Genomic DNA, 55970 nt, shown 5'->3' on the forward strand with positions numbered 1-55970 from the left:
GCAACGGCGTCTGTTTGCCCTGTTGATGGATATGTCGGGCGGCGTCACGCGCTTCGTCTTCCGGCGACAGCGCGAAATAGCAGATATTAGCGCGGCCTTCGACCTTCTCCGGCTGGTTGAGCGCCAGCACGTTGAGCGGCGTATTGCTCTTGATAACATCTTCGACGTTCTCTTTCAGCAGCGGTCCGACGACGAGGGTGGCGCCGTCCTGCTGAGCCTGAGCAAGCAGCTGGCCGATCGGCTGGCTGGTGGTATCGTAAATTTTCAGTTCTGCCGAGGGGTTGGCGGCGGTGGCGACCACTGGCTGCGGCTGTGCGGCCGGGGCAGTGACCGGCTGGGTGGCCGGAGAGGCGGTGGTCTGCGGCGCGGCGACCGCTGCCGGGGCCTGAGCGGCCGGCTCCGCGGCTGGCGTTGCCTGGGTTTGCGCCGGGGCCTGCACCGGTTCAGCGCGACTTCCGGTAGCCGTAAGATCGCTAATTTCCGCCTGCGACGGGCTTACCACGTCATCATTACCGGACGCGTTCGCCGCCTGGGCGACCTGAGCGGGAACCGCGCTGCCCGTCACCGACGGCGCGCCGTTTTTGGCGGCTTCGAAGCCCTGCTGGATGGTGCGGCCGAAGATCGACGCCTGGCCGTTCAGCGGCAGGAAAAGCGCAATCTTGTTGATGGAGGCGGGCTTATAGTTTTGCATGTTCACCAGCGCCGTCGGCAGCATTTTGGCGCCCGGGTTTTGCGGGTAGCGCGTCTGCCAGTCTTTGACGCCGGCTTTCAGCAGCGTGGGATCGTTGCGGTTGTCAAACCACATCCGCTGCAGATCCAGCCAGCCCTGGAGGGTATTTTCATCGGCATTGATCACCAGCGCATTGGCCTGATCCTGGGTCATCGCGGTCAGCGCTTGCCAGGTTGCGTCAATATTTTGCTGGCGCTGTTTGGCATCGCTCAGCAGCGGCTGCTGGGCGATTAAGGCGCGCAGAAGCGTAACCGATGGTTTACCCTGGCTGGCATCGATTTGCGCCTGCCAGTAGCGCGCCTGCTGAGGCTGCTCCAGGCTTGCCGGGTCAAGCTTAGCCAACAGAGTACGGGCCCCCTGATAGTCGTTCTGCGCCAGCTTCACTTCTATCGCCAGCAGTGACTGTTCACGGGCCTGGGTGCTGTCCAGGTTCGACGGCAGCTGGTTAAACAGGTCGATGGCCTGCTGCTTCTTTCCTTCCTGCAGCAGTGCACGAATGGCGAGTAATTGCCAGTTGGTCTTGCTATCATTCGTGCTTTGCTGCATCTGCTGCAAGTAGAAACTGGAGTTGGCCTGCGACGTACCCTGCATAAACGCCGTACTTTGATCCTGCGTGTGGGTGCCGCAGCCAGCAAAAAGAAGAGTAGCCAGCAATACGGGCAGACAGCGCGCGGGCTTAGAACGAAGAAATGTTGACGGTACCATAAGTGTCCAGTGATATTTTTTTGGCTCAATGCTCAATATTAAATCGGCAATACGGACGAGACAATGAAACAACACGAATCAGCGGATAATTCTCAGGGGCAGCTCTATATTGTGCCCACTCCGATAGGAAATCTGTCTGATATCACGCAGCGCGCACTGGAAGTGTTGCAAGCCGTTGATTTAATTGCTGCGGAGGATACCCGCCACACCGGTTTGCTGCTGCAGCATTTTGCGATTAACGCCCGCTTGTTTGCGCTTCATGACCATAACGAGCAGCAAAAGGCGGAAACACTTCTCGCTAAACTGAAAGAAGGGCAAAACATCGCGCTGGTCTCCGATGCCGGCACGCCGCTGATTAACGACCCAGGCTACCATCTGGTGCGCACCTGTCGTGAAGCGAATATTCGCGTCGTACCGCTGCCGGGACCCTGCGCGGCCATCGCCGCCCTCAGCGCCGCCGGTTTGCCCTCCGATCGTTTCTGCTATGAAGGCTTCCTGCCGGCGAAATCGAAAGGCCGTCGCGATACCCTGAAAGCGCTGGAAGAAGAGCCGCGCACCCTCATCTTCTACGAGTCGACCCACCGGCTGGTGGAGAGTCTGGAAGATATCTGCGCGGTACTGGGAGAATCCCGCTACGTGGTGCTGGCCCGCGAGCTAACCAAAACCTGGGAATCGATCCACGGGGCGCCGATTGGCGAGCTGGTGGCGTGGGTCAGGGAAGACGAAAACCGTCGCAAAGGCGAGATGGTGCTGATCGTCGAAGGCTTTAAGGCGCAGGAAGAGGCGCTGCCGGCGGCGGCGCTGCGTACCCTGGCGCTGCTGCAGGCGGAGCTGCCGCTGAAGAAAGCCGCTGCGCTGGCCGCGGAGATCCACGGTGTGAAGAAGAATGCGCTGTATAAGTATGCCCTGGAGCAGCAGGGGGAGTGATCCTGTAAAACCAGTGAAAGCAACCAGCCCGGATAAATCCGGGCTTAAAGTGGTTAAACCCTTACGCTCTCGATCAGGTCACCGGCGCCGGGTTAAACACCGCCAGCTGGTTATGCAGACCCCATTGATCGGAGAAGGTTTTCTTGCGTCCGCTGGCGACGTCGAGAATGAATTCGAACAGCTTCAGCCCCACATCCTCAATCGTCTCTTCGCCGGTGGCGATGGTGCCGGCGTTAATGTCCATTAAGTCATACCAGCGGTTAGCCAGCTCGGTACGGGTCGCCATTTTTATCACCGGTACCGCCATCAGTCCGTAAGGCGTGCCGCGGCCGGTGGTGAATACCTGCACCGTGATGCCAGAGGCCACCTGCTGGGTGCCGCAGACAAAATCGCTGGCGGGGGTGGCAGCGTAAATCAGGCCGCGTTTGGTCGGGCGCTGCCCAGGGGAAAGCACCTCAACGATGGCGCTTTTGCCTGATTTGGCAATCGACCCCAGCGCTTTTTCCACCACGTTGGCCAGGCCGCCTTTCTTGTTGCCGGGGGAGGGGTTGGCGCTGCGGTCGGTTTTGCCCATGTCGAGATAGTTATCGTACCAGGCCATCTCTTCCAGCAGGCGTTGACCCACCTCTTCGTTGATTGCCCGCGGGGTCAGCAGATGGATAGCGTCGCGGACTTCGGTCACCTCTGAGAACATCACCGTCGCGCCGCAGCGCACCAGCAGATCGGAGGCGTAACCCACCGCCGGGTTGGCGGTCACGCCGGAGAAAGCGTCGCTGCCGCCGCACTGCATACCCACCACCAGCTCAGAGGCCGGGCAGGTTTCCCGCTGACGCTGGTTGAGTTTCGTCAGATGGCGCTCGGCGACCTGCAGAATGTCATCGACCATCGATTTAAAGCCCACGTGCTTTTCATCCTGCAGGCTGACGATGCTGGCGCTGTCCACCGGGATGCTTTTGACATCTTCGGTCCCCTGCAGCAGGCGTTCGGGCTGCAGCTTTTCACAGCCAAGGCCAATGACCATCACTTCGCCGCCGAAGTTCGGGTTAAGGGCGATATTGTGGATGGTGCGAATCGGCACCACCGCCGCTGGCGCATTAATCGCTACGCCGCAGCCATAGAGGTGATTCAGACCCACCACGCCGTCGACGTTGGGATAGTTCGGCAGCAGGTCGCGTTCAATGAGTTTCACCACGTAATCGACCACGCCCGCAACGCAGTGCACGCTGGTGGTGATACCCAGCAGATTTTTGGTGCCCACGCTGCCGTCGGCATTGCGGTAGCCTTCGAAGGTGTAGCCTTCCAGCGGCGGTAGCGGGGCGGGCACTTTGGTGGCCAGCGGCAGGGTGTTCAACGGCGGGGCGGTAGGCAACTCCACTAACGACTCGTCAATCCAGCTTCCCTGGGGGATGTCGCGCACCGCGAAGCCAATCACTTCTCCGTAACGGATAATTTCACCGCGGGCAGGGATATCCGCCAGGGCGACTTTATGCCCCTGTGGGATGTGCTCGATGAGCGTCAGGCCGTCCGGGAAACGCGTTCCGGCGGTCAATCCCCGATCGTTGACAATAATCGCCACATTATCTGTTGGGTCAACTTTTATATAAAACGCGGTCGGCGATGGTTGTCGAATTGAAATATCGGCCATTGTCCAGTTATCTCCAAACAGGTGCTAAAAATATAATTAAATGGTCATTCTGGCGCGGTAGAGCAGAATAATGAAATAAAGAATGTCAGGTGTGTCGGTATGAAGATGTGATCTAAATCACTCCTTATCGCCATGGACGCGTGCGGTGGGCGGGCAATCGTAAGAAGTGTGGATTAGCGCCCATGGCTTAAGGCGATTGCCCAACTTAAGCTTTTAAAAATGTATTTATATTGTGTTTATGCATAGTGTCTGGCGAGTTGGCGCTGACTATACTGAGTCGTGTTTTTGTGACGTCCGATATCTGCATGGTTGGCCTTTGAATCGCGGGTTAATAATTTAGCCGTGACCTAATGAATAATAAAAAATGGTTAATTTGCGATGGGCTTACATTTTCCGGACTCAAGGTCAGGGAATAAAAAAGGACACCCATTCGCCGGTTTACTCTGCGGATAATATTTGGGGTCAGGCGATACGCTTTTCCAGCCTAATGGGGCTCTCTCGCCGGGCTGGTGATATAACGAATGAATTGCAGAAGTTAGCAACGGTTAACGCAAGGTAAAAATCATGGATAACGCAATTTTCCCGAACAAATTTAAGGCCGCGCTGGCGGCTCATCAGGTGCAGATTGGCTGCTGGTGCGCGCTGGCCAATCCGATTAGCACCGAGGTGTTGGGTCTGGCGGGTTTCGACTGGCTGGTACTGGACGCGGAACACGCGCCGAACGACGTCACCACGCTTATCCCGCAGCTTATGGCGCTGAAAGGCAGTTCCAGCGCTCAGGTGGTTCGCGTGCCGACCAACGAGCCCATCATTATTAAGCGCATGCTGGATATCGGCTTCTATAACTTCCTGGTGCCGTTTGTCGAGACGGCTGAACAGGCGGCGCAGGCGGTGGCTTCTACCCGCTATCCGCCGGAAGGGATCCGCGGGGTTTCCGTTTCCCATCGCGGCAATATGTTCGGCACCGTGCCGGACTACTTCGCCCAGTCCAATAAGAACATTTCCGTTCTGGTACAGATTGAGAGCCAGATCGGGGTGGACAACGTCGAGGCGATTGCCGCGACCGAAGGTGTCGACGGCCTGTTCGTCGGCCCGAGCGACCTGGCCGCCGCGCTAGGTCATCTGGGCAATGCCGCCCATCCTGAGGTGCAGCGCGCCATCCAGCATATCTTCGCCAGCGCGAAGAAGCACGGTAAGCCAAGCGGCATTCTGGCGCCGGTGGAGGCCGATGCGCGGCGCTATCTGGAGTGGGGCGCCACTTTTGTCGCCGTGGGCAGCGATCTGGGCGTCTTCCGTTCCGCAACCCAGAAACTTGCTGATGCCTTTAAAAAATAGTCACCAGGATGAAGAGAGAGAACAATATGACAATCAAAGTGGGTTTTATCGGTCTTGGCATTATGGGCAAGCCGATGAGCAAAAATTTGCTGAAGGCGGGTTACTCGCTGGTGGTGTCTGACCGTAACCCGGAAGCGATTGCCGATGTGATTGCCGCGGGCGCAGAGACCGCGACCACGCCGAAGGCGATTGCCGAGCAGTGCGACGTGATCATCACCATGCTGCCGAACTCGCCGCATGTCAAAGAGGTGGCGCTGGGGGAGAACGGCATTATTGAAGGCGCGAAACCGGGCACCGTGGTGATCGACATGAGCTCTATTGCGCCGCTGGCCAGCCGGGAAATCAGCGAAGCGCTGAAGGCTAAAGGCATTGATATGCTGGACGCGCCAGTAAGCGGCGGCGAACCAAAAGCGATCGACGGCACCCTGTCGGTAATGGTCGGCGGCGACAAGGCGATCTTCGACAAATATTACGAGCTGATGAAAGCGATGGCCGGCTCCGTGGTGCATACCGGCGACATCGGCGCGGGCAATGTGACCAAACTGGCCAATCAGGTGATTGTCGCCCTGAACATCGCTGCCATGTCCGAAGCGCTGACTCTGGCCACCAAAGCCGGCGTCAATCCGGATCTGGTTTATCAGGCGATCCGCGGTGGTCTGGCGGGGAGTACCGTGCTGGATGCCAAAGCGCCGATGGTGATGGATCGTAACTTCAAGCCGGGCTTCCGGATCGATCTGCATATTAAAGATCTGGCCAATGCGCTGGATACCTCCCACGGCGTGGGCGCTCAGTTGCCTCTGACGGCGGCGGTAATGGAGATGATGCAGGCGCTGCGTGCGGACGGTCTGGGCACCGCTGACCATAGCGCGCTGGCTTGTTACTACGAAAAGCTGGCGAAAGTGGAAGTGACTCGCTAACAAGAAAAGCTCTGCGCGGCCCGGTGGTTATGCCTGGCGCAACAGTATCAGACTGCCACGGCGGGGCGAGCCTGGACGCGGTATCGGCGCCGTCTTCCGCGTGTTTACCTCGGTTGCGACGCAGGAAGCGGCGTTTCGCGCGCGTTGGACAATATTTCTCGTGCGTCGCGCAATAGCGCTGCCGCCCTGCAGGGCGGGATGACGACAGAGGGATGACAACGGGCGGTAAACCCACTATACTGCGCGCCGAAGCTGACCAGACAGTCGCCGCTTCGTCGTCGTCCTCTTTCGGGGGGAGACGGGCGGAGGGGAGGAAAGTCCGGGCTCCATAGGGCAAGGTGCCAGGTAACGCCTGGGGGGTGTCACAGCCCACGACCAGTGCAACAGAGAGCAAACCGCCGATGGCCCGCGCAAGCGGGATCAGGTAAGGGTGAAAGGGTGCGGTAAGAGCGCACCGCGCGGCTGGTAACAGTCCGCGGCACGGTAAACTCCACCCGGAGCAAGGCCAAATAGGGGTTCATAAGGTACGGCCCGTACTGAACCCGGGTAGGCTGCTTGAGCCAGTGAGCGATTGCTGGCCTAGATGAATGACTGTCCACGACAGAACCCGGCTTATCGGTCAGCTTCACCGCTTTATGTCAAAACCCCGCTTCGGCGGGGTTTTGCTATCTGAATCCGTGACGCAGATGAATGACTGTCCACGACGCTATACTCAAAAGAAAGCGGCTTATCGGTCAGCTTCACCGCTTTATGTCAAAACCCCGCTTCGGCGGGGTTTTTGCTATCTGAATCCGTGACGCGGATGAATGACTGTCCACGACGCTATACCCAAAGAAAGCGGCTTATCGGTCAGTTTCACCTCTTTACGCAAAACCCCGCTTCGGCGGGGTTTTGCTATCTGAATCCGTGACGCGGATGAATGACTGTCCACGACGCTATACCCAAAGAAAGCGGCTTATCGGTCAGTTTCACCGCTTTATGTCAAAACCCCGCTTCGGCGGGGTTTTTGCTATCTGAATCCGTGACGCAGATGAATGACTGTCCACGACGCTATACCCAAAGAAAGCGGCTTATCGGTCAGTTTCACCGCTTTACGTAAAACCCCGCTTCGGCGGGGTTTTTGCTATCTGAATCCGTGACGCAGATGAATGACTGTCCACGATGTTATACCCTAAGAAAGCGGCTTATCGGTCAGTTTCACCTCTTTATGTCAAAACCCCGCTTCGGCGGGGTTTTGCTATCTGAATCCGTGACGCAGATGAATGACTGTCCACGACGCTATACTCAAAAGAAAGCGGCTTATCGGTGAGTTTCAACTATCTCTATAAAACCTCTCGACGAAGGTGTTTATTTTTAATTTCAGTCGGTTGTAAATCAGGTTTGCAGAATATCCACTTTTAAACAGTTTTTTGGCTGCTTTAAACATCGGATTCGTTAATACTGTCACGCTACGATGTTTTATTGTCTATCCGTTAGTCTCCATTCCCTGATTTGCAGCGGTCATCATTCAGCTTAATGGATAGCAGGTTTATAGGTTATCCAGACAGGAGTGATAGACGTGAAAAATGTAGTATTATTCCCGCAGCTCAAATCGGCAATAGCCTGGCTTATCGGTCATGGTGAAACAATTATGCAGTTTGCCTGGAATATCGTGGCAGCGCTGATTATTCTTTTTGTCGGGCGAATGCTTGCAAAAGTCCTCGCTAAAGCCTTCGAGAAAATTCTCTTACGACGCAACGTCGATGCGACAATCGTTCATTTCTTTGCTGCGCTCGTTCGTTATATTACGATGGCTTTTGCGATAATCGCCGCATTAGGTCGGGTAGGGATTGAGACGTCTTCCATCATCGCGGTTATTGGCGCGGCAGGGCTGGCAATTGGTCTGGCGCTGCAAGGTTCGCTTTCTAACTTTGCCGCTGGTGTTCTGTTAGTCACTTTACGTCCTTTTCGGGCCGGCAATTTTGTACAGGTCGGCGCGATTTCTGGTATGGTGCAGTCCGTACATGTTTTTTCAACAACGCTACTAACCGTTGATAATAAAGAAGTTATTATTCCAAATGGTAAAGTCATCGCCGACAGTATTGTGAATTATTCCTGCCATCCTTTTCGGCGAATCGATCTGACCCTCGGCGTGGCCAGCGAGACTAAAATTGTGCAGGTTAAGCAGGTCATTCAGGCTATCATTGATAGTGAAAAGCGAATCGATCAATCTCGTGGTACTACGGTTCGTCTGCTTGAAATGATGCCGGGCACACTTAACTTTACTGTTCGTGTCTGGGTGAAAAATAGCGAATATTGGGAGACTTATTTTGATTTTCTTGAGGCGATTAAAGAAGCGCTCGATGAACATCAGATCACCCTCGCCGCGCAACGGATGGATATTAATTTAACCACCTCGACGTTATCGGACCTAAAAAAATAAACAATGTGGATGTTTAGCTTATAGATCATTTGATCTATGAATGCATTCAACCTCTTTTACAATTATGTTCATGCTTTTTTACACATCGCCATTATTGTTCAGGGAATAATAGTGCGTCTTATCATGACGCACTTATACAGGATAATAAAATGACAAAAGTATCACGAGCTATATTATTGACCGCCGCCGTTGCAGGTTTTTCGCTGGCGGCGCAGGCCGCGGAAGTGACTGCGCCAGCACCCGCTAAGGACCCTATCGTTCAGCACTTAAAACTGACTTCCGATCAGGTGAGCAAAATTAACAGTCTGCATCAGCAAATGGAAAAAAACGTTGAGCAGATTTCACAGCAAGACATTAAAGATGGCGCGCTGATTAACGTGATTGATTCCGGTAAATGGAATGAGAAAGCGGTGAAGGATCAGCTGGCGGCATTCAGTAAAATTGATCAACAGGTACGTTATTATCGCGTGAAGTACTATTTTGATGTGAATCAGGTACTGACGCCAGAGCAGCGCACCCAGGTGAAAAAAGATCTTGCCGACGCGCTGAGTGAATAATGCCATCAGCCCCTTTCGGGGCCGGTATTAGCGGCAGGCCACCAACGATAGCCGAATAATCCATGCTGCAGCTTCAGGCGAGACTTTCTTCATCCCGCAGGCGAATCTCCGCCTCGGCGACGATGGCTTCCAGTTCGCTAAGCATCTCATCATAACCAAAGCTGACGACGCCGACGGTTTCCGGCGGCGTCGGGGCTAGCGGCGTCGGAGACGCCTTTTTTCTGTTTTTCTTCTTACTCACTGACAGACTCCATCCCTTCCGTTGTTACACCGGTAAATCTATCAGCAAAGCGCGCAGCGGCGTATCGGCGACGAGGGTAATGTTAGCTTCGTCACGAATAAATGCCCCATCACCACAGGTGAGAGCCTGTTTGGGTTGTTCCTGCGCGACGGCATGGACGGTGCCGTGGATCGACTGCAGGTAGGCGCGCGGGCCATGCAATTGCACGTTGATCTGCTCACCTTTTTCCAGCGCGATGTGATAGACCCAGGCCTGCTGGCGAAGCTGGAGGCTATTATTCCCCCCATCCGGTGAGGCCAGCAGCTGTAGCGGCGCGTTGGCGACCTCGATTTTCTGCTGCAGCGGGTTTTCCCGCTGCGGGCAGGCATCGAGCCATAGCTGCATTCGCGTTAACGACTGCTCTTTGCTCAGATTGTGCTCGCTATAGCTCACGCCAGGCTGAGTGGCGATAATCAACGCGTCGCCGGCCCTGGCCTGCAGGTGATTGCCGTCGCTGTCGCGATACTCCGCTTCGCCTTCCAGAATCAGGTTCAGGATATCGACCTTGGGATAAGTTCTGGCCTGGAACGAGGCCCCGGGGGCCAGCACTTCCTGATTGAGAACGCGTAAGGACGCGAAGCCCAGTAATTTTGGGTCGAAGTAGTGGCCAAAGGAGAAGGTGTAGCGGGCCTGCAGCCAGCCGAAGTCTGCTTGTCCGCATTGTTTGGCTGTTCGGGTAGTAATCATGTTCTTGACCTCTCTTTACACTAAATCAATGGTAAAGGTATGGACGCTGTATTGTTAGCCAGATATTCTGCCCGGTATGTTCAAATTTCCTGAATGAGAAAGCGATGGCTAAAGAGAGAGCATTAACGCTGGAAGCGTTACGCGTGATGGATGCGATCGACCGTCGCGGGAGCTTCGCTGCCGCGGCTGATGAACTGGGACGCGTGCCTTCCGCCCTGAGCTACACCATGCAAAAACTGGAGGAAGAGCTGGACGTGGTGCTGTTTGACCGCTCGGGTCATCGCACAAAGTTCACCAACGTCGGGCGTATGCTGCTGGAGCGCGGTCGCGTGCTGCTCGAGGCGGCGGACAAGCTCACCACCGATGCCGAAGCCCTGTCTCGCGGCTGGGAAACTCACCTGACGATCGTCACCGAAGCGCTGGTGCCCACGCCGGATCTGTTTCCGCTGATTGAGAAACTGGCGACCAAGTCCAACACCCAGCTGTCGATTATCACCGAGGTGCTGGCCGGCGCCTGGGAGCGGCTGGAGCAGGGGCGGGCGGATATCGTTGTCGCGCCGGATATGCATTTTCGTTCTTCTTCGGAGATTAACTCGCGCAAACTCTATTCGGTGCTCAGCGTGTACGTCGCGGCGCCGGACCACCCGATCCACCAGGAGCCTGAACCGCTCTCCGAGGTCACCCGCGTCAAATACCGTGGCGTCGCGGTGGCGGATACCGCGCGCGAGCGGCCCGTTCTCACCGTTCAGCTGCTGGATAAACAGCCGCGCTTAACGGTGAGCACCATTGAAGATAAGCGTCAGGCGCTGCTGGCCGGATTAGGCGTGGCGACCATGCCCTATCCACTGGTGGAGAAGGATATTGCTGAAGGACGCTTGCGGGTGGTCAGTCCGGAATATACCAATGAAATTGACATTATCATGGCCTGGCGACGGGACAGTATGGGCGAAGCGAAGTCCTGGTGCCTGCGCGAGATCCCTAAGCTGTTTGCCGGCAGATAGTCGAGGACGCTCCTCCCGCTAGCGGGAGGAGCAGGAAGATCAGTAGGAAAAGGGTTTTGGATCGGGCCCGAATCGGTTGTTGCCTTCCGTTCCGCGCTGGCAGTTAAAGATCAGGATCACCAGCCAGCCGATGACCGGGATCAACAGCAGCAGCAGCCACCATGCCGAACGGTCGGTGTCGTGCAGACGACGAAACTGCACCGCCCACCACGGTAAAAAGACCAGTATGCCATAGATGGTCGTCAGAATGCCTTCGCCGCCCGCCCGCTGCCAGCCCAGCATTTTATCGATGATGCTCAATACGCCGGTCAGGATGAGGTTGACCAGAATAAACATCCAGTACTCTTTGCGCCGCGCACGGCCGCCAAATCCTATATAGTTTTTTAATACCTTGAGATACCAGTCCATTTCTACGCCTCAATTAACCGTCAATCACTTGTTTTTTAAGCGATCGCAATAAGAATAGACGTGAATGAATGGTGGGTAAATATCTGTTTTCTGAATTATTGGGCGCCATCACTGGCGCCCGACGGATCAACGGAAGCGCTGGTCGCGACCGTGTGGTTCGCTGAGATCCTGCTGCGGCCCAATGGAGATGATGCCGGTAGGGTTAATGGTTTTATGGCTGCGGTAATAGTGGTGACGAATATGCGGAAAGCTCACCGTCTCCGCGATACCCGGCATCTGGTAGATGTCGCGCAGGAAGCCGTAGAGATTGAGATAATCGCTGATGCGTCGTTTGTCGCATTTAAAATGGGTCACATACACCGGGTCGAAGCGTACCAGCGTCGTCCACAGGCGAATATCCGCTTCCGTCAGCTGATTGCCCGTCAGGTAACGATGCTGACCGAGGATCTGCTCCAGCCGCTCCAGCGAGGTAAACACCGCATCCACCGCTTCGTCGTAAGCCTGCTGACTGGTGGCAAAGCCGGCTTTATACACGCCGTTATTGACGTTGTCATAGATCCAGCCGTTCAGTTCATCGATTTTTTCCCGCAGCGCCGGCGGGTAGTAATCCCCGGCTCTGGCGCCCAGGCCATCGAAGGCGGTATTAAACATACGGATGATTTCTGCCGACTCATTGCTGACGATGGTCTGCTGTTTTTTATCCCATAGTACCGGGACGGTGACGCGACCGGTGTAGTGCGGGTCGGCGTGCAGATACAGCTGATAGAGAAAATCGTGCTGATAAAGGGTGTCACCGGTGGCTTCCGGGAAGCTGTCGTCAAAAGTCCAGCCGTTTTCCAGCATCAGCGGATTGACCACGGAGACAGGGAGAAAAGGCTCCAGTCCTTTCAGCTTACGCATAATTAACGTGCGATGCGCCCACGGGCAGGCGAGAGAGACGTACAGATGATAGCGATCTTTTTCCGCCGCAAATCCCCCTTCACCACTCGGTCCGGCCGCGCCATCGGCGGTGAGCCAGTTACGGAAGGCGGAAACGGAACGCTTAAAACGCCCACCGGTGGATTTTGTGTCATACCAGGTATCCTGCCAGACGCCGTCGACTAATTGTCCCATCTTTATTCCTCCTTCAGACTTCAGATAGCAAAAGCGAGGAGTGGTCTCCTCGCTTTTTCATTCAGTATAGTGCGCTTACCATTTCTTATTCAGTACACGGTCGATACTGAAGGCGCCCGGTCCGGTAATGGCCAGCAGCAGGTAACCGCCAGCGATGGTCAGGTTTTTCATGAACATCAGGGAGTTCACGCCTTCCGCAAAGTTGCTGTGGAACAGGAACGCGGTCAACAGCGTAAAGCCTGCGGTGAACAGCGCGGTGGTCCGGGTCAGGAAACCGAACAGAATCGCCAGTCCGCCGCCGAATTCAAGGAGAATGGTCAGCGGCAGCAGCGCACCCGGTACGCCCATGGCTTCCATATACTGCTGGGTTCCCGCATAACCGGTGATTTTGCCCCATCCTGCAGTGATAAACAGAATCGGCATCAGAATGCGCGCTACCAGTACACCAACATCTTCTAATTTTTTCATTTCTTACTCCAGAAAACCCAAAGGGCGGCGGTTTTGTTTTTTAGCGCAATCCCGCGTAGTTACGCGGTGTTGCTGTCGATGGAGAGGATAGTAGCGAGGCGGAGAGGGAATTGTTAGCAAGGAAAACTGTAGATCTAGTTCAAAGTTTCTGAGTAATCGGTAAGAGGGGGCGAAAAATGCCTCAACGCGATAGGTCACGACCGGCGCTGGTAAAGGCCTGGCCGGGCGGAATGGCATGGGATCAGAGGGCTGGCTGACCGCGGATGGCGGCCAGGGGGCAAGTTTTTACGCGCGGCGTTGCGTATCGGGCGAGGAAGTGGCAGAGCGGGGCGCCGGGAAAAGCGCCCGCGCTCCGGGCGGCTAACGGACTGCCGACTGGCGCAGGATCCCGCGGACCAGCCGCCAGGTACTCCATAAACCCAGTCCGCGTTTGGTCCAGCGCATTAAAAAATGCGGGTGTCGGACGGACCACACGGCCATCAGACCGCTGCCCACCATCAGCCACGAACGTAAACTAAGCAGCGTATGCCAGCCGCGGTCTAAGGGCGCAGTCGCTTCCAGCCAGTGGCGGCGACAGGCGCTCAGCTCCAGCCGTTGCTGCTGGATCTGGCGCAGCAGCTGCGCCTTTTGCCGTTCACGCTCCTGTCGGCCATTCATGGTTTATCTTCCTCCAGAAGGGCACGGTCGTTCTCCAGCTCTCTTCGCGTCAGGCGCAGCAGCGTGGAGCGTCGCGCCTTACGTAAGGTAAGGATACCGACAATCGCGGCGGCGAGAAGCAGCACGACGGTGGTGGCGATCATGACGTGCAGGCGGTACTGAGCGTCAACGGCCCAGATAACCAGCACCAGCAGACTCATGAGGCCAAACGCGGCAAACAGCAGCGTCAGTCCGGTCATGATCAGCAGCTGGAAGAGGTTGGCTTTCTCCTCCTCCAGCTCCACGACGACCAGGCGCAGCCGTGTTTCCACCATTTCGACCAGCAGCGTAACGATACGCTGGCCAATGGAGAAGACGCGCTGACCCGGCCCCTGCGTGTGTTGAGTATTCGCCATAATCAGCGACGCGACAGCAGGACACCCAGCACCAGCCCGACGGCGGCGCCAATCCCGACCCCTGTCCACGGATTTTCGCGAACATAATCATCCGCTCGCGCGGCGGTCTCACGAGTTTGACGCAGAATCGCTTCGCTGGTCTCACCCAGACGGGCGCGGCTTTCTTTCAGCGCGCTCTCGGCTTTACTGCGCAGTTTACCCATCTCTTCTTTCGACTTGTCCGCCGAGGAATTCAGTACTTCCTCCAGGGTGTCCGCCAGCGTTTTCAGTTCTGCACGAAGGTCGTCAGTCACATTCTCTTTAGCCATGTCGTTCTCCTGTAGCGTGGTCCGTATTGCGAAAGTTAATAGTGATTAGTAATCCCGAGACTCCAGCGTTTTCAACTCCTGTTGCGCTTCATTGAGTTTATGCTGGCGTTTGTTGATTTTGTCCGCATCGCCTTTCTTCCGGGCTTCCTGCAGATCGCGCTGACGTTCAGCGATCTCTTCCCGCTGTTTGGCAATTTTTTGCTGATGATCGGCTTTGAGTTTACTGTCGCTGCAGTTCTCCCGTACCTGGCGTAGCGCGGTATTTAGCCCATCAATGCGACTTTGATTGTGATGCTTTTCGGCATAGCTGATCTCTCGTTGAATATCCTGCTCTTTTTCCTGGCAGGGAGAGGCGGCTATGGCGCTGGCGCTAAGTGAAGACAGGGCCAGAAGCAGAGCGATGCGGTGTTTCATGGATAGTACCTTCCATTGTCTTAGGGGATACCCGGAGGATAAACCCGTTCCCGTTGGTAAACGTGAATGCGTTGATTCACGCAGGTTTAAGCATAGTAACAAATGCGGGAAACCACCAGACTGCGTTGAAAACGCAGTCTGACGGCCGTTTACCCGAGCCGATGCGGCGCGTCGCGCAGGCGGGATAACCAGGCGGTGGGCGAGTTATCGTCTTCCAGCAAGGCGATAATATAACCATGAGGCAGAGCGCGGCCGAGAACCTCTTTCGCCGCCGCGCCCTGGGCGGTGGAATCAAACTTAATCAGCAGGCCATCCTTTTGCGGCGTAATGCTCTTGAAGCGGATACCGTTGGCGTCGAGGTGATGCCAGACGGAGAAACCATCCGGCATACTGACGCCCTGGCCAACCGGACGGATCGCCAGCGTGGCCTCCTGCTGCTGCACCGCCAGCCAGAGCCAGAACAGCGCGCAGAGCAGAAGAGAGCCACCCAGCAGCCAGCTGAGCTGGCGCAGGGAAGGGCGTTTTATGACCATCATTAGCCCCGGCTTCTGTATTTTTTCTTCCACAGCACCACCAGCGAGCCGACCAGTCCGAAGACCAACAGCGCAACCGGCAGGAGCATCAGGCAGGACATCAGCTGATCTTCATACTTAAGGAATACCGGGGTTTTGCCCAGCAGATAGCCCAGCGAGGTCAGGATGAGCACCCACAGCAGGCCGCTCATCCAGTTAAAGAACTGAAAGCGGGCGTTATTGAGGCCGGAAAGCCCGGCGATGGTCGGCAGCAGCGTGCGCACGAAGGCGATGAAGCGGCCGATCAGCAGCGCGGAGAGCCCATGTTTATGAAACAGGTGATGCGCGCGCTGATGATAGTGAGAAGGCAGATGCGACAGCCAGTTTTGCACGATCCGCGTATTGCCCAGCCAACGCCCCTGGATGTAGCTCAGCCAGCAGCCGAGGCTGGCGGCGGCAGTGAGCAGCAGCAACGTTTCCGGAAAGCCCATCGCCCCTTTGGCGATCAGCACGCCCACGAGCACAAGCAGGCTGTCCCCCGGCAAAAACGCGGCAGGCAGTAACCCGTTCTCAAGGAACAAAATCATAAACAAGACAAAATACAGCATGCCAATCATGGAGGGATTCGCGAGCGTTTCGTAATCCTGAGCCCACAAGGCATTCAATAACTGGGTTAATAGTTCCATTCACGATTCCTGGTACATCGGTTAACGGCACGTCTGAGCGCGCGGCATGTAGGGCGACAAGATTTTTATGAGATTATGGTCGCTGCTTCGGCGCTCTGAACGCTTCCCTGTATAAAATTGAAGTAAGTCGATACCTACTCCCAGAACGGCAAAATGCATCTAATTGTAACAAATCACCTGACTTTCCGTCAGAGAAATTGCAAGGTGTTGCTCGTTGATTTTGCTGATTGCGGCGATGGGAGGCGAGAGGATTTACACAGGCTGACACTATATATGTTTTGCTTACCCCAGCCTGTCTGGGGAACAGGCGCGCAGGGGCCGCGCGCCGGGGAGATAAAGGCTTATTTCGCGCCGTTGGCCGCTGTATCGAGATGAACCACCGGGTTTTCGGCAAATAAGTAGCGATCGGCATTAAATTCAAAGTCGTCGCTGGTTTCGTTAAACAGCATTTGCTTGGTATTTTCCAGATGCTGCCACATCGCCAGTTTGGCGGCGTTCGGATCTTTACGCAGCAGAGCCTTCAGGATCTGATCGTGGTCGTCGCACCAGTTATCGACGGTGCGCAGATCGATATGCTCATGCAGCTTTTTCCAGTACGGGTTATGCACGCGCTGGGTCCACATTTTTTCCACGATCGCCGCCAGGGCGCTATTCTGCGTGGCCAGCGCCACCTGGACGTGAAACTGCAGATCCCATTCGGAGTCGCGGAAACACTTCTCGTTGCGCGCTTTCTCCTGAATCTCCATCAGCTTCATGATGTCCTGCTTGGTCACCTGAGTGGCCGCGAATTCGGCGATATTGCTTTCAATAAGCTGCCGCGCCTGCAGCAGCTCAAAGGGGCCATAGTTGGCGAACTCCAGGCTTTCATCGGCCACCTGCTGGTATTTCGGATGGTTGGAGATGACGTGAATGCCCGACCCTTTGCGGACTTCGACATAGCCTTCCACTTCCAGCATGATAATGGCTTCACGAACCACGGTGCGGCTAACGTTTTTTTCATCGGCGATAAAGCGCTCGGCGGGCAGCTTATCCCCTACAAGGTAGACACCTTGTTCGATGCGCGTCTTCAGCTCAGCGGCAAGTTGCTGATAAAGACGGCGTGGTTCAATGATTTCCATATTCGCTCCCGCAAGATGGCGACAATATTCGATTTGTTATACCACTTTTACGCGATTTCCACCACTGGCAGGGATGAAAAAGCCGCCTGAGAAGGCGGCTTGGCAGGCGATCACCTCAGCATAAGCGTCTCTAACTCTGGGTGGCCGGTTTGCGGCTGCTAAGCGGCGTCGTGTCATCGTCAGCCGGTTTGTTTTTCAGCACCGTCCAGATGACCAGCGCGCCCAGCAGGTCAAAGACCGCCAGTACCGCAAACAGCGGGCTGAAACCGATGGTGTCTGCCAGCGCGCCGACGACCAGGGCGAACATGGTGCTCGCCAGCCAGGCGGCCATCCCGGTCAGACCGTTGGCGGTAGCGACTTCGTTACGGCCAAAGACGTCGGAAGAGAGGGTAATCAGCGCCCCGGACAGCGCCTGGTGAGCAAACCCGCCGATGCACAGCAGGGCAATCGCCACGTACGGGCTGGTGAACAGGCCGATCATCCCCGGGCCAATCATCAGCAGGGCGCCCATGGTGACCACCATTTTACGCGACACGATCAGGTTAACGCCGAACCAGCGCTGGAACAGCGGCGGCAGGTATCCACCGACGATGCAGCCGAGGTCGGCGAACAGCATCGGCATCCAGGCGAACATCGCGATCTCTTTCAGGTTAAAGCCGTAAACCTTAAACATGAACAGCGGGATCCAGGCGTTAAAGGTCCCCCAGGCCGGCTCGGCGAGGAAGCGCGGCAGGGCGATACCCCAGAACTGACGGTTGCGCAGGATCTCCCACGGCGACATTTTCTTCGCATTATTGGTCTGGTGTTGAGACTCCTGGCCGCCAATGATGTAGTCGCGTTCTTCGTCAGATAATTTCTTCTGGTCGCGCGGGTGTTTGTAGAAGATCAGCCAGGCGATGGCCCAGGCGAAGCTCAGAACCCCGGAGATAATGAACGCCATCTGCCAGCTGTGCATGACGATCGCCCACACCACCAGCGGCGGCGCGATCATGGCGCCGATAGAGGAACCTACGTTGAAGTAGCCCACCGCGATAGAGCGCTCTTTTGCCGGGAACCATTCGGAGCTGGCTTTCAGCCCGGCGGGGATCATCGCCGCTTCCGCCGCGCCCACCGCGCCGCGGGCCAGCGCCAGTCCGCCCCAGCTGCCGGCGAGGGCGGTCGAGCCGCAGAATATCGCCCAGGCGATAGCGAAGAAGGCATAGCCGACTTTAGTCCCCAGAATATCAAGGACATAACCTGCGACAGGCTGCATGACGGTATAGGCAGCGGAATAGGCTGCAATGATATAGGAGTACTGTTGGGTCGAGATGTGTAACTCTTCCATCAGCGTCGGCGCGGCCGCCGCCACGGTGTTACGGGTCAGGTAGCCCAGCACGGTGCCCAGCGTCACCAGTGCGATCATGTACCAACGTAACCCTTTAATTTTACGCATGTAAACCTCATCGTCTGTAATTTCTCCGCACCAGGTGCGGCCTCTCCTGACGGCGATACGCGGTCGGGAAAGCGAAACGGAGGGTTCAGGAGGGCGGTCCCCTCTGGCCCGAACCTTACCATCAGTTGTTATGTAAAAAGTCGGTATCCATTCCGTATAAGCCGATGCCATAAACACCGGTAAAGCATTCCGTCGGTTTATATGTTGCGACGGCAGAAAGATAACTTGTCATACAACTTTAAAAGTTGAGTGCTGTCACAAAAGCGGGAAAGTTAGTGTGGTCTTTATGATTGGCGAAGAAAGCCAGATACGGCGCGCTCTGGCGAGATGTTTGCCGCGCGCAGGCGGTTTTTTTTATCAGCGTTTATTGATCTAACTCACGAAAAACAGTTCGGTCTGTAGAAATTGGTGTGATAACTTTGTCAGCATTGTAGTCAATCATCTGAAAGGCTCCCGCTCCGGAGCGAAGAGGACACACGAATGACACCGTTTATGACCGAAGATTTTCTACTCGATAGCGAATTTGCCCGCCGCCTGTACCACGATTACGCCAAAGATCAGCCTATTTTCGACTACCATTGCCACCTTCCGCCGCAGCAGGTTGCCGAAAATTACCGTTTCAAAAATCTGTATGACATCTGGCTGAAAGGCGATCACTATAAATGGCGCGCGATGCGCACCAACGGCGTGCCGGAGCGTCTGTGTACCGGTGATGCCTCCGATCGCGAGAAATTTGACGCCTGGGCAGCCACCGTGCCTCACACGATTGGCAACCCGTTATACCACTGGACCCATTTAGAGCTGCGTCGCCCATTTGGTATTACAGGTAAGCTGCTGTCGCCTTCCACCGCCGATGAGATCTGGGACCAGTGCAATGCGTTACTGGCCCAGGACGCCTTCTCCGCCCGCGGGATCATGAAGCAGATGAATGTGAAGATGGTCGGCACCACCGACGATCCGATTGATTCCCTGGAACACCATGCGGTTGTCGCTAAAGACACTTCATTTGATATCAAGGTGTTGCCGAGCTGGCGCCCGGATAAAGCGTTCAACATCGAGCAGGCGACCTTCAATGACTATATGGCTAAGCTGGGTGAAGTGTCCGACACCGATATTCGCCGTTTTGCGGACCTGCAAAGCGCGCTGACCAAACGTCTGGACCACTTTGCCGCTCACGGTTGCAAAGTCTCCGACCACGCCCTGGACGTGGTGCTGTTTGCGGAAGCGACTGACGCCGAGCTGGACGCCATTCTGGCGCGTCGCCTGGCTGGCGAAACCCTCAGCGAACGCGAAGTGGCGCAGTTCAAAACCGCGGTGCTGGTGTTCCTCGGCGCAGAGTATGCCCGTCGCGGCTGGGTGCAGCAGTACCACATCGGCGCGCTGCGCAATAACAACCTGCGTCAGTTCAAACTGTTAGGCCCGGACGTTGGCTTTGACTCGATCAACGATCGCCCGATGGCTGAAGAGCTGTCTAAGCTGCTGAGCAAGCAGAACGAAGAGAACCTGCTGCCGAAAACCATTCTCTACTGCCTGAACCCGCGCGATAACGAAGTGCTGGGCACCATGATCGGTAACTTCCAGGGCGAAGGGATGCCGGGCAAGATGCAGTTCGGCTCCGGCTGGTGGTTCAACGATCAGAAAGACGGCATGGAGCGGCAGATGACCCAGCTGGCGCAGCTCGGCCTGCTGAGCCGCTTTGTCGGGATGCTGACCGACAGTCGCAGCTTCCTTTCCTACACCCGCCACGAATACTTCCGTCGTATTCTGTGCCAGATGATCGGCCGTTGGGTGGCCGCCGGCGAAGCGCCTGCGGATATCGCGCTGCTGGGCGAGATGGTGAAAAACATTTGCTTTAACAATGCGCGTGACTATTTCGCCATTGAACTGAACTAAGACCAGAGGTCGGTTGATATGCAATACATCAAAATCCATTCGCAGGATAACGTCGCGGTCGCGCTGGCGGATATGACGGCCGGTAGCGTGGTGACGATCGACAATGACCCGGTCACCCTCGGTCAGGATATCGTTCGCGGACACAAGTTTGCACTGCGCGCTATCGCGAAAGGGGAAAACGTCGTTAAGTATGGGTTGCCGATTGGCCATGCGCTGGCGGATATCGCGCCGGGCGAGCATGTCCATGCGCACAATACGCGCACCAATCTCAGCGACCTTGACGCGTATCGCTATCAACCGGAGCAGGTTGCCCAACCGCCGCAGCCAGCGGATCGCGAAGTGCAGATTTATCGTCGCGCCAATGGCGACGTCGGGGTGCGCAATGAGCTATGGATCCTGCCGACCGTCGGCTGCGTCAACGCCATGGCCCGTCAGATGCAGAACCGTTTTCTGAAAGAGGCGAACGGCGCCGAAGATATCGATGGGGTGCATCTCTTCAGCCATACCTACGGTTGCTCACAGCTCGGGGACGACCACATCAACACCCGCACCATGCTGCAGAATATGGTCCGCCATCCGAACGCCGGAGCGGTGCTGGTGGTGGGCCTTGGCTGTGAAAACAACCAGGTGGATGCTTTTCGCGAAACGCTGGGCGAGTATGATCCGCAGCGCGTGCACTTTATGGTTTGTCAGCATCAGGACGATGAAGTGGAGGCAGGGGTGGCGCATCTCCACCAGCTGTATGACGTGATGCGTCAGGATAAACGTCAGCCGGGCAAGCTGAGCGAGCTGAAGTTTGGCCTCGAGTGCGGTGGGTCGGACGGCCTGTCCGGCATCACCGCTAACCCGATGCTGGGGCGCTTCTCAGACTATGTGATCGCCAACGGCGGCACCACCGTGCTGACCGAAGTGCCGGAGATGTTCGGCGCCGAACAGCTGCTGATGAGCCACTGCCGCGACGAAGCGACCTTCGACAAGCTGGTGACCATGGTCAATGACTTTAAGCAGTACTTTATCGCTCACGACCAGCCTATTTACGAAAACCCTTCGCCGGGCAACAAGGCCGGGGGGATCACCACCCTCGAAGATAAGTCGCTGGGCTGTACCCAGAAAGCGGGCTCCAGCCAGGTGGTGGATGTCCTGCGCTACGGCGAGCGTCTGAAGGTACATGGTCTGAACTTGCTGAGCGCGCCGGGCAATGATGCTGTCGCCACCAGCGCGCTGGCCGGCGCCGGCTGCCATATGGTGCTGTTCAGCACCGGCCGCGGCACGCCGTACGGCGGCTTTGTGCCGACGGTAAAAATCGCCACCAACAGCGAGCTGGCGGCAAAGAAAAAGCACTGGATCGACTTCGATGCCGGACAGCTGATCCACGGCAAAGCGATGCCGCAGCTGCTGGAGGAGTTCGTGGACACCATTGTGGCTTTCGCCAACGGCAAACCGACCTGTAATGAGCAGAATGACTTCCGCGAGCTGGCCATCTTTAAAAGCGGTGTTACCCTGTAAAGGCGCATTCATATTGGCGCCCGGGCGGCGTTGATCGCGCATTGGCCTGATAGCGCAGCGTCATCGGGTAAGCAACAGCGGCGTTTCAGCCTGTGAAGCGCCGTTTGTTTTTTTCTCTCAGGGAGCTTTCATGACCGCATATTGGCTGGCCCAGGGGGTCGGCGTCATCGCCTTTCTTATCGGCATTACCACCTTTATCAACCGCGACGAACGTCGCTTCAGGCTTCAGCTGGCGGTCTATAGCGGCGTTATCGGCGTCCATTTCTTCCTGATGGGCGCCGCGCCTGCCGGGATGAGCGCCGGGCTTAATGCGCTCCGCACGGTCATTTCCCTGCGCACCCGCAGCCTGTGGGTGATGACGATCTTTATCCTGCTGACGCTGATCCTCGGCCTTGGCAAGCTGCAGCATGCTATGGAGCTGCTGCCGATTATTGGCACTGTCGCCAGCACCTGGGCGCTGTTTCGCTGTAAAGGGCTGACCGTCCGCTGCGTGATGTGGTGCTCCACCGCCTGCTGGGCGACGCATAACCTGTGGCTGGGTTCCATCGGCGGGACGCTGATTGAAGGCAGCTTCCTGATCGTCAACGGCCTGAACATTATTCGCTTCCGCCGGATGCAAAAGCGGGGTATCGACCCGTTCAGGGTTGAAAACGCGGTGCAGGAAGAGAGCCCCTCCGCACGGTAGCGGAGGGGAAAGGCATTAGCTACGCAGGGCGTTTTTCGCCAGCTGGTCGTCTTCCGCCATGCAGGCGGCGGCGGTAAACAGGGCGTCGGTGGAGGAGTTCAGCGCGGTTTCGCAAGAATCCTGCAGCACCCCGATGATAAAGCCGACGGCAACCACCTGCATCGCCACATCGTTCGGAATACCAAACATATTACAGGCCAGCGGGATCAGCAGCAGCGAACCGCCCGCCACGCCGGAGGCGCCGCAGGCGCACAGCGAAGCGACCACGCTCAGCAACAGCGCCGTCGGCAGATCCACCGGAACATTCAGCGTATGGACCGCCGCCAGCGTCAGCACGGTGATCGTGATTGCCGCGCCCGCCATATTGATGGTTGCCCCCAGCGGAATGGAGACCGAATAGGTATCGCGATCCAGGTTCAGCTTCTCACACAGCGCCATATTCACCGGAATATTAGCGGCGGAGCTGCGGGTGAAAAACGCGTAGACGCCGCTTTCGCGCAGGCAGGTCAGCACCAGCGGATAGGGGTTGCGGCGGAGCTTCCAGAACACCAGCAGCGGATTAATCACCAGCGCCACCAGCAGCATACAGCCCACCAGCACCAGCAGCAGCTGGGCGTAACCCCACAGGGTTTCAAAACCGGTAGTCGCCAGGGTGGAAGAGACCAGACCGAAGATCCCCAGCGGCGCAAAGCGGATCACCACTTTAACGATAAAGGTCACCGCGTGGGAGACATCGTTGATCAGGTTTTTAGTGCTGTCGTTACCCTGGCGCAGGGCGAAGCCAAGGCCCACCGCCCACACCAGAATACCGATATAGTTGGCGTTCAGCAGGGCGTCGATCGGGTTGGACACCATGCTCATTAGCAGGCCGCGCAGCACCTCAACAATCCCCGACGGCGGCGTGATGCTGTCGGCGGCGGTGGTTAAGTGCAGGGTCGAGGGAAAGACAAAACTGAACAACACCGCGGTCAGCGCCGCGCTGAAGGTGCCCAGCAGATAGAGAAACAGAATGGGGCGGATACTGGTTTTTTGTCCGTGCTGATGGTTGGCGATCGAGGCCATGACGAGCATCAATACCAGCACCGGCGCTACCGCCTTCAACGCGCCGACGAACAGGGTCCCCAGCAGGCCGACGGCGATGGCCGCAGGCTTAGAGACCAGCGCCAGCAGCACGCCAAGTACCAGGCCGACTAAAATTTGTTTCACCAGGCTGCCTTGTGCCAGGCGGGAAAGCCACCCTGATGAGGGAGTGCGTGTGGTCATAATTCATTCCTTCCAGTGATGTAGCAAGCCATCCCAGCCACGTATTATTTGTTACGTTTATGTCAGGATGTAAGTATATGTTTGCATAGTCGAGTATACGGAAAGAATGACGGGCGGGAAGCGCAAAATACTGTGATTTTAATCTGGATCTTATTTTTTAACTATGTAGCAACATAATTGTGACATGAGCAGGCATTATCGTTACGAAAAGATCTGCTATAGCCGATTACCGCGCCGCCAGCGGGGGCCGACGGCGCGCCAGGCAGGTTACTCAGGCAGTTTGCGCTGCTTGTCGTGCTGCTTGTTGACCCAGGCGTTAATCAACAGCGTGACGGTCAGGATACCACCCACGACCCCCAGCGAGATGGCGACCGGGATATGGTAGAAATCGACGATCAGCATCTTCACGCCAATAAACACCAGGATCACCGACAGGCCATATTTGAGCATCGAGAAGCGCTCAGCGACCCCCGCCAGCAGGAAGTACATGGCGCGCAGGCCGAGAATGGCAAACAGGTTCGAGGTCAGCACGATAAACGGGTCGGTGGTGACCGCGAAGATCGCCGGGATACTGTCGACGGCGAATATCACATCGCTTAGCTCGACCAGAATCAACACCAGCAGCAGCGGCGTGGCGAACAGCACCCCGTTTTTACGGGTGAAGAAGCGCTCGCTCTCGATTTTATCGGTCATTCGCAGATGGCTGCGGATCCAGCGCACCAGCGGTTTGTCGCCGATGCCGGAATCGTCCTCTTTCGCCAGCGCCATCTTCACGCCGGTAAACAGCAGGAAGGCGCCGAAGACGTACAGCAGCCAGTCGAACTGGGAGATAAGCCAGCTGCCGGCGAAGATCATAATGGTGCGCAGAACAATCGCCCCGAGGACGCCATACACCAGCACCCGGCGCTGCAGAGCAGGCGGCACGGCGAAGTAGCTGAACAGCATCAGCCAGACGAAGACGTTATCGACTGCCAGCGCTTTTTCAATCAGATAGCCGGTGAGGAAGGCCAGGGCCTGCGGATCGGCGACGGCGCGGCCCTGGGTTTGCACCAGGTACCACCAGAACGCGGCGTTAAACAACAGAGAAAGTGTGACCCAGAGGATAGACCAGCCAGCGGCCTGCTTCATGGTCATGCTATGCGAACCGCGTCGTCCCTGAAGCAGCAGGTCGATCGCCAACATGATCGCGACGACGACAGCGAATCCACCCCATAGCAACGGCGTGCCGACAGTATTCATTTGATATTCCTTACATAAAAACAAAAACGGCTGACGTCGGAAGACGGCAGCCGCTGCGCTTTTATGCATAGACCTCGCCTTCCGGCAAGGTCTCACTTACAACAACCAAAGTTCATCGCGATGGGCTTTGGTAATTGCCCGGCGACCGGATGCGGTGTTACACGCATCGTAATGACGATCGGCCGGCAAGGAAGTTACTCCCCTTTGCTCGTAACAAAATATGTCACGGGGCGGTTTTCGTCAATGGCGGCCAGACGGGCCTTTACACTCTTTTACGCCAGCGGCTGCGTATCGGCCGGGAAGATCACCCCGGTCTGGCGACGAATTTCGCTCGACAGTTTCGCCGTGATACGGCTCACTGCCAGGCCCGGATGGTCGACATCGTCTGTTTCCACCAGCCGCGCGAAGGTCTCCGCCTCGTACAGCATAGTATTGATATGCTGCGGCTGCGTCAGGTCCTGGGCTTTGCCGCCGCGCGGCACAAACGCCAGCTTCTGGCACTCGGAGATTTTTTCGATCACTAATACGCCGTCTTCGCCCTGAATTTCACTGGGGATCGCCGAGTCGCTCACCTTGGAATGATGCAGCGTCACGTCGAAGTCGCCGTAGCTCAGCACCACGGTGCCCTGGGCGTCCACGCCGCTGTCCAGCAGGCTGGCGGTGGCATGAACAGCCCGCGGTTCGCCCCACAGCGCCACAGCGGACGCCAGGCAATAGAAGCCGATATCCATAATCGAACCGTTGGAGAACGCCGGATTAAAGGTGTTGGGGTTTTCGCCGTCGAGGTAGCGCTGGTAGCGCGAAGAGTACTGGCAGTAGTTAATGAAGGCTTTACGCAGTTTACCCACTTTGCCGAGGGTTTCCTTCAGCAGCAGAAAGTTGGGCAGGCTGGCGGTTTTGAAGGCTTCAAACAGCACCACGTTGTTGGCTTTCGCCACCGCGATGGCCGCCTCGACCTCCTGCAGATTCGACGCCAGCGGTTTTTCGCAAATGACGTGCTTTTTGTGGCTCAGGAACAGCCGCGTCTGCGGGAAGTGCAGGGAGTTCGGGCTGGCGATATATACCGCGTCAATGGCGTCGCTTTGCGCCAGCGACTCCAGCGAGGTAAACAGATGCTCGACCGGATAGTCATTGGCGAAGGCTTGCGCCTGTTCGAGGCTGCGGGAGTAGATGGCGGTAAGTTTATATTTGCCGGTTTCATGGGCGGCATCGACAAACTGCTTAGTGATCCAGTTTGTGCCAACAACTGCGAAACGTATCATAAACGGTGACGAACTCCATTAAAGGGAACCTGTCGTCACTCTATCATGCCCCCATGACAAAACCAGTGCGTGACTACGCAGAACGATTTAACGAAAGGTGCGTCAGCCACAGGCGGGTGTCGAACTCCAGCTGATGGTACTGCGGCTCCATATGGCAGCACAGCTGGTAGAAGGCTTTGTTGTGCTCCTTCTCTTTCAGATGCGCCAGTTCATGGACCACGATCATCCGCAAAAAGTCCTCCGGCGCGTCGCGAAATACCGTCGCCACGCGGATCTCCGCTTTGGCTTTCAGCTTGCCGCCCTGAACGCGGGAAATGGCGGTATGCAGGCCGAGCGCATTGTTCAGCACGTGGATCTTACTGTCATACATCACTTTGTTGATCGGCACCGCGCCGCGCAGAAAGCGGTTTTTCAATTCCTGAGTGTACTGATATAGCGCTTTATCGCTGTTAACGTCGTGCCCATGCGGATAGCGCTTTTGCAGCACCTCTCCAAGGCGGTTTTGCTCGATTAATGTGGTCACCTGCGCCAGCAGCGATTCAGGATAGCCCTGTAAATAAATGAGTTTTGTCATCGTCTTATCATTATGTCTGTCAGGAGGGCAGTTCAGCCACGGTCATGGTAAAGACCAGCGGCGCGGGTCCCGCATTCCGGTACCCGTGTTCTGTTTCGGTACGGGCCACCGCGGATTCCCCGGCCGCCACCGTGCGGCAGGTTTCGCCAAGCGTCAGCGTCAGCGCGCCGGCTTCCACGTGCAGCAGCTCGAAGGTCGTCGCCGGATGGCCGGGCGAGGTAAAGGCTTCGCCGGGCTGCATCTCCCAGCGCCACAGCTCAATCATATTCGGCCCGGCGGTGCCGGCGAGGAGCCTGGCGCTGCCCCCCAGCGGGCCTTGCCAGAGGGTGGGGATCTGCTCGGCGGGAATAATATGCAACGCGGGTTCGCTAGCCACATTGACAATATCCGCCACCGAGACGCCCAGCGCGGCGGCGAGTTTGCAGAGGATCGCAATGCTGGGGTTGGCGGCCTCTTTTTCCATCTCGACCAGCATGCCTTTGCTGATGCTGGCCCGGCGCGACAGCTCGTCCAGCGACATTTTTTTCGCTTTACGGTAGGCCTTCAGCCGCGTGGCGACGGCGCGACTTACCTGGTCGACATCAGATCCTGAATCGGTCGTTATATTGACTTTTACGTTCATTGGTCACTATGATGAAACAAATTGGTCATTACAGGATTATCGAATGCGTAGCGTAACGCCGTCAATCGAATCTGCGGTCAGCCGCCTGGCGCCGGGCTTTCGGGCATTAAGTATTGTGGTGGAGAGCGCGCCGGTGGCCAATCCCGCCGTCGCGGAACAGGCGCTGGCCGAGGCCTGCCTGGCGGTGCAGCAGGATGATGTGCCCTGGGCGCAAGCGCACCTGGCGGCATGGGATGAAGCGTTCAGCGCCTTCGGCGCGAAGGCGAAACGTACCCCCTGTTCGGCGCAGGCGCTGCGCAAGCGGGTGCTGAAGGAGGGGAGCCTGCCGGCCATCGATCCGGTGGTGGATATCTACAACGCGATCAGCATTCGCTATGCCATCCCGGTCGGTGGGGAAAATCTGGCCGCCTACCGTGGCGAACCGCGACTGGCCATTGCCCGCGGCGATGAGCCATTCGATACGCTAAAATCGGCAGAGCCGGTGGTGGAATATCCGGAGCCGGGCGAAGTCATCTGGCGGGATGATATAGGCGTAACCTGCCGACGCTGGAACTGGCGGCAGGGCGTACGCACCCGGCTGGACAGCGGCGCGCAGACGATGTGGTTTATTCTCGAAAGCCTGCCGGCGATGCCGTTGTCGGCCCTGCATGAGGCGGGAGAGCGGCTGGTAGGCTATCTGCAGCAGCTCATGCCCGGCGCCCGCGCCTCGATAACGCTGCTGCGAGCCGATGACGAGGGCGATCTACGCTGAGCGGCGATGATCAGCGATCTCTCTTCAACTGGACAGGATTTGCGTATAAACTCGCGGGTTTTACTATTCCGGAGGCGGAGAGGCGATGAGCCAGGCAGAGTTAAACGGTGAGTTATTCACATTAGAGCGGTTCCCACCTAACGCTGAAGAAGAAGCGCTTCAGGCGTGGGAAGCGGCGGATGAATATCTGCTGCAACAGGTGAATGACGTCGACGGCCTGACGCTCATCTTCAACGATGGCTTCGGCGCGCTCGCCTGCGCGCTGGCGGAACGCAACCCGGTGAGCATCAACGACTCCTTTATCTCCGAGCTGGCGACCCGCCACAACCTGCGGATGAACGGCATTGATGAAGAGAGTGTGCGTTTTCAGGATAGCCTGAGCCCGCTGCCGGCCGCGCCGGCGCTGGTGCTGATTAAGGTGCCAAAGCAGCTGGCGCTGCTGGAACAGCAGCTTCGCGCCCTGCGCGAAGTGGTGACGCCGGAAACCCGCATTATCGCCGCGGCGAAAGCGCGCGATGTGCATAACTCGACGCTGGCGCTGTTTGAAAAAATCCTCGGCACCACCACCACCTCGCTGGCGTGGAAAAAAGCGCGTCTGATCCACTGCGTTTTCACCGCCCCTGAGCTTGCCGATGCGCCGCAAACCTACAGCTGGAAGCTGGACGGCACGCCGTGGACCATCCACAACCATGCCAACGTCTTTGCCCGCAGTGGTCTGGATATCGGTGCGCGCTTCTTCCTGCAGCATTTACCGTCTGATTTAGAAGGCGAGATCGCCGATCTCGGCTGCGGCAACGGAGTGATTGGCCTGCAGGCGCTGGCGCAGAACCCCCATGCCCGCGTGATGTTCACCGATGAGTCGCACATGGCGGTGGCTTCCAGCCGGTTGAACGTTGAGCACAACCTGCCGGACGATATTGACCGTTGTGAATTTATGGTCAACAACTCGCTCTCCGGCATTGAGCCGGACCGCTTTACGGCGATCCTGTGCAATCCGCCGTTCCACCAGCAGCACGCCATTACCGACCATATCGCCTGGCAGATGTTTAACGACGCCCGCCGCAGCCTGAAATACGGCGGCGAGCTGTACGTCGTCGGCAACCGTCATCTCGACTACTTCCGTAAGCTGAAGCGCGCTTTTGGTAACTGCACGACGATTGCGACGAACAATAAGTTCGTGATTTTGAAAGCGACGAAGGTGCGTAAGCAGCGCTGATCCGTGTGGCTATTTCCCCGGCTTGCGGCTGTCGCCTTAGCCGGGCTACCGACTGTCGCCTTAGCCGGGCTACCGACTGTCGCTTTAACCGGGCTACCGACTGTCGCCTTAGCCGGGCTACCGACTGTCGCTTTAGCCGGGCTACCGACTGTCGCCTTAGCCGGGCTACCGACTGTCGCTTTAGCCGGGCTACCGTTCGGGATTATCGTGGTAGCCCGGGGAAGGCGCATCGCGCCGCCCCCGGGACACGGCTAAATCGCCAGGGCCAGCTTCGTGCCCTGGGCAATCGCCCGGCGCGCATCCAGCTCCGCCGCCACGTCGCAGCCGCCGATCAAATGCACCGTTTTCCCCGCCGCGCGCAGCGGATCCGCCAGCTCGCGGCGCGGCTCCTGACCGGCGCAGATCACGACATGATCCACCGCCAGCAGCTGGCGCTCGCCGCCGATCGTCACGTGTAATCCCTCATCATCGATCTTCTCATAGCTGACCGCCGGGATCATTTTCACGCCGCGCGCCAGCAGCGTGGCGCGGTGGATCCAGCCGGTGGTTTTGCCGAGCCCGTCGCCCGGTTTGCTCGCCTTGCGCTGCAGCATCACAATCTGTCGCGGGCTTTGACTCAGCTGCGGGCCTTCAGGACGCAGCCCGCCCGCCGTCCGCAGGCTGGTATCGATACCCCATTCGCGACTGAACTCGCCGATATCCTGGCTGGTGGCCCCCCCCGACTGGCTTAAATACATCGCGGTGTCGAAGCCGATGCCGCCGCAGCCGATAATCGCCACCTTCGCGCCAACCGGCGCTTTATCGCGTAAGACATCCAGGTAGCTGAGCACCTTGGGATGATCGATCCCGACGATCGCCGGCAGGCGCGGGGCAATGCCGGTGGCGAGGATCGTCTCATCGAACGCCAGCAGATCGTCTGCCGTGACGCGGGTGTTCAGACGTAGATCGACGCCGTTAAGATCGAGCATTCTACGGTAGTAGCGCAGGGTTTCATGAAACTCCTCTTTGCCGGGGATCTGTTTGGCGATATTAAACTGGCCGCCGATCTCCGGGAGGGCATCGAACAACGTGACGTGATGACCGCGGGCGGCGGCGTTAACCGCGAAGGCCAGACCGGCAGGCCCGGCGCCGACCACCGCCAGCCGCTTAGGGGCGTTGGCAGGCAGGACCGGCATCAAGGTTTCATGGCAGGCGCGCGGGTTGACCAGACAGGAGGTGACTTTGCCGACGAAGATCCGATCGAGACACGCCTGGTTGCAGCCGATGCAGGTGTTGATCTCATCGGCGCGATCGCTCTGTGCTTTCGACATAAATTCGGCATCGGCAAGGAACGGGCGGGCCATTGAGACCATGTCGGCATCGCCGCGGGCGAGGATCGCCTCCGCGACCTGCGGATCGTTGATGCGGTTGGTGGTGATCAGCGGGATCGACACCGCGCCCTTCAGTTTGCGGGTGACCCAGCTAAAGGCGCCGCGCGGTACCGGAGTGGCGATGGTCGGAATGCGCGCTTCGTGCCAGCCGATGCCGGTGTTGATGATCGTCGCCCCCGCCGCCTCGATGGCTTTGGCCAGCGCGGTGACTTCCGACAGCGTGCTGCCGTCGTTAACCAGATCGAGCATCGACAGACGGTAGATGATAATGAAATCGTGACCGGCGCGCTGGCGCACGGCCTTGACTACTTCAACGGCGAAACGCATCCGGCGCGCGTAATCGCCGCCCCATTGATCGTTGCGCTGGTTAGTGCGCGCGGCGAGGAATTCGTTAATCAGATAGCCCTCAGAGCCCATCACCTCCACGCCGTCATAGCCTGCTTCCCGCGCCAGCTGGGCGCAGTGGGCAAAATCATCGATCAGCGTGAGGATCTCATCGTGGCTCAGCTCATGAGGGGTGAACCGGTTAATCGGCGCCTGCAGAGAAGAGGGGGCGACCAGCGCGGGCTGGTAGCTGTAGCGCCCGGTGTGCAGGATCTGCAGGGCGATTTTACCGCCTTCCTGATGTACCGCGTCGGTGATCTGGCGATGATGCGCCAGATGGCTGGCATCGTTGAGTACCGCGCCGCCGGCCATGGTCACCCCGGACGGGGCGGGCGCGATGCCGCCGGTGACGATCAGCGCCACGCCGTGCCGCGCGCGCTCGGCGTAAAAGGCCGCTAACCGTTGCGCGCCGTCGGGCAGTTCTTCCAGACCGGTATGCATGGAGCCCATCAACACGCGGTTTTTGAGGGTGGTGAAGCCCAGCTCAAGCGGGGCGAAAAGCGACGGGTAGCGGCTCATAATGGCTTCCAATGTAAAATTATTGTTATGTGGTCGGATGAGTTACTAATTTAGCCGTCGTGGAGAAAAAGGGAAAAGGGGAGTGCGGTGATTGTGATGGGATTCAAAGAACGGCGAAGCGTTGCCCCTCTCCCAAAGGGAGAGGGGCGAGCGGGCACTGAAAATCAGGCTTCGCGCTGAACGGTTCCCTCTCCCGCCGGGAGAGGATTAGGGTGAGGGGGAAGACACAGCGCGCTGGCGGCGTTCGAGGCCCGGCGCCTGCCACATCGACGTTGTCAGCCCGCTATCGACAAGACCAAGCTGATCGGCATATACCGACTGCCATTTACTCATCATCTCCTGATACAGCTCGCGATGCTGCGGATTAGGGGTGAACTCGCGGTGCCAGCTCACTAACTTTTCTCCGGCGCTGGCCATGTCGCCGTACAGCCCGGCGCCAGCGCCGGCGGCGATGGCGCAGCCGAGGGCGGTGGCTTCGCGGACCACCGGCACCCGCACCGGCAGGCCGGTGACGTCGCTGAGGATCTGGCTCCACAGCGCTCCCTTCGAGCCGCCGCCGGCAAACACCAGGCTATCGAAAGTCACCCCGGAAAACTGCGATATCTGCGCTAGGTTGCAGGCGGAGACAATCGCCGCGTTCTCCTCCAGGGCGCGGAACAGAGTGGCTTTATTGCACTTCTCCGGATCGATGGAGAGGTTAATAAACGACGGCGCGGCGTGGTACCACTGCTTAAAGTGCATGGCGTCGGAAAAAATAGGCATCACGCCGTGGGAACCGGCGGGTACGCGGCTGGCCATCTCCTCCAGCAGCGAATAGGCATCGACGCCGAGGCGCTCGGCAATCAGCTTTTCTTCAGCGCAGAAGGCGTCGCGGAACCAGCGCATGGTCAGGCCGGTAAAAAAGCTGATGGACTCCGCCTGCGCCATGCCGGGAATGACGTGAGGGTTAACGCGAATATTCATCTGCGGGTCGGTGCGCACCTGCGGCAGATTCACCACCTGCTGCCAGAAGGTGCCGCCGAGCACTGCGCTTTGTCCGGCGCGCACCACCCCGAGCCCCAGGCAGCCGAGCTGCACGTCGCCGCCGCCCATCACCACCGGCGTCCCGGCGCGCAGGCCGCTCTGCTGGGCTGCCGTATCGGTGACGGCGCCCAGCAGCGTGCCGGTCTCTTTCACCGGCGACAGCATATCGGCGCGCAGCCCGGCCATATCCAGCAGCGCCGGACGCCAGTCGCGGCTGAACAGATCGAGCATGCCGGTGGTGCCCGCGTTTGACGGGTCGACCGCCAGCTCGCCGGAAAGCTTCGCCGCCAGCCAGTCGCTGATCATGGTGATGGTCGCCGCCTTGCGGTAGATATCGGGCCGATGGTGCGCCAGCCACAGCAGGCGCGGCATCGCGCTGAGCGCCAGCGTTTGCCCGGAGACCTCGTACACCTCGGATTCAAAACGATAGTCGTGGATCTCTTTAAGCTCTGCGACTTCGCGGCTGGCGCGGGCATCAACGTTGGCGCAGGCCCAGATGGCCTCGCCGTTGCGGTCATAGAGGACGATCCCTTCGCGCATCGAACAGCAGGCGACGGACTGAATATCGGCGGGAGAGAGCCGGGCGGCGTCGAGCGCCTGGCGAATGCACTGGCAGGCCAGCTGCCAGTTGGTGGTAAGGTCGAACTCCATCGAGCCGGGGACGTTATCGACGCTCAGGTGTTTCCATTCGGCCTGGCCCACCGCCAGCTGGCGGCCATTGAGATCGAAAATGACCGCCCGAATGCTGCCGGTCCCGGCATCTAACGCTAACAGGTAACTCATGACATGCGCCTCGCTGTTGTCGCGCGGCGCCGGGCCTTTAGGAGGCCAGCGCGAGCACCGCGCGTGCTGTTGTCTCTTCCGTTACCAGGCCATTAATCCGCTTGCCAATCAGAGCGGCATGAATCGCCTGCGCTTTTTGTTCTCCCCCGGCGACGCCGACGATGGTCGGCAGCTGCGCCAGCTCATCCAGGGTCACGCCGAGCAGTTCCCGATGGATCTCCAGCCCCTCTACCGGCCGGCCGTCGGCCTGCAGGAAATAACCTAAAATGTCGCCGACCGCCCCTTTGCGGGCGTACATCAGCTGTTCGCCCTCGCTGATATAGCCGGAGCGCAGAATGGTCGCGTCGCGCCGCTGATCGATAGCGCCAATGCCAACCACCGCCGCGTCCGCCGCCGTCGCCGCCAGCATCACATCGCGCACGCTGGATTCGCGGCGCAGGATTTCGGCGACCTCCGCCGACGAGACCCGCAGCGGCGCCGGAATAATGCTCACGCTGCAGGCGGCATCCAGCTGACCGATGCCGGTCATATAGGGGCCGACGCCGCCGGAGAGGGTCACCAGCCGCACCTGCTGCGAGCCGATAAAGCCGCTGAGATGCTGCAGGCAGCTCATGGTGGCTTCGCCGAAGCCGACCGCCAGCAGCTGTCCCGGTTGCAGAATCCCCATCAGCGACTGCGCCGCGCCGATCCCCAGCCGGGTATTCATCGGCGGGGTGTTGAGCGCCGGCAGCACGCGAGCAATCTTGAGGCCAAAGCGCTGCTGGAGTTCGCTTTCCAGCGCCAGACAGCCTTCATAGCGCGAGTTGATCTGCACGCGGATCACCCCGGACTGGCGACCTTTCTCCAGCAGGCGGGAAATCTTCAGCCGCGGCAGCCCCAAACGCTCGCCGATGTCGTTTTGCGTCAGGCCGTCGTGGTAGTAACACCACGCCACCCGCGCCACCAGCTCTTCCTCGGCTAACGCCAGCCCGGCGTAGCGATGGTCTTCCGTAATGCGTTTTTCGCTCATAAATTGAACTCTTATAAAAATTTAGATCATATGTTCGCTATTGCGCGGCCGGAAAGTGTGAGCCGACTGGCAAAACGGATCTTTCCTCTCTGGCCCTTTTTTTCCGGACGATCTAAAGCGCCAAACTGTGATCTTCGCACGGTTGTAAATATAGTTCACCGTCTACGCTTTTGAACATTATTAAATTTAAAAATCATTTGTTCAAACGAGGCGCGACGATGAAGCCACTGCTTGAAGCTCGCCAGATCCGCAAACAGTTCTCCGGCGTTGCCGTGCTGAAGGGCATCGACTTTACGCTATGCGCGGGCCAGGTGCATGCGCTGATGGGGGGCAACGGCGCGGGTAAATCGACGCTGATGAAGATCATCGCTGGCGTCGAAACCCCGGATAGCGGTGAACTGACGATCGGCGAACGCGCGTTTGCGCGCCTTAACCCGGCGCTGGCCCACCAGCTGGGCATCTATCTGGTGCCGCAGGAGCCGATGCTGTTTCCCAACCTCAGCGTGCGCGAGAACATTCTTTTTCGTCTGCCGAAGCGGGCGGATACCGCCGCGCGGCTGCAGGAAAAACTGCAGCAGCTGAACTGCCAGATCAACCTGGACGCCAGCGCCAGCACGCTTGAGGTAGCCGATCAACAGATGGTCGAGATCCTGCGCGGCCTGATGCGCGAGGCGCGGATCCTGATCCTTGATGAACCCACCGCCTCTTTAACGCCGGGCGAAACGGAAAGGCTGTTTCAGCAGATCCGGGCATTGCAGGGGCTAGGCGTGGGGATCGTCTTTATCTCGCACAAACTGCCGGAAATCCGCCAGCTTGCCAGCCATGTGTCGGTGATGCGCGATGGGGCGGTAGTGCTCAGCGGCGAAACGGCGGGCTACGGCGACCAACAGCTTATCAGCGCCATGACGCCGGCCAGCCGTGACCATGCGCTGAGCGACACGCAAAAGCTGTGGCTGGCGCTGCCGGGCAACCGCCGCACCCAGGCGCAGGATTTTCCCGTTTTGCGGGTGGAGGATCTCACCGGCGAAGGTTTTATCGATCTCAGTCTGGAGATCCGCGCCGGGGAGATCGTCGGCCTCGCCGGGCTGGTGGGATCCGGGCGCACCGAATTTGCCGAAACCTTATACGGCCTGCGTCCGCCGCGCGCCGGGCGGATCTGGCTGGAGAACCGCGAGATTAGTCAGGAGAGCACCCGCGCCAGGCTGGCCAGCGGGCTGGTCTATCTGCCCGAAGACCGCCAGGTCTCCGGGCTGTTTCTCGATGCGCCGGTGCGCTGGAACACGGTGATGTTCAATCAGCCGTCGTGGTGGCAGCAGGGGAAACGGGAGGCGGCGGTGGTCGAACGCTATCACCGGGCGCTGGGGATCAAGCTGGCCGATGGTGATCAGCCGGTGCGTACCCTCTCCGGCGGCAACCAGCAGAAGGTGCTGCTGGCGCGCTGTCTGGAGGCTAACCCGCTGCTGTTGATTGTTGATGAACCGACGCGCGGCGTGGATGTCTCCGCCCGCGCCGATATCTATCAGTTGCTGAAAAGCGTTGCCGCGCAAAATGTGGCGGTGCTGATGATCTCCAGCGATCTGGATGAGTTCGTTGGCCTGGCCGACCGGGTGTTGGTGATGCATCAGGGCCGCTACAGCGGCGAGCTGGCGCGGCAGGCGGTGACCGTCGATCGCATGATGATCCTGGCCTTTGGAGGGCAGGCATGAAAACGTTACTCAAGAATCGCGAACTGAGTGCCTTCTTCGCCATCGTGGCGCTGTTTGCCGTGCTGGTGGCGCTCAATCCGGCCTATTTCAGCCTGCAGACGCTGGCAATGATTTTCGCCAGCTCGCAAATCCTGTGCCTGCTGGCGCTGGGGGCAACGCTGGTGATGCTGACCCGCAATATCGACGTGTCGGTGGGCTCCACCGTTGGCCTGAGCGCCATCGCCGTTGGGGTGGCGCTGAACAACGGCTACGGGCTGGCGACAGCGATCGCCTTCGCGCTGGCGATTGGCGCGCTGGCCGGGGCTTTTAACGGCCTTCTGGTGGTGGGGCTGCGCATTCCGGCGATCGTCGCCACCCTCGGCACGCTGGGGTTGTATCGCGGGGTGATGTTGCTGTGGACCGGCGGGAAATGGATCGAAGGCTTGCCCGATAGCCTGAAATCGCTCTCGGAGCCGCTGTTTATCGACGTCTCGCCGCTGGGCTGGCTGGTGCTGGCGCTGCTGCTGGCGGGCGCATGGCTGCTGTCGCGCACCGCCTCCGGGCGTGATTTCTATGCCGTTGGCGATAACCTCGCCGCTGCCCGCCAGCTGGGCGTGGCGGTCAACCGCACGCGGATGCTGGCCTTTACCCTCAACGGTATGCTGGCGGCCTGCGCCGGGATCGTTTTCGCCGCGCAGATTGGCTTTGTGCCCAATCAGACCGGCAGCGGTCTGGAGATGAAAGCCATCGCCGCCTGCGTGCTGGGCGGAATTTCGCTGCTCGGCGGCACCGGCACCCTGCTCGGCGCGTTTCTCGGCGCCTTCTTCCTCACCCAAATCGACACCGTGCTGGTGCTGTTCCGCCTTCCCGCCTGGTGGAATGACTTTATCGCCGGCCTGGTCCTGCTCGGGGTGCTGGTCCTTGATGGCCGCCTGCGCCAGGCGCTGACCCGCCATCAGCGGGCGCTGAAGTACAGCCGTTTCCAGCCCGGCAACAAAGGGGGCAAACAGGTTGCCCGCTTTCCCGAACGCAAAAGCAAAGAGGTGGCGTAAATGAAGCTGAAGCTTAACTGGGAAAGCGCGCTGCTGGCGTTGTTAGTCGTGGAAATCCTGCTGTTCGGCGCGCTGAATCCGCGCATGCTGGATCTCAATATGCTGCTCTTTAGCACCAGCGACTTTATCTGCATCGGCATCGTCGCGCTGCCGCTGACGCTGGTGATCATCAGCGGCGGGATCGATATTTCGCTGGGCTCGACCATCGGCCTGTGCGCCATCGCCCTCGGGGTGATGACCCAGGCGGGCTGGCCGCTGTGGCTGGCGGTGTCGCTGACGTTGCTGCTGGGGCTGCTGTGCGGGTTAATCAACGCCGCGCTGATCCACTACACCGGCATCAGCCCGCTGGTGATCACCCTCGGGACGCTGTATCTGTACGGCGGCGGCGCGCTGCTGCTTTCCGGCATGGCCGGCGCCACCGGCTATGAAGGGATCGGCGGCTTTCCCGACAGCTTCACCGCCTTCGCCAATTTAACCCTGGGCGGGCTGCCGCTGCCGCTGGTGCTGTTCGCGGTCATCACCTTTCTCTTCTGGCTGCTGGCCCATCGCGGGCGCTTTGGCCGCCATCTTTTTTTACTCGGGCAAAACCCGCGCGCCGCCCGCTATGCCGCGCTGTCGGTCAACGGCATCCCGTATGTGCTGTATGGCCTGGTGGGCGTGGCGTCGGCAGTGGCGGCGCTGGTGATGGTCTCCTATTTTGGCTCGGCGCGTTCGGATTTAGGCCGTGACCTGCTGATGCCGGCGCTGACCGCGGCGGTGCTCGGCGGGGCCAATATTTACGGCGGCTCGGGATCGATACTGGGTACCGCGCTGGCGGCATTGCTGGTGGGGTATCTGCAACAGGGTTTACAGATGGTCGGCATCCCCAACCAGGTGTCGAGCGCGCTGTCAGGGGCGCTGTTGGTGGTGGTGGTGATGGGGCGTTCGCTGAGCCTGCACCGTGAATGGGTGCGCGCGACCTGGCGGCGTCTTTTCTCGCGTAAAACAATCGGAGCATAAACATACGATGAAAACCAAACGAATCCTCCAGACGAGCGTCCTGGCGCTGGCGTTAAGCATGGCAACCGCCCAGGCGGCGGACCGCATCGCCTTTATACCTAAGCTGGTCGGCGTGGGCTTCTTTACCAGCGGCGGCAACGGCGCGAAAGAGGCGGGGAAAGCGCTGGGCGTGGATGTCACCTATGACGGCCCCACCGAGCCCAGCGTCTCCGGCCAGGTGCAGCTTATCAACAACTTCGTCAACCAGGGCTACAACGCGATTATCGTCTCCGCCGTCTCGCCGGACGGCCTGTGTCCGGCGCTGAAGCGGGCGATGCAGCGCGGGGTGAAGGTCCTGACCTGGGATTCCGATACCAAACCGGAGTGCCGCAGCATCTATATCAATCAGGGCACGCCGCAGCAGCTCGGCGGCCTGCTGGTGGAGATGGCGGAAAAGCAGGTGACCAGGCCCGCTGCCAAAGTGGCGTTTTTCTACTCCAGCCCGACGGTGACCGACCAGAACCAGTGGGTGAAGGAAGCCAAAGCCAAAATCGAAAAAGAACATCCGCAGTGGCAAATCGTCACCACCCAGTTCGGCTATAACGATGCCACCAAATCGTTGCAAACCGCCGAGGGGATCTTAAAAGCGTATCCCGATCTTGACGCCATTATCGCGCCGGATGCCAATGCCCTGCCGGCGGCGGCCCAGGCGGCGGAAAACCTCAAGCGCCAGGGCGTGGCGATCGTCGGCTTTAGTACCCCCAACGTGATGCGCCCGTACGTGGAGCGCGGCACGGTGAAAGCCTTTGGCCTGTGGGATGTGGTTCAGCAGGGCAAAATTGCGGTTAACGTCGCCGATCGTCTGCTGAAAAAGGGCGATCTTAACGTCGGCGACAGCGTTGAGGTGAAAGATATCGGCTCGCTGAAGGTCGAATCGAACAGCGTGCAAGGCTACCAGTATGAGGCGAAGGGCAACGGTATCGTGCTGCTGCCGGAGCGCGTGGTGTTCAGCAAAGAGAACATCAATAACTACGACTTCTGACGGAGGATGAGATGGCTGATTTAGACGATATCAAAGAGGGCAAGGACTTCGGCCTCGACCGCCCGCAGCAGAACACGCTGTATACCCTGAAAGGCTGCGGCTCGCTGGACTGGGGCATGCAGTCGCGGCTGGCGCGCATTTTTAATCCGCACAGCAACCGCACGGTCATGCTGGCCTTCGATCACGGTTACTTCCAGGGACCCACCACCGGGCTAGAGCGCATCGATCTCTCTATCGCGCCGCTGTTCGAGGAAACCGACGTGCTGATGTGCACCCGCGGCGTACTGCGCAGTCAGGTGCCGGCCGCAACCAACAAACCGGTGGTGCTGCGCGCCTCCGGCGGCAACTCGATCCTCAGCGAACTTTCCAACGAGTGCGTGGCGGTGGCGATGGAAGATGCGCTGCGCCTGAACGTCTGCGCAGTGGCGGCGCAGGTCTATATCGGCAGCCAATACGAACATCAGTCGATCAACAACATCATCAAACTGGTGGACGCCGGCAACCGCTACGGTATGCCGGTACTGGCGGTGACCGGCGTCGGCAAAGAGATGACCCGCGATGCGCGCTACTTCTCGCTGGCCAGCCGGATTGCCGCCGAAATGGGGGCGCAGTTTGTGAAGACCTATTTCGTTGAGGAAGGCTTTGAAAAAGTGACCGCCAGCTGCCCGGTGCCGATCGTCATCGCCGGGGGGAAAAAGCTGCCGGAGCATGAGGCGCTGGAGATGTGCTGGCGGGCGATCGACCAGGGGGCGTCCGGGGTGGATATGGGGCGCAATATCTTCCAGTCCAGCGCCCCGCGCGCAATGCTGAAGGCGGTGAAAAAGGTGGTGCATGAGAATCTGAACGCGCGCGAAGCGTACCAGTTCTGGCAGGAAGAGAAACAGGGAGAGCGGAAATGAATGTGACGCTGGTGGAGATCAATATCAAACCCGAGCGGGTGGATGAGTTTCTCGAGGTGTTCCGCGCCAACCACGAAGGGGCGCTGCGGGAGCCGGGCAACCTGCGCTTTGATGTCCTGCAGGATCCGGAGGTGAAGACCCGCTTTTTTATCTACGAAGCCTATAAAGACGATGAAGCGGTGCTGGCGCACAAGAAGACCCCGCACTATTTAGCCTGCGTCGAAAAGCTGGAAGAGATGATGTCGCAGCCGCGGCAGAAGCGCAGCTTTATCGGCCTGCTACCGCAGGTGTGAGGGAAATCCAGAGCAGAAGATAATCCCGGTCCTCTTCCATTGGGAGAGGACCGGGGGGAGGGGCAGTTTATTACGCCTCTTCAACCGAGACGCGCAGGGCCGCCAGCGCCTTACGCGCCGCCTTCAGCACCTGCTCGCACTGCTCAAGGGTGAGGGTCAGCGGCGGTTCAACGCGGATCGTCTTGGCGTTATTTAACGTCCCGGCGACCAGCACCCGCTGTCTGAACATCTCGCTGGCAAAGTCGTAGCCAATCTCGTTATCGACAAACTCGATGGCCATCAGCATGCCTTTCCCGCGTACTTCATTCACCAGGTCCGGATACTCCTGCGCCAGCAGGCGGAAACCGTCCAGCAGCATATCGCCTTTCTGCGCCGCCTGCGCCGGCAGGTTTTGCGTCAACAGCACGTTGATGGTCGCCAGCGCCGCCGCACAGGCCAGCGGGTTGCCGCCGAAGGTCGTGGTGTGCAGGAACGGGTTGTCGAACAGCACCGAGAAGACCTCTTCCGTCGCCACCGTCGCGCCGATCGGCATCACGCCGCCGCCGAGCGCTTTCGCCAGACACAGAATGTCGGGCTGAACGTTCTCATGCTCGCAGGCGAACATCTTGCCAGTGCGGCCCATGCCGGTCTGCACTTCGTCGAGGATCAGCAGGGCGCCAAACTCGTCGCACAGCTTACGCACCGCCGGCAAATACCCCGTCGGCGGCAGGATCACGCCCCCTTCGCCCTGAATCGGCTCAAGGATCACCGCCGCGACGTCGTCGCCGGTTTTCTTGCACTCGCTCAGCATAGTGCGCATGGCGTTGATATCGCCGAACGGCACATGGCGGAAGCCCGGCAGCAGCGGCATAAACGGTTTGCGGAAAGTCGACTTGGCGGTGGCCGACAGCGCGCCCAGCGATTTGCCGTGGAAGGCGCCGCTGGTGGCGATGAAGGTGAATTTACCGCGCGGCGACTGATAGGCTTTCGCCAGCTTGATGGCCGCCTCTACCGATTCGGTACCGCTGTTGCAGAAGAAGCTGTACTTCAGTTTGCCGGGCGTTAAGGCCGCCAGGGTTTTCGCCAGCATCGCGCGTAGCGGATCCAGCAGTTCCTGACTGTGAAGCGGTTGTTTCGCGAGTTGATTCTCGACGGCGGATACCACAACTGGATTACGGTGCCCTACATTGAAGATGCCAAACCCGCCAAGGCAGTCGATAAACTCCTGTCCCTGGGTGTCGACAAGCGTATTTAACCCTCCCGCTTGCCACTCTACGGCTCCGTAATCCCCGCCGGCTGTGACCGATTTTCGATACTCTAAAAACCCCGGATTCACATGCTCTTTAAAGTATTCTCTGACCTCCTGGTTAAGTGCTTTCATTTCCTCATGGTCAAGCGTGCGCTTTTCAATGAGATTCAGTGCGTGTGCGCTGCAGGCCAGAGCCGATGCGCTGGAAGGTAACCTGTTCAAAATGTGCTCCTGGGGCGGACGTATCACACGATACTGGATTAAGTATTGCAGGGATTACGCCAGTACGGCAGAAGCGGTGAAAATCGGGATAAATGCAAAGTAAAAGACGAAATGTGTAAAATTTAATCTCATGGCGCCATTATTGGCACGTTTTATTCCTGAGCTGACGAGATTTTCTGCCTTGCGGCGTTGAGCGGCACGATCCGTCGTGGTGCGGGCTGCCCCAGCGCGGGGCAGCTGATGGTGAGAAAGGAGGCTTAGTCGAGCTGGGAGATCTCCATCGCCGCCCGGTCGATAATGCCGATGATCTGCTTGAGCTGGGCGGCGCTGCTGGCCTGCTGGTTCACTTTCAGGTCGAGGACCGCTTTGAAATTCTCCAGCGCGCGCTTCATCTGCGGATCGCGGCGCAGCTCACAGCCGACCATCCGCGCCTGCAGACGCTCCTGGATATGGGCCAGATGCTCCTGGTTCTCCGCGTGCAGCTGTTTCCCCTCTTCGCTGATGACGATTTTTTTGCGTCCGTTGTCGTCTTCCACGCTGATGAGACCCTGGTCCTGGAGCAGATCCAGCGTCGGGTAGATCACCCCCGGGCTGGGACTGTAGTTCCCCTGGGTGAGGGTTTCGATCTCTTTGATCAGCTCATAGCCGTGGCTGGCGCTGCGGCTGAGGATGTCCAGAATAATCAGCCGCAGTTCGCCGTGGCCAAAGAAACGCTGGCGACGTCCGCCGCCGCGACGGCCATGGTCGCCGTGTTCGCTGGGGTCACCGTGGCGCCCGCGCGGCCCACGCCCGTCTTCATGATGATGTCGCATGGTTACCTCCTGCTATATTTTGATATATCTAATTTATATCTAAAAAATGAATTCTCGCAATGCTGGTTGTGATTTATTTTTTAATTTGTTGATATTTATCTGTTTATTTTTGATGCTGGTATTTTAATGCGGTTTGTTTTGACTATATCAAAAAAAGACTTGCATTCTTTTTAGATGGCAATCATTATCATTTGCATCGAGTTTAGATATATCTATTTACTGTTCACGAAGGCGATCGATGATGACAAAAACCAAAGCAGACAAGTACCCGCAGCGTGTCCGCAATGAGCTGCGTTTCCGTGAGCTGACGGTGCTGCGCGTGGAGCGCGCAGGCGCGGCTTTCCAGCGCATCGTGCTGGGAGGCGAGGCGCTGGAAGGTTTCGTTTCCCGCGGCTTTGACGACCACACCAAGCTTTTCTTCCCGGAGCCGGGCGCGGCGTTTGCCCCGCCGCAGGTGACCGAGGAGGGGATTGACTGGGGCGAGGGCGTGCGGCCTGCTACCCGCGACTATACGCCGCTGTACGATGCCGAACGCCATGAGCTGGCGTACGACTTCTTTATCCACGACGGCGGAATCGCCAGCCGCTGGGCGCTGGAGGCAAAAGCGGGCGATAAGCTGGTGATCGGCGGTCCGCGCGGCTCGCTGGTGGTGCCGGAGGATTACGCCTGGCAACTGTATGTCTGCGATGAGTCCGGTATGCCGGCGCTGCGTCGTCGTCTGCTGGGTTTGCGTCAGCTGGCGGTGACGCCGCAGGTGACGGCCATCGTCACTATCGCCGATGCGTCATATAAAGATTATCTGGCGGACCTCGACGGCTTTAACATCGAGTGGGTGGTGGGCCACCATCCGGCGTTCGTCGCCGAGCGTCTGGCGCAGGTGAAGGTGCCGGCGGAGGATTATTTCATCTGGCTGACCGGCGAAGGCGCGGTGGTGAAATCGCTGCTGGCGCGCTTTGAGGATGAGAGCATCGATCAGCAGCTGGTGCGCTCGCAGGCGTACTGGCACAGCAAGTAAAAAGCCATCGTGGTAAAACCCGGATAGCGGCTTGCGCCTTATCCGGGCTACGGTTGGCGCCGATTTGTAGCCCCGGTAAGCACAGCGCCACCGGGGAAGGCTTATCGTTCCGCCAGCGCTTTAAACACCATCGCCACCGCGTGGGCGCCGGGGTCCATGTTGCCGAGCAGGCTGTCGCTGTTGAGATAGGACGCTCGTCCGGCGCCGGCTTTGCCCGACTGGCAAGTGCGATCCGCGCCGGCCTGCGCCGCGGCAAAAGCGGCCTGCAGGTTCTCCGGTTCGGCGAGCAGCGCCGCCAGCGCTGGCTGCAGCGCGTCGATCATTGTCCGGTCGCCTTCCTCGGCGCCGCCGTAAAATTTCATCTGCTCCAGACCGGCGTTCAGCGCCTCGGCCACGCTGGCGCCTTGCCCCAGCTTCTGCCCGGCAGCGGTGAAGAAGATCGACATCAATACCCCGCTGGAGCCGCCCATCACCACCGTCAGGCGTTCGCCCGTGAGCGCGAACAGCGTGGGCAGATCGTTCAGCGGCAGCTGCTGGCGCTGCAGCAGGTCGGCAATCTCACGCGCCCCGGCGGCGAAGGTGGAGCCGGTATCGCCATCGCCCACTTTGGCATCCAGCGCGTTGAGATGGTCTTCAAGCCCGACGAGGGTGCCGGTCACCTGGGCCACGTAATCACCCACCTGCGGGTTGGCCGAAGGCGTAAAGTCGACGCGCGGGCTGGCGAGAGTGGACGGCATGATGTTAACCGTCCGCGGCTGCACCGGCCGCGGCCAGCTGGCGGTTTCCACATCCGCCAGCAGCGCTTTCTCAATACTCTCTTCCAACACGATGGCGCTCAGCGAGAAACCCTTCATATCCAGGGCCGTCACCAGCGAGGCCGGGCCAATCAACCAGTCAACGCGCGCCTGCAGCGGCGTGTTGGCCAGTTCGCGGGTCAGGATCGCCATTTCGGCCACCGACACGCCGCCGAGGTTATTGAGCATCACCGCCAGACGGCCGGTTTCCGGCAAGGCGGCGGTCAGTTTTTCCACCATCAGGTTGACGATGTCCGCACTGTTTTGCGTGGCGATGGTGGAGGCGCCAGGTTCGCCGTGGATGCCCATTCCCAGCTCGGCATGGCCGGCCTGATGGCGCGGCGCGCTGTCCGCCTCCTGCGGCAGATGGCAGCTGGCCAGCGCCACCCCGATGCTGGCGGTGTGGTTGGCGGCATACTGCGCTTCGCGCAGTACGGTGGCGAGATTGCAGCCGCGCTCGGCAAAATAGCCCGCCACCTTATGGACGAACAGCGTACCGGCGATGCCGCGCGGCTGTTTGTTTTCCGGCAGCGAAATGTCGTCGCCGACGATCAGCATTTCCACGTTGTAGCCGAGACGGCGCGCTTTCTCCGCCGCGAGGCCGAAGTTCAGCCGGTCGCCGGTATAGTTTTTTACGATCAGCAGGCAGCCCGCCTCGCCGGTCACCGCCTGAATGGCGGTAAGCACCGCGTCGACGCTCGGCGAGGCGAACAGATCGCCACAAACCGCGGCGGTCAGCATGCCTTTACCAATAAAGCCGACGTGCGCCGGTTCGTGGCCGGCGCCGCCGCCGGCGATCACCGCCACGTTGTTTTTATTCAGGTCGCGACGGACCACCACCCGGATCGCCGGGTCGCTCTCCAGCCGGGCGAGGTTGTTCCACGGACTGGCGATGATGGTTCCCTCAATCACATCGTTGACGAGGCTGGCGCGCTGGTTAAAAAAGAATTGAGACATAGTGGTTCCTGAAGAGTAAGCGAAAACTCACCCTCCGGAGGCAGGCCCCCGGAGCGGTAACGGACAAAGTGGATTTAGTGACGGATAAGGCGCTGGCGGCGCATATCGAGCGCGATGGGCTCGCCGGGCTGCACGCTGTTCAGCGCCTCGCCCTGCTGACATAGCCAGGCGATCCCCGCCGCGCGGGCGATAATCGCGCCGTGGGCCTGTTCGCTGCCGTCGCGCAGGCACAGGCCTTTCACGCGGCTGGCATCCAGTTGCAGGACCGCCGACGGGAACATGTTGTCGGCGATAATAATGGTCGGCTCGCCGGGCATCGGCAGCGTTTCCTGCACGTCCTGCAGATGGCGCAGGGTGCGCTGCAGAATATCTTCGATATCGATATAGCGCGCCTGGAGATAGGGGTCATCCAGCTGGCGATACTGCTGGCTGAGCTCCATCAGCACCTGATGCCACGCCCATTCCGCCGAGCACGGCTCGGTGAGCAGACGATCGTTGGCGGCATCAAACAGATCCTCATCGTCGAGCAGGGTGTGGTGCCCGGCGAAAATCGCCGCGATATCGGCGTTAAATTTATTCTCCGCCAGCTCGGTCAGGGCAGTGAGATCCGCCAGCGTCTGGTCGATAGCCCGGCGCAGTCGCTGCTGTTCGCGGGCGACATCGGCGGCGGCCGGGCGGACCGGCTGGATCAGGGCCAGCGGATAGCGCAGCGCGATGCCTTCGACGCGCTCGGGGGCGGCCGGGGCCGCTGCCGGTTGCGCCGCAGGCGATTCGCCGAAGTTATCAGCGGCCAGCGCCTGAAACGCCGCCAGCGCCGCATCGGCCTCTGGCCCGCGGGCCAGCAGGCGCAGCTTATCGTTGCGCCTCACCTGCAGCAGGGCGATTTGGTTGAGGCTGTCCGGTTTGACGCACTTCCCGTTTTTCTCCAGCAGCAGATCGGCGTTAAAGCCCGCCAGCGCGGCGACCAGCTTCGACGCCGGACGCACGTGCAGGCCGTTGTGGTTCTGTATGACTACCGCAAGGGACTTGCTGTCGCCATCGTCGGCCAGCGTCGGCGCCGGGGCGGCGTCAGGGGTTGGCGAAGGTAAACCCAGCTGGATCCGTTTGGCCTCCAGGGCGTTCATGGCGTCGGCGATCACTTTGTCGATCCCGGCGCCGGAGGCGGCGCTGACGGTGGCCGCCAGCGTCCCCTCCACCAGCGGCGCGGCGCACAGCCGCACCTTCGCGGCAATCGCCGGATCGAGCAGGTCGAGGGCGGTCTCGGCGCTGAGCAACGCGCTGCCGATATCCATCATCACCAGCACGTGGTCGGTATCGGCGACGGATTCGATCGCTTCCATGACCTTGATCGGATCGGTGCCGATCGGGCTGTCGGGATCGTCAATCCCGGCGGCGATCGCCAGCTTGCAGCCGTCGTTGATTAACATCTGCCGGGCCAGTTCTCCGACACCTTCGCCCAGCCGGGCGCTATGAGAAACAATAACCAGGTTTACCATCGCGATTTCCTTACTCTTTGGCCGCGGCGGCCAGCATCTGCATCATAAACATCACTGACGTGGCGCCCGGATCCTGATGGCCGATGCTGCGTTCGCCAAGGTAGCTGGCGCGGCCTTTGCGCGCCTGCATGGTGATGGTGCTGTGGGCGCCGGCCTCCGCTGCTTTGCAGGCGGCATCCAGCGCGGCGGCGATCGACAGATGCTGCTCGCTGGACTGGCGCAGGGAGTCCACTACCGGCAGCCAGACGTCGCACATGGTTTTATCCCCTGGCTCCGCTTTACCGCGGTTGACGACGCCGTCCGCGCCGTCGCGGATCATCAGGTACAGTTCGTCGAGGGTCAGGCTCTGGTGGGCCTGAGTGACCTGCGCGGCGCGAATGAAGAAGGTGCCGAACAGCGGGCCGCTGGCGCCGCCGACGTTGGAGAGCAGCGTCATGCCGGTGTTTTTGAGGATAAAGCCAATATCTTTATCGGCAATCGACGGCAGCTTTTCCACCACCTTGCTGAACCCGCGGTGCATATTCAGGCCGTGGTCGGCATCGCCGATCTCTTTATCGAGGCCGGTGAGAAAATCGCTCTCTTTGGTGAAGATATCGCCGCAGCGGTACAGCCAGTCGACGATTTGCGTTCTGTTCAGTGACATGTCGTGCTCCTTAGTTTCCCCAGTTCAGCGCCGGGGTATGAACCGGGGCGTCCCATAGCGCCAGCGTCTCATCATCCGCTTTCAGCAGGGTGATGGAGAAGCCCGCCATATCCAGCGAGGTGCAGTAGCTGCCGACGAGGTTGCGTTCGATGATGATGCCGGACGCTTCACAGCGCTGGGCGAGCCGGTGATAGACGCCGTACAGTTCGGACAGCGGCGTGGCGCCGAGGTTATTGACCATGGCGATGACCCGGTCGCCGTTTTGTAGCGCGGTTTTGCTCTGCTTCACTTCCTGCCACGCGCCCTTAACGGTATCCCACTGGCGCAGCGTGCGGCTGTAGGCGCCATTCTCCAGCAGGGTATCGAACATCTCATCGACGGTTTGGTCCAGCGAGCTGAAGCGACGGCGGTCGATGCCCGGCTCGCCGTGAATGCCGACGCCGAACTCCATTTCATCGTCCTGCAGGGTAAAGGAGGGTTGTCCGGCGGCCGGTACGGTGCAGGCGCCGAGGGCGATGCCAATGGAGTGGCCGAGATTATTCAGGCGGCGCCCCAGTTCAGCGCAGGCCTCCAGCGAATCGCCGCGCTCGGCGGCGGCGCCGACCAGTTTTTCGATCAGAACGGTATTGGCGACGCCGCGGCGGCCTGCGGTATAGAGACTGTCTTTCACCGCCACGTCGTCGTCGACCACCACGGTGGTGACTTTTATGCCGCTCTCATGCAGCAGCTCGGTGGCGGTTTCGAAGTTCAGGATGTCGCCGGTGTAGTTTTTGATAATCAGCAGGACGCCTTCGCCGCCGTCAATCTGCATCGCGCATTCGAACATTTTATCCGGCGTCGGCGAGGTGAAGATTTCCCCCGGGCAGGCGCCAGAGAGCATCCCCTGGCCGATATAGCCGCAGTGCATCGGCTCATGGCCGCTGCCGCCGCCGGAGAGGAGGGCGACCTTGCCGGCCACCGGCGCGTCGGCGCGGGTGACGTACAGCGGGTCCTGATGCAGGGTCAGCTGCGGGTGGGCTTTAGCCAGCCCCTGTAATTGTTCATTCAGTACATCTTCAACACGGTTAATCAGCTTTTTCATTATTCAGTGCTCCGTTGGAGAAGGTTCGATGCGGCCTCTCTGCTGGCGGAGGCGGTCATCGCGTAGGGGTATCGTCTGACGGTGCAGCGTGCCTGGCGATATGATGATTCTGGCTGAGCGGACGAAAAAAAGAATGCTCCGGCGATCGGGTTTCATTACGAAACATCAGCTGCTGATTTTGTTTCTTTATGGAACGTTTTCGCTGAGGAAACGGTGAAAATGCGAGCTGGCGCGCTTTTTTTCCTCTGCCTTAAGCGCCGGTCATCGCGGCTGGGCCAGCGGGCGGAAAAAAATTTTTTGCTAAATTTCCCCCGGCTGTGGGGAAAAAGCCTGCCGCTAAAGGGGGATGGTAAGGGAATTATGCGGCAGAGGAGCGGATCGGGATCGCAATCCTGACGAAGACTAGGGTTTTTTGTTCCAATATGGAACGTAAAAATTTAACCTGTGTTTCAAATCAGAACAAAAAGGCGAAAGATTTTTTTGTTCCGTGCCGGCCCTACAGTGATCGCACTGCTCCGGTACATTCCGTTGAGGCCGCGCTTTACCGGCCGGCGCGGATAACGCCAGGGCTCATCATGTCTACATGCGCACTTATTTGAGGGTGAAAGGAATGCTAAAAGTTATTCAATCTCCAGCCAAATATCTTCAGGGTCCTGATGCTGCTGTCCTGTTCGGCCAATATGCCAAAAACCTGGCGGAGAGCTTCTTCGTCATCGCTGACGACTTCGTGATGAAGCTGGCGGGGGAGAAAGTGGTGAATGGCCTGCAGAGTCACGATATTCGCTGCCATGCGGAACGGTTTAACGGCGAATGCAGCCATGCGGAAATTAACCGCCTGATGGCGATTTTGCAAAAACAGGGCTGCCGCGGCGTGGTTGGCATCGGCGGCGGTAAAACCCTCGATACCGCGAAGGCGATCGGTTACTACCAGAAGCTGCCGGTGGTGGTGATCCCGACCATCGCTTCGACCGATGCGCCGACCAGCGCGCTGTCGGTGATCTACACCGAAGCGGGCGAGTTTGAAGAGTATCTGATCTATCCGAAAAACCCGGATATGGTGGTGATGGACACGGCGATTATCGCCAAAGCGCCGGTACGCCTGCTGGTCTCCGGCATGGGCGATGCGCTCTCCACCTGGTTTGAGGCCAAAGCCTGCTACGATGCGCGCGCCACCAGCATGGCCGGGGGGCAGTCCACCGAGGCGGCGCTGAGTCTGGCCCGCCTGTGCTATGATACGCTGCTGGCGGAGGGCGAAAAGGCCCGTCTGGCGGCGCAGGCCGGGGTGGTGACCGAAGCGCTGGAGCGCATCATCGAAGCGAACACCTACCTCAGCGGCATTGGCTTTGAAAGCAGCGGCCTGGCCGCCGCCCACGCGATCCACAACGGTTTCACCATTCTGGAAGAGTGCCATCACCTGTATCACGGCGAGAAAGTGGCCTTCGGCACCCTGGCGCAGCTGGTGCTGCAGAACAGCCCGATGGACGAGATTGAAACCGTGCTGGGCTTCTGCCAGCGCGTCGGCCTGCCGGTGACCCTCGCGCAGATGGGCGTCAAAGAGGGGATCGACGCGAAAATCGCCGCGGTGGCGAAAGCCACCTGCGCGGAAGGGGAAACCATCCACAATATGCCGTTTGCGGTGACCCCGGAGAGCGTGCACGCCGCTATCCTCACCGCCGATCTGTTAGGCCAGCAGTGGCTGGCGCGTTAATTCGCGGTGGCTAAACCGCTGGCGCCGGTCGGCGGTCTTTCTTTCTCCCCTCTGGCAGCGGCTGCCGGAGGGGTTCTCTATGGTAAAACGCGGAAAACAGTATGACTGTTCAGACTCAGGATACCGGGAAGGCGGTCTCTTCCGTCATCGCCCAGTCATGGCATCGCTGCAGCAAGTTTATGCAGCGCGAAACCTGGCAAAAACCGCACCAGGCCCAGGGCCTGACCTTTGACTCGATCTGTCGGCGTAAAACCGCGCTGCTGACCATCGGTCAGGCGGCGCTGGAGGACGCCTGGGAGTTTATGGACGGTCGCCCCTGCGCGCTGTTTATCCTTGATGAGACCGCCTGTATTCTGAGCCGCTGCGGCGAACCGCAAACGCTGGCGCAGCTGGCTGACCTGGGGTTTCGCGACGGCAGCTACTGCGCGGAGAGCATTATCGGCACCTGCGCGCTGTCGCTGGCCGCGATGCAGGGGCAGCCGATCAACACCGCCGGCGATCGGCATTTTAAGCAGGCCCTGCAGCCATGGAGCTTTTGTTCGACGCCGGTGTTCGATAACCACGGGCGGCTGTTCGGCTCTATCTCGCTTTGCTGTCTGGTGGAGCACCAGTCCAGCGCCGACCTCTCCCTGACGCTGGCCATCGCCCGCGAGGTGGGCAATTCCCTGCTCACCGACAGCCTGCTGGCGGAATCCAACCGCCACCTCAATCAAATGTACGGCCTGCTGGAGAGCATGGACGACGGGGTGATGGCGTGGAACGAACAGGGGGTACTGCAATTTCTCAATGTTCAGGCGGCGAGACTGCTGCATCTTGATGCCCAGGCCAGCCAGGGAAAAAATATCGCCGATCTGGTGACCCTGCCGGCGCTGCTGCGCCGCGCCATCAAACACGCCCGCGGCCTGAATCACGTTGAAGTCACCTTTGAAAGCCAGCACCAGTTTATCGACGCGGTGATCACCTTAAAACCGATTGTCGAGTCGCAAGGCAACAGCTTTATTCTGCTGCTGCACCCGGTGGAGCAGATGCGGCAGCTGATGACCAGCCAACTGGGCAAAGTCAGCCACACCTTTGAGCAGATGTCAGCCGACGATCCGGAAACCCGGCGGCTGATCCACTTTGGCCGCCAGGCGGCGCGCGGCGGCTTTCCGGTACTGCTGTGCGGTGAAGAGGGGGTGGGGAAAGAGCTGCTGAGCCAGGCCATCCACAATGAAAGCGAGCGGGCGGGCGGCCCCTACATCGCCGTCAACTGCCAGCTGTATGCCGACAGCGTGCTGGGCCAGGACTTTATGGGGAGCGCCCCCACCGATGATGAAAATGGCCGCCTGAGCCGCCTTGAGCTGGCCAACGGCGGCACCCTGTTTCTGGAAAAAATTGAGTATCTGGCGCCGGAGCTGCAGTCCGCCCTGCTGCAGGTGATTAAGCAGGGAGTGCTTACCCGCCTCGACGCCCGCCGCCTGATCCCGGTGGATGTGAAGGTGATCGCCACCACCACCGTCGATCTGGCCAACCTGGTGGAACAGAACCGCTTTAGCCGCCAGCTGTACTATGCGCTGCACTCATTCGAGATCGTCATTCCGCCGCTGCGCGCCCGGCGCAACAGTATCCCGTCGCTGGTGCATAACCGGCTGAAAAGCCTGGAGAAGCGTTTCTCTTCCCGGCTGAAAGTGGACGATGACGCGCTGGCCCAGCTGGTGGCCTACTCGTGGCCGGGAAATGATTTTGAGCTTAACAGCGTGATAGAGAACATCGCCATCAGCAGCGATAACGGCCACATTCGCCTGAGCAACCTGCCGGAATATCTCTTTTCCGATCGGCCGGGGGCCGATAGCGGCTCATCGCTGCTGCCGGCCAGCCTGACCTTTAGCGCCATCGAAAAAGAGGCCATCATCCACGCCGCCCGGGTGACCAGCGGGCGGGTGCAGGAGATGTCGCAACTGCTGAATATCGGCCGCACCACCCTGTGGCGCAAAATGAAGCAGTACGATATCGACGCCAGCCAGTTCAAGCGCAAGCATCAGGCCTAGTCTCCTCGATACGCGCCATGGAGAACAGGGCGTCCGACAGACGATTGCTGTAGCGTTTGAGCGCGTCGCGCAGAGGGTGCGAGCGGTCCATGGCCGTCAGCAGACGTTCCAGCCGACGGGCCAGGGTGCGCGCCACGTGCAGCTGGGCGGAGGCGAGATTCTTCCCCGGGATCACAAACTGTTTCAGGGGGCCGCTTTCGGCCATATTGCGGTCGATAAGTCGCTCCAGGGCGGTGATCTCCTCCTCGCCGATCGTCTGGCTCAGGCGGACCAGGCCCCGCGCATCGCTGGCCAGTTCGGCCCCCAGCGCGAACAGCGTCTCCTGAATCTGATGTAGACTTGCCCGCAGCCCGGCGTCGCGGGTGGTGGCGTAGCAGACGCCCAGCTGGGATATCAGTTCATCGACGGTGCCGTAGGCCTCGACGCGAATATGGTCTTTCTCGATGCGGCTGCCGCCGTACAGGGCGGTGGTGCCTTTATCTCCGGTGCGGGTATAGATACGGTACATTCAGCTTCTCTCACTTAACGGCAGGACTTTCACCAGCTGCCCGGCGTTGGCGCCGAGCGTACGCAGATGATCGCGGCTATCGGTGACGTGCCCGGTCGCCAGCGGCGCGTTCGCCGGCAGCTGGGCATGGGTTAGCGCGATCTCGCCGGCTGCGCTGAGCCCAATGCCCACCCGCAGCGTCGAGCTTCTGGCCGCCAGGGCGCTCAGCGTATCGGCGTCACCGCCTTCGTCGCAGGATACGGTCTGGCAGGGGACCCCCTGCTCCTCCAGCCCCCAGCACAGCTCATTGATGGCGCAGGCATGGTGCCCGCGCGGATCGTAAAACAGGCGTACGCCCGGCGGTGAAAGCGACATGACGGTCCCCTCGTTAACACTCAGAATGCCTGGCGGAAAATCGCGGCAATCTCCTGCTCGTTGCCCTTACGCGGGTTCGAGAACGCGTTGCCGTCTTTCAGGGCCATCTCCGCCATGTACGGGAAGTCGGCCTCTTTCACCCCCAGATCGCGCAGATGCTGCGGAATCCCGATATCCATCGACAGACGCGCGATGGCGGCGATAGCTTTTTCCGCCGCGTCGAGGGTCGACAGTCCGGCGATATTTTCGCCCATCAGTTCGGCGATATCGGCGAATTTTTCCGGGTTGGCGATCAGGTTATAGCGAGCCACGTGCGGCAGCAGGACGGCGTTGGCCACGCCGTGCGGCATGTCGTACAGCCCGCCCAGCTGATGCGCCATGGCGTGCACATAACCGAGGTTGGCGTTATTGAAGGCCATCCCGGCCAGCAGAGAGGCGTAGGCCATGTTTTCCCGCGCCTGAAGATTGCTGCCGAGGGCGACGGCCTGGCGCAGGTTGCGGGCGATGAGGCGGATCGCCTGCATGGCGGCGGCGTCAGTCACCGGGTTGGCGTCTTTAGAGATATAGGCCTCTACGGCGTGGGTCAGGGCATCCATCCCGGTCGCCGCGGTCAGGGCGGCCGGTTTGCCGATCATCAGCAGCGGATCGTTGATGGAGACCGACGGCAGGTTGCGCCAGCTGACGATCACAAACTTCACTTTGGTTTGGGTGTTGGTCAGGACGCAGTGGCGGGTGACCTCGCTGGCGGTGCCGGCGGTGGTGTTGACCGCGACGATGGGCGGCAGCGGGTTGGTCAGGGTCTCAATCCCGGCATACTGATAAAGATCGCCCTCATGGGTGGCGGCGATGCCGATGCCTTTGCCGCAGTCGTGCGGGCTGCCGCCGCCCACGGTGACGATAAGGTCGCACTGCTCGCGGCGAAACACGGCGAGACCGTCGCGCACGTTGGTGTCTTTCGGGTTCGGCTCGACGCCGTCAAAGATCGCCACCTCGATACCGGCCTCTCGCAGATAATGCAGAGTTTTATCCACCGCGCCATCTTTTATCGCCCGCAGGCCTTTGTCGGTAACCAGCAGGGCTTTTTTACCCCCCAGCAGCTTGCAGCGGTCACCGACCACGGAAATAGCGTTGGGACCAAAAAAGTTAACGTTTGGCACCAGATAATCAAACATACGATAGCTCATAATATACCTTCTCGCTTCAGGTTATAATGCGGAAAAACAATCCAGGGCGCACTGGGCTAATAATTGATCCTGCTCGACCGTACCGCCGCTAACGCCGACGGCACCAATTACCTGCTGATTTAAAATAACCGGCAGGCCGCCGCCAAAAATAATGATTCGCTGTTGATTGGTCAGCTGCAGACCATACAGAGATTGTCCGGGCTGAACCGCTGGCGTAATTTCATGGGTGCCTTGTTTCAGGCTGCAGGCGCTCCAGGCTTTATTCAGCGAAATATCACAGCTGGAGACAAAGGCTTCGTCCATCCGCTGGACAAGCAGCGTGTTGCCGCCGCGGTCAACCACGGAAAATACCACCGCTACGTTGATCTCATTAGCTTTTTTCTCCACTGCTGCCGCCATTTTCTGGGCGGCGGCCAGGGTGATAGTCTGAATGTGTTGGCTCTTGTTCATGATTATCTCCCGCGCCAGGGTAATGCTGACGCGAATAGTCAGTAGGGGGCGAAAGTAAAAAAACTATCGCCACGCGGTTGGCTTGATTTATTTTTCTCAGCGTTATTTTGTCGCCCGCCATGATTTAGTCAACAGGTCTAAAAAGGCCTCAGAAAAACGCGGTGGCGGGCTTTTTTTATTAATTGATTTATATCAATGCGGGCGATCACATTTTTTATTTTAGCCGTTGCGGCGGGGTTTCATAGTGAAACTGTTTGCCGATTTAACGTGCCAGATTGAAACAAAATTAATTTTATTTTTTTCACCAGTGGCTCATTTAAAGTTCCACTATTGCCGGTAATGGCCGGGCGGGCAGCGACGCTGGCCCGGCGTGTTCGCTACCGTCTGCGGATTTCACCTTTTGAGCCCATGAACAATGAAAAGATCAAAACGATTTGCAGTACTGGCCCAGCGCCCCGTCAATCAGGACGGGCTGATTGGCGAGTGGCCTGAAGAGGGACTGATCGCCATGGAAAGCCCCTTTGACCCGGTCTCGTCGGTCAAAGTGGAAAACGGTCGGATCGTCGAGCTGGACGGCAAGCGCCGGGACCAGTTTGATATGATCGACCGGTTTATCGCCGACTACGCGATCAACATTGAGCGCACGGAGCAGGCGATGCGTCTGGAGGCGTTGGAGATAGCCCGCATGCTGGTGGATATCCACGTCAGCCGGGAGGAGATCATCGC

55 protein-coding genes and 1 other RNA gene (2 of these 56 only partly in view) are annotated in these 55970 nt (G+C 59.1%); 22 read left to right on the forward strand and 34 right to left on the reverse strand.

Annotation, left to right across the window (positions count from 1 at the left end; genetic code table 11):
* Positions 1-1435 carry the 5' portion of a penicillin-binding protein activator gene (locus ACLH1U_RS06185; RefSeq protein ID WP_048298403.1) on the reverse strand. It extends 674 nt beyond the left edge of the window, so the window shows 1435 of its 2109 coding nt (coding positions 1-1435); the start codon lies at positions 1433-1435; its stop codon lies off the left edge, out of view.
* A 63-nt stretch (positions 1436-1498) separates the two neighbouring features.
* On the opposite strand from ACLH1U_RS06185, the gene rsmI reads away from it, so the two are divergent.
* The gene (gene rsmI, locus ACLH1U_RS06190; RefSeq protein WP_023291102.1) at positions 1499-2362 is read left to right on the forward strand and encodes a 16S rRNA (cytidine(1402)-2'-O)-methyltransferase; all 864 of its coding nucleotides are present in this window, start codon (positions 1499-1501) and stop codon (positions 2360-2362) included.
* Between the two features lie 73 nt (positions 2363-2435).
* On the opposite strand, the gene garD is transcribed toward rsmI, so the two are convergent.
* Positions 2436-4007, reverse strand: a complete 1572-nt coding sequence (garD, locus tag ACLH1U_RS06195; RefSeq protein WP_048298401.1) for a galactarate dehydratase — start codon at positions 4005-4007, stop codon at positions 2436-2438.
* Between the two features lie 564 nt (positions 4008-4571).
* Between garD and garL the strand changes: the two genes are divergently transcribed.
* The 5 genes from garL to ACLH1U_RS06220 all read left to right on the forward strand — a co-directional run bounded on the left by garL (position 4572) and on the right by ACLH1U_RS06220 (position 9238).
* Positions 4572-5342, forward strand: a complete 771-nt coding sequence (gene garL, locus ACLH1U_RS06200; RefSeq protein ID WP_023291100.1) for a 2-dehydro-3-deoxyglucarate aldolase — start codon at positions 4572-4574, stop codon at positions 5340-5342.
* Positions 5343-5368: 26 nt separating this feature from the next.
* Complete coding sequence (gene garR, locus ACLH1U_RS06205) at positions 5369-6259, forward strand: 2-hydroxy-3-oxopropionate reductase (RefSeq protein ID WP_032454164.1); 891 nt, start codon at positions 5369-5371, stop codon at positions 6257-6259.
* Positions 6260-6507: 248 nt separating this feature from the next.
* Positions 6508-6890, forward strand: an RNA gene (gene rnpB / locus ACLH1U_RS06210) — RNase P RNA component class A.
* Between the two features lie 927 nt (positions 6891-7817).
* Positions 7818-8681, forward strand: a complete 864-nt coding sequence (locus ACLH1U_RS06215) for a mechanosensitive ion channel domain-containing protein (protein ID WP_032454163.1) — start codon at positions 7818-7820, stop codon at positions 8679-8681.
* A 149-nt stretch (positions 8682-8830) separates the two neighbouring features.
* Positions 8831-9238, forward strand: a complete 408-nt coding sequence (locus ACLH1U_RS06220; protein ID WP_032454162.1) for a Spy/CpxP family protein refolding chaperone — start codon at positions 8831-8833, stop codon at positions 9236-9238.
* 73 nt (positions 9239-9311) lie between these two features.
* Here ACLH1U_RS06220 and ACLH1U_RS06225 read toward each other — a convergent pair whose 3' ends face one another.
* Both ACLH1U_RS06225 and ACLH1U_RS06230 read right to left on the reverse strand, forming a co-directional pair.
* Positions 9312-9479, reverse strand: coding sequence for a hypothetical protein (locus ACLH1U_RS06225; protein WP_004206134.1), 168 nt, complete (start codon positions 9477-9479; stop codon positions 9312-9314).
* Positions 9480-9503: 24 nt separating this feature from the next.
* Positions 9504-10205, reverse strand: coding sequence for a pirin family protein (locus tag ACLH1U_RS06230; protein ID WP_023291096.1), 702 nt, complete (start codon positions 10203-10205; stop codon positions 9504-9506).
* A gap of 104 nt (positions 10206-10309) precedes the next feature.
* On the opposite strand from ACLH1U_RS06230, the gene ACLH1U_RS06235 reads away from it, so the two are divergent.
* Entirely contained in the window at positions 10310-11206 is an 897-nt protein-coding gene (locus ACLH1U_RS06235) for a LysR family transcriptional regulator (protein ID WP_004144865.1), read from the forward strand.
* A gap of 39 nt (positions 11207-11245) precedes the next feature.
* Here ACLH1U_RS06235 and ACLH1U_RS06240 read toward each other — a convergent pair whose 3' ends face one another.
* From ACLH1U_RS06240 to ACLH1U_RS06290, 11 genes are all read right to left on the reverse strand, one after another.
* On the reverse strand, positions 11246-11614 hold the full coding sequence (locus ACLH1U_RS06240; protein ID WP_017900662.1) for a DUF805 domain-containing protein: 369 nt from the start codon (positions 11612-11614) through the stop codon (positions 11246-11248).
* Between the two features lie 126 nt (positions 11615-11740).
* A complete protein-coding gene (locus ACLH1U_RS06245; protein ID WP_023291095.1) occupies positions 11741-12727 on the reverse strand; it encodes a glutathione S-transferase family protein in 987 nt (328 codons plus the stop codon).
* 75 nt (positions 12728-12802) lie between these two features.
* The gene (locus tag ACLH1U_RS06250) at positions 12803-13195 is read right to left on the reverse strand and encodes a DoxX family protein (protein ID WP_002917920.1); all 393 of its coding nucleotides are present in this window, start codon (positions 13193-13195) and stop codon (positions 12803-12805) included.
* Positions 13196-13555: 360 nt separating this feature from the next.
* Positions 13556-13852 carry a YqjK-like family protein gene (locus ACLH1U_RS06255; protein WP_023291094.1) on the reverse strand — a complete coding sequence of 99 codons (297 nt, stop codon included), beginning with the start codon at positions 13850-13852 and terminating at the stop codon, positions 13556-13558.
* Positions 13849-14247: a phage holin family protein gene (locus ACLH1U_RS06260; RefSeq protein WP_023291093.1), complete on the reverse strand. Its 399-nt coding sequence runs from the start codon at positions 14245-14247 to the stop codon at positions 13849-13851. Before ACLH1U_RS06260 ends, ACLH1U_RS06255 begins: the two co-directional genes overlap by 4 nt.
* Before the next feature lie 2 nt (positions 14248-14249).
* A complete protein-coding gene (locus ACLH1U_RS06265; RefSeq protein WP_002917916.1) occupies positions 14250-14555 on the reverse strand; it encodes a YqjD family protein in 306 nt (101 codons plus the stop codon).
* A 45-nt stretch (positions 14556-14600) separates the two neighbouring features.
* A complete protein-coding gene (locus tag ACLH1U_RS06270) occupies positions 14601-14969 on the reverse strand; it encodes a DUF1090 domain-containing protein (RefSeq protein WP_004206124.1) in 369 nt (122 codons plus the stop codon).
* Positions 14970-15118: 149 nt separating this feature from the next.
* A complete protein-coding gene (mzrA, locus tag ACLH1U_RS06275) occupies positions 15119-15496 on the reverse strand; it encodes an EnvZ/OmpR regulon moderator MzrA (protein WP_072096611.1) in 378 nt (125 codons plus the stop codon).
* A gap of 8 nt (positions 15497-15504) precedes the next feature.
* Positions 15505-16167: a DedA family general envelope maintenance protein YqjA gene (yqjA, locus tag ACLH1U_RS06280; protein WP_023291090.1), complete on the reverse strand. Its 663-nt coding sequence runs from the start codon at positions 16165-16167 to the stop codon at positions 15505-15507.
* A 341-nt stretch (positions 16168-16508) separates the two neighbouring features.
* Positions 16509-17285 carry a transcriptional regulator ExuR gene (gene exuR / locus ACLH1U_RS06285; RefSeq protein ID WP_004206120.1) on the reverse strand — a complete coding sequence of 259 codons (777 nt, stop codon included), beginning with the start codon at positions 17283-17285 and terminating at the stop codon, positions 16509-16511.
* A 130-nt stretch (positions 17286-17415) separates the two neighbouring features.
* The gene (locus ACLH1U_RS06290; protein WP_023291089.1) at positions 17416-18717 is read right to left on the reverse strand and encodes an MFS transporter; all 1302 of its coding nucleotides are present in this window, start codon (positions 18715-18717) and stop codon (positions 17416-17418) included.
* Between the two features lie 480 nt (positions 18718-19197).
* Here ACLH1U_RS06290 and uxaC point away from each other — a divergent pair, with 480 nt between their 5' ends.
* From uxaC to ACLH1U_RS06305, 3 genes are all read left to right on the forward strand, one after another.
* Positions 19198-20610: a glucuronate isomerase gene (gene uxaC, locus ACLH1U_RS06295; protein WP_023291088.1), complete on the forward strand. Its 1413-nt coding sequence runs from the start codon at positions 19198-19200 to the stop codon at positions 20608-20610.
* 18 nt (positions 20611-20628) lie between these two features.
* Positions 20629-22116 (forward strand): UxaA family hydrolase, encoded by a 1488-nt coding sequence (locus ACLH1U_RS06300; RefSeq protein ID WP_044524824.1) that lies wholly within the window; start codon positions 20629-20631, stop codon positions 22114-22116.
* A 130-nt stretch (positions 22117-22246) separates the two neighbouring features.
* Positions 22247-22801 carry a YgjV family protein gene (locus tag ACLH1U_RS06305; protein ID WP_049013415.1) on the forward strand — a complete coding sequence of 185 codons (555 nt, stop codon included), beginning with the start codon at positions 22247-22249 and terminating at the stop codon, positions 22799-22801.
* 15 nt (positions 22802-22816) lie between these two features.
* On the opposite strand, the gene sstT is transcribed toward ACLH1U_RS06305, so the two are convergent.
* The 5 genes from sstT to ACLH1U_RS06330 form a co-directional block, all read right to left on the reverse strand.
* On the reverse strand, positions 22817-24064 hold the full coding sequence (gene sstT / locus ACLH1U_RS06310) for a serine/threonine transporter SstT (protein ID WP_121936548.1): 1248 nt from the start codon (positions 24062-24064) through the stop codon (positions 22817-22819).
* A 267-nt stretch (positions 24065-24331) separates the two neighbouring features.
* Positions 24332-25303, reverse strand: coding sequence for a TerC family protein (locus ACLH1U_RS06315; RefSeq protein WP_004188496.1), 972 nt, complete (start codon positions 25301-25303; stop codon positions 24332-24334).
* A gap of 272 nt (positions 25304-25575) precedes the next feature.
* Positions 25576-26565: a Gfo/Idh/MocA family protein gene (locus ACLH1U_RS06320; RefSeq protein WP_032454157.1), complete on the reverse strand. Its 990-nt coding sequence runs from the start codon at positions 26563-26565 to the stop codon at positions 25576-25578.
* A gap of 73 nt (positions 26566-26638) precedes the next feature.
* Positions 26639-27139, reverse strand: a complete 501-nt coding sequence (locus ACLH1U_RS06325; protein ID WP_275256870.1) for a M48 family metallopeptidase — start codon at positions 27137-27139, stop codon at positions 26639-26641.
* Between the two features lie 19 nt (positions 27140-27158).
* A complete protein-coding gene (locus tag ACLH1U_RS06330) occupies positions 27159-27761 on the reverse strand; it encodes a helix-turn-helix domain-containing protein (RefSeq protein WP_043520967.1) in 603 nt (200 codons plus the stop codon).
* A gap of 43 nt (positions 27762-27804) precedes the next feature.
* On the opposite strand from ACLH1U_RS06330, the gene ACLH1U_RS06335 reads away from it, so the two are divergent.
* Together ACLH1U_RS06335 and rlmG are read left to right on the forward strand one after the other, a co-directional pair.
* On the forward strand, positions 27805-28512 hold the full coding sequence (locus ACLH1U_RS06335) for a B3/4 domain-containing protein (RefSeq protein WP_023291081.1): 708 nt from the start codon (positions 27805-27807) through the stop codon (positions 28510-28512).
* 85 nt (positions 28513-28597) lie between these two features.
* Entirely contained in the window at positions 28598-29728 is a 1131-nt protein-coding gene (gene rlmG / locus ACLH1U_RS06340) for a 23S rRNA (guanine(1835)-N(2))-methyltransferase RlmG (protein ID WP_044524820.1), read from the forward strand.
* Between the two features lie 251 nt (positions 29729-29979).
* On the opposite strand, the gene ACLH1U_RS06345 is transcribed toward rlmG, so the two are convergent.
* The 3 genes from ACLH1U_RS06345 to lsrR form a co-directional block, all read right to left on the reverse strand.
* Positions 29980-32001, reverse strand: coding sequence for an FAD-dependent oxidoreductase (locus ACLH1U_RS06345; protein WP_411299136.1), 2022 nt, complete (start codon positions 31999-32001; stop codon positions 29980-29982).
* A gap of 207 nt (positions 32002-32208) precedes the next feature.
* On the reverse strand, positions 32209-33807 hold the full coding sequence (lsrK, locus tag ACLH1U_RS06350; RefSeq protein ID WP_085551354.1) for an autoinducer-2 kinase: 1599 nt from the start codon (positions 33805-33807) through the stop codon (positions 32209-32211).
* A 37-nt stretch (positions 33808-33844) separates the two neighbouring features.
* Positions 33845-34816 carry a transcriptional regulator LsrR gene (gene lsrR / locus ACLH1U_RS06355; protein ID WP_004206105.1) on the reverse strand — a complete coding sequence of 324 codons (972 nt, stop codon included), beginning with the start codon at positions 34814-34816 and terminating at the stop codon, positions 33845-33847.
* A gap of 218 nt (positions 34817-35034) precedes the next feature.
* Between lsrR and lsrA the strand changes: the two genes are divergently transcribed.
* From lsrA to lsrG, 6 genes are read left to right on the forward strand one after another with little or no spacing between them, the layout of a single operon-like run.
* The gene (lsrA, locus tag ACLH1U_RS06360; protein ID WP_105490927.1) at positions 35035-36522 is read left to right on the forward strand and encodes an autoinducer 2 ABC transporter ATP-binding protein LsrA; all 1488 of its coding nucleotides are present in this window, start codon (positions 35035-35037) and stop codon (positions 36520-36522) included.
* On the forward strand, positions 36519-37553 hold the full coding sequence (lsrC, locus tag ACLH1U_RS06365; protein ID WP_373638517.1) for an autoinducer 2 ABC transporter permease LsrC: 1035 nt from the start codon (positions 36519-36521) through the stop codon (positions 37551-37553). Before lsrA ends, lsrC begins: the two co-directional genes overlap by 4 nt.
* Entirely contained in the window at positions 37554-38552 is a 999-nt protein-coding gene (lsrD, locus tag ACLH1U_RS06370) for an autoinducer 2 ABC transporter permease LsrD (protein WP_048335373.1), read from the forward strand.
* 7 nt (positions 38553-38559) lie between these two features.
* Positions 38560-39573 (forward strand): autoinducer 2 ABC transporter substrate-binding protein LsrB, encoded by a 1014-nt coding sequence (gene lsrB, locus ACLH1U_RS06375; protein WP_411299137.1) that lies wholly within the window; start codon positions 38560-38562, stop codon positions 39571-39573.
* Positions 39574-39584: 11 nt separating this feature from the next.
* On the forward strand, positions 39585-40472 hold the full coding sequence (lsrF, locus tag ACLH1U_RS06380) for a 3-hydroxy-5-phosphonooxypentane-2,4-dione thiolase (RefSeq protein ID WP_023291072.1): 888 nt from the start codon (positions 39585-39587) through the stop codon (positions 40470-40472).
* Positions 40469-40765, forward strand: a complete 297-nt coding sequence (gene lsrG, locus ACLH1U_RS06385) for a (4S)-4-hydroxy-5-phosphonooxypentane-2,3-dione isomerase (RefSeq protein ID WP_004181386.1) — start codon at positions 40469-40471, stop codon at positions 40763-40765. Before lsrF ends, lsrG begins: the two co-directional genes overlap by 4 nt.
* A gap of 70 nt (positions 40766-40835) precedes the next feature.
* On the opposite strand, the gene ygjG is transcribed toward lsrG, so the two are convergent.
* Entirely contained in the window at positions 40836-42215 is a 1380-nt protein-coding gene (gene ygjG / locus ACLH1U_RS06390; RefSeq protein WP_023291071.1) for a putrescine aminotransferase, read from the reverse strand.
* A gap of 257 nt (positions 42216-42472) precedes the next feature.
* Positions 42473-43027 (reverse strand): PadR family transcriptional regulator, encoded by a 555-nt coding sequence (locus tag ACLH1U_RS06395; protein ID WP_023291070.1) that lies wholly within the window; start codon positions 43025-43027, stop codon positions 42473-42475.
* 238 nt (positions 43028-43265) lie between these two features.
* Here ACLH1U_RS06395 and ACLH1U_RS06400 point away from each other — a divergent pair, with 238 nt between their 5' ends.
* Entirely contained in the window at positions 43266-44042 is a 777-nt protein-coding gene (locus ACLH1U_RS06400; protein WP_023291069.1) for a siderophore-interacting protein, read from the forward strand.
* A 101-nt stretch (positions 44043-44143) separates the two neighbouring features.
* On the opposite strand, the gene ACLH1U_RS06405 is transcribed toward ACLH1U_RS06400, so the two are convergent.
* The 5 genes from ACLH1U_RS06405 to ACLH1U_RS06425 all read right to left on the reverse strand — a co-directional run bounded on the left by ACLH1U_RS06405 (position 44144) and on the right by ACLH1U_RS06425 (position 49372).
* Positions 44144-45793 (reverse strand): glycerone kinase, encoded by a 1650-nt coding sequence (locus tag ACLH1U_RS06405; protein WP_411299138.1) that lies wholly within the window; start codon positions 45791-45793, stop codon positions 44144-44146.
* Positions 45794-45867: 74 nt separating this feature from the next.
* Complete coding sequence (gene dhaM / locus ACLH1U_RS06410; protein WP_065805137.1) at positions 45868-47289, reverse strand: dihydroxyacetone kinase phosphoryl donor subunit DhaM; 1422 nt, start codon at positions 47287-47289, stop codon at positions 45868-45870.
* Positions 47290-47299: 10 nt separating this feature from the next.
* Entirely contained in the window at positions 47300-47932 is a 633-nt protein-coding gene (gene dhaL / locus ACLH1U_RS06415; RefSeq protein ID WP_032454136.1) for a dihydroxyacetone kinase subunit DhaL, read from the reverse strand.
* A gap of 10 nt (positions 47933-47942) precedes the next feature.
* Positions 47943-49013, reverse strand: a complete 1071-nt coding sequence (gene dhaK / locus ACLH1U_RS06420; RefSeq protein ID WP_032454135.1) for a dihydroxyacetone kinase subunit DhaK — start codon at positions 49011-49013, stop codon at positions 47943-47945.
* Between the two features lie 155 nt (positions 49014-49168).
* Positions 49169-49372 carry a hypothetical protein gene (locus ACLH1U_RS06425; protein ID WP_411299192.1) on the reverse strand — a complete coding sequence of 68 codons (204 nt, stop codon included), beginning with the start codon at positions 49370-49372 and terminating at the stop codon, positions 49169-49171.
* Positions 49373-49623: 251 nt separating this feature from the next.
* On the opposite strand from ACLH1U_RS06425, the gene ACLH1U_RS06430 reads away from it, so the two are divergent.
* Together ACLH1U_RS06430 and dhaR are read left to right on the forward strand one after the other, a co-directional pair.
* Positions 49624-50721 carry a glycerol dehydrogenase gene (locus ACLH1U_RS06430; protein ID WP_008806556.1) on the forward strand — a complete coding sequence of 366 codons (1098 nt, stop codon included), beginning with the start codon at positions 49624-49626 and terminating at the stop codon, positions 50719-50721.
* A gap of 101 nt (positions 50722-50822) precedes the next feature.
* On the forward strand, positions 50823-52748 hold the full coding sequence (dhaR, locus tag ACLH1U_RS06435) for a dihydroxyacetone kinase operon transcriptional regulator DhaR (RefSeq protein WP_044524806.1): 1926 nt from the start codon (positions 50823-50825) through the stop codon (positions 52746-52748).
* On the opposite strand, the gene ACLH1U_RS06440 is transcribed toward dhaR, so the two are convergent.
* Genes ACLH1U_RS06440 through ACLH1U_RS06455 form a run of 4 tightly spaced genes read right to left on the reverse strand, consistent with a single transcriptional unit; the run spans position 52726 to position 55244 of the window.
* Entirely contained in the window at positions 52726-53256 is a 531-nt protein-coding gene (locus ACLH1U_RS06440; RefSeq protein ID WP_044524805.1) for a cob(I)yrinic acid a,c-diamide adenosyltransferase, read from the reverse strand. The two genes, dhaR and ACLH1U_RS06440, sit on opposite strands and share 23 nt — an antisense overlap.
* On the reverse strand, positions 53257-53610 hold the full coding sequence (locus tag ACLH1U_RS06445; RefSeq protein WP_374014472.1) for a glycerol dehydratase reactivase beta/small subunit family protein: 354 nt from the start codon (positions 53608-53610) through the stop codon (positions 53257-53259).
* Between the two features lie 20 nt (positions 53611-53630).
* Positions 53631-54794: a 1,3-propanediol dehydrogenase gene (gene dhaT / locus ACLH1U_RS06450; RefSeq protein WP_044524803.1), complete on the reverse strand. Its 1164-nt coding sequence runs from the start codon at positions 54792-54794 to the stop codon at positions 53631-53633.
* Between the two features lie 21 nt (positions 54795-54815).
* Positions 54816-55244 carry a GlcG/HbpS family heme-binding protein gene (locus tag ACLH1U_RS06455; protein WP_023291060.1) on the reverse strand — a complete coding sequence of 143 codons (429 nt, stop codon included), beginning with the start codon at positions 55242-55244 and terminating at the stop codon, positions 54816-54818.
* 415 nt (positions 55245-55659) lie between these two features.
* On the opposite strand from ACLH1U_RS06455, the gene ACLH1U_RS06460 reads away from it, so the two are divergent.
* Positions 55660-55970: the 5' end (the start) of a propanediol/glycerol family dehydratase large subunit gene (locus ACLH1U_RS06460; protein WP_023291059.1), read on the forward strand. Its footprint extends 1357 nt past the window's final position; 311 of the gene's 1668 nt are visible here — the first part of the coding sequence; the start codon lies at positions 55660-55662; the stop codon falls past the right edge of the window.

The organism is Klebsiella sp. 1SOBk5mer (assembly GCF_046603115.1).
Classification (GTDB): domain Bacteria; phylum Pseudomonadota; class Gammaproteobacteria; order Enterobacterales; family Enterobacteriaceae; genus Klebsiella; species Klebsiella quasipneumoniae.

Excerpts from the sequence above, each read along its gene's own strand:
- ACLH1U_RS06335 (WP_023291081.1), top strand. The coding sequence starts at position 27,805 with ATGCGTAGCGTAACGCCGTCAATCGAATCTGCGGTCAGCCGCCTGGCG.
- lsrG (WP_004181386.1), top strand. The coding sequence starts at position 40,469 with ATGAATGTGACGCTGGTGGAGATCAATATCAAACCCGAGCGGGTGGAT.
- rsmI (WP_023291102.1), top strand. The coding sequence starts at position 1,499 with ATGAAACAACACGAATCAGCGGATAATTCTCAGGGGCAGCTCTATATT.
- ACLH1U_RS06230 (WP_023291096.1), bottom strand. The coding sequence starts at position 10,205 with ATGATTACTACCCGAACAGCCAAACAATGCGGACAAGCAGACTTCGGC.
- ACLH1U_RS06455 (WP_023291060.1), bottom strand. The coding sequence starts at position 55,244 with ATGAACAAGAGCCAACACATTCAGACTATCACCCTGGCCGCCGCCCAG.
- ACLH1U_RS06265 (WP_002917916.1), bottom strand. The coding sequence starts at position 14,555 with ATGGCTAAAGAGAATGTGACTGACGACCTTCGTGCAGAACTGAAAACG.
- ACLH1U_RS06395 (WP_023291070.1), bottom strand. The coding sequence starts at position 43,027 with ATGCGACATCATCATGAAGACGGGCGTGGGCCGCGCGGGCGCCACGGT.
- dhaT (WP_044524803.1), bottom strand. The coding sequence starts at position 54,794 with ATGAGCTATCGTATGTTTGATTATCTGGTGCCAAACGTTAACTTTTTT.
- ACLH1U_RS06330 (WP_043520967.1), bottom strand. The coding sequence starts at position 27,761 with ATGAACGTAAAAGTCAATATAACGACCGATTCAGGATCTGATGTCGAC.
- ACLH1U_RS06245 (WP_023291095.1), bottom strand. The coding sequence starts at position 12,727 with ATGGGACAATTAGTCGACGGCGTCTGGCAGGATACCTGGTATGACACA.
- ACLH1U_RS06240 (WP_017900662.1), bottom strand. The coding sequence starts at position 11,614 with ATGGACTGGTATCTCAAGGTATTAAAAAACTATATAGGATTTGGCGGC.
- ACLH1U_RS06300 (WP_044524824.1), top strand. The coding sequence starts at position 20,629 with ATGCAATACATCAAAATCCATTCGCAGGATAACGTCGCGGTCGCGCTG.
- dhaK (WP_032454135.1), bottom strand. The coding sequence starts at position 49,013 with ATGAAAAAGCTGATTAACCGTGTTGAAGATGTACTGAATGAACAATTA.
- lsrD (WP_048335373.1), top strand. The coding sequence starts at position 37,554 with ATGAAGCTGAAGCTTAACTGGGAAAGCGCGCTGCTGGCGTTGTTAGTC.
- sstT (WP_121936548.1), bottom strand. The coding sequence starts at position 24,064 with ATGACCACACGCACTCCCTCATCAGGGTGGCTTTCCCGCCTGGCACAA.
- garD (WP_048298401.1), bottom strand. The coding sequence starts at position 4,007 with ATGGCCGATATTTCAATTCGACAACCATCGCCGACCGCGTTTTATATA.
- garL (WP_023291100.1), top strand. The coding sequence starts at position 4,572 with ATGGATAACGCAATTTTCCCGAACAAATTTAAGGCCGCGCTGGCGGCT.
- ACLH1U_RS06320 (WP_032454157.1), bottom strand. The coding sequence starts at position 26,565 with ATGATACGTTTCGCAGTTGTTGGCACAAACTGGATCACTAAGCAGTTT.
- lsrC (WP_373638517.1), top strand. The coding sequence starts at position 36,519 with ATGAAAACGTTACTCAAGAATCGCGAACTGAGTGCCTTCTTCGCCATC.
- dhaR (WP_044524806.1), top strand. The coding sequence starts at position 50,823 with ATGACTGTTCAGACTCAGGATACCGGGAAGGCGGTCTCTTCCGTCATC.
- ACLH1U_RS06445 (WP_374014472.1), bottom strand. The coding sequence starts at position 53,610 with ATGTCGCTTTCACCGCCGGGCGTACGCCTGTTTTACGATCCGCGCGGG.
- uxaC (WP_023291088.1), top strand. The coding sequence starts at position 19,198 with ATGACACCGTTTATGACCGAAGATTTTCTACTCGATAGCGAATTTGCC.
- dhaM (WP_065805137.1), bottom strand. The coding sequence starts at position 47,289 with ATGGTAAACCTGGTTATTGTTTCTCATAGCGCCCGGCTGGGCGAAGGT.
- ACLH1U_RS06305 (WP_049013415.1), top strand. The coding sequence starts at position 22,247 with ATGACCGCATATTGGCTGGCCCAGGGGGTCGGCGTCATCGCCTTTCTT.
- lsrR (WP_004206105.1), bottom strand. The coding sequence starts at position 34,816 with ATGAGCGAAAAACGCATTACGGAAGACCATCGCTACGCCGGGCTGGCG.
- ACLH1U_RS06250 (WP_002917920.1), bottom strand. The coding sequence starts at position 13,195 with ATGAAAAAATTAGAAGATGTTGGTGTACTGGTAGCGCGCATTCTGATG.
- ACLH1U_RS06270 (WP_004206124.1), bottom strand. The coding sequence starts at position 14,969 with ATGAAACACCGCATCGCTCTGCTTCTGGCCCTGTCTTCACTTAGCGCC.
- lsrK (WP_085551354.1), bottom strand. The coding sequence starts at position 33,807 with ATGAGTTACCTGTTAGCGTTAGATGCCGGGACCGGCAGCATTCGGGCG.
- ACLH1U_RS06345 (WP_411299136.1), bottom strand. The coding sequence starts at position 32,001 with ATGAGCCGCTACCCGTCGCTTTTCGCCCCGCTTGAGCTGGGCTTCACC.
- exuR (WP_004206120.1), bottom strand. The coding sequence starts at position 17,285 with ATGGAAATCATTGAACCACGCCGTCTTTATCAGCAACTTGCCGCTGAG.
- ACLH1U_RS06315 (WP_004188496.1), bottom strand. The coding sequence starts at position 25,303 with ATGAATACTGTCGGCACGCCGTTGCTATGGGGTGGATTCGCTGTCGTC.
- ACLH1U_RS06430 (WP_008806556.1), top strand. The coding sequence starts at position 49,624 with ATGCTAAAAGTTATTCAATCTCCAGCCAAATATCTTCAGGGTCCTGAT.
- ACLH1U_RS06220 (WP_032454162.1), top strand. The coding sequence starts at position 8,831 with ATGACAAAAGTATCACGAGCTATATTATTGACCGCCGCCGTTGCAGGT.
- ACLH1U_RS06325 (WP_275256870.1), bottom strand. The coding sequence starts at position 27,139 with ATGACAAAACTCATTTATTTACAGGGCTATCCTGAATCGCTGCTGGCG.
- lsrA (WP_105490927.1), top strand. The coding sequence starts at position 35,035 with ATGAAGCCACTGCTTGAAGCTCGCCAGATCCGCAAACAGTTCTCCGGC.
- ACLH1U_RS06290 (WP_023291089.1), bottom strand. The coding sequence starts at position 18,717 with ATGCGTAAAATTAAAGGGTTACGTTGGTACATGATCGCACTGGTGACG.
- ACLH1U_RS06440 (WP_044524805.1), bottom strand. The coding sequence starts at position 53,256 with ATGTACCGTATCTATACCCGCACCGGAGATAAAGGCACCACCGCCCTG.
- ACLH1U_RS06260 (WP_023291093.1), bottom strand. The coding sequence starts at position 14,247 with ATGGCGAATACTCAACACACGCAGGGGCCGGGTCAGCGCGTCTTCTCC.
- rlmG (WP_044524820.1), top strand. The coding sequence starts at position 28,598 with ATGAGCCAGGCAGAGTTAAACGGTGAGTTATTCACATTAGAGCGGTTC.
- yqjA (WP_023291090.1), bottom strand. The coding sequence starts at position 16,167 with ATGGAACTATTAACCCAGTTATTGAATGCCTTGTGGGCTCAGGATTAC.
- ACLH1U_RS06405 (WP_411299138.1), bottom strand. The coding sequence starts at position 45,793 with ATGTCTCAATTCTTTTTTAACCAGCGCGCCAGCCTCGTCAACGATGTG.
- dhaL (WP_032454136.1), bottom strand. The coding sequence starts at position 47,932 with ATGTCACTGAACAGAACGCAAATCGTCGACTGGCTGTACCGCTGCGGC.
- ACLH1U_RS06255 (WP_023291094.1), bottom strand. The coding sequence starts at position 13,852 with ATGAATGGCCGACAGGAGCGTGAACGGCAAAAGGCGCAGCTGCTGCGC.
- ACLH1U_RS06400 (WP_023291069.1), top strand. The coding sequence starts at position 43,266 with ATGATGACAAAAACCAAAGCAGACAAGTACCCGCAGCGTGTCCGCAAT.
- garR (WP_032454164.1), top strand. The coding sequence starts at position 5,369 with ATGACAATCAAAGTGGGTTTTATCGGTCTTGGCATTATGGGCAAGCCG.
- lsrF (WP_023291072.1), top strand. The coding sequence starts at position 39,585 with ATGGCTGATTTAGACGATATCAAAGAGGGCAAGGACTTCGGCCTCGAC.
- lsrB (WP_411299137.1), top strand. The coding sequence starts at position 38,560 with ATGAAAACCAAACGAATCCTCCAGACGAGCGTCCTGGCGCTGGCGTTA.
- ACLH1U_RS06235 (WP_004144865.1), top strand. The coding sequence starts at position 10,310 with ATGGCTAAAGAGAGAGCATTAACGCTGGAAGCGTTACGCGTGATGGAT.